Raw genomic sequence first — 57,671 nt, 5'->3', positions numbered from 1 at the left:
CAGAGATTACAAAAGCAACAGATGTGACAGAGGAGGGGAAACAAGCAACTAAGCTACCCGATTTACAAGCTAAACTCGCATTAGAATGGAACCTCCCTGCGATGCGTGATCTCACGCTTATCGGCCAAGCGAACTATATGTCTGAACAATACATTGATGCACAAAACACTCAGGCATTACCTGCACAGACTATTCTTGATCTTGGCGCACGCTACAACTCAAAAATTGCTGAAACAAGCGTGGTTTGGCGCCTTAGCGTAAACAATGTACTGGATGAAGATTACTGGACAACCACCCACTATGCGGACCTAGCTCTTGGCGCACCACGTACAGTGATGCTGTCAGCTACTGCGGATTTCTAATCCCTCCACCTCCCCTTTAGCCTGCCTTCTAAGGGGGGACTTACTCCCATTTGGCTGTTCATGAAAATTCACAACAAATCAAAGGAAGTACTCATCTTCAACATTCAAGCAGACAAAGAGCTCGCAACACCTACGGCCAAAGTTAATTCAAAACATAATCCATCAACGTCCACTTCCATAGGCTTTATATGAAAAACGATAAGAGCTCAATATGCTCTACCACGTTCTCCTTATTTTCGCTTGATAGGCTAGATAAGGTGACAATATGATAAGTAAAATCAGCCAACATTACGTTACGCCTAGCTTAATGCCAGCCTTAAAGCCATCGATTAAGAAGCTTGCTTTGGGAACGTTTTGTGAAGCACTTGCCGCTGTGGCAAAAGTTGGTGCACTGCTATGCTTGATAAACCTTATCGATAAATTTGCAAACCAATGGATTTACGGTGCCATAGGACTTTGGGCGGCTAGCGCACTTGCCTCATCAGTGGGCTCGTGGTTAGTTCATGATGCCGAGTCGCAGTTTTCCACTCGATTACGTCGCCAAGTTGCTCAGCACTTGACGCGCTTGCCAAGCAAGACCATCTCTCAATATGGTGATAATCAACTGCGTCGCATAGTTTCCGAAGACATCAGCACGCTTCACCACATGGTTGCGCATTTGCCTTCAGAACTCGTGACATTCATTGTCGTACCCGCAACTTCTATTTTTATCATGTTGAATCTCACAGGTCCGGTAGCGATGCTTACTCTGCTCCCTGGTCTAATTGCATCATTGTACTACCTACTCTTTTTACCTAGGTTCGCCGCTAAACATGGCAAAGAGCGCATGACAATAATGGGTGATATCGTTACCGCAGTAAACGACTACACAAGAGGTATCCGAGTAAATCGAATTTACGGCACGCAAGCAGGAGCACTCGACAGCTATAATGATGCCACAAGACGCTTTACTCACGGCATAGTGAAATGGGTTGGTAGCGTTGCCCTTCCAGCAGCAATTGCTACCGCATTACTTCAAGCGGTTTCGACTTTCGCAATGGCCTATACCATTGGCTATGAATTAAGTCCCGTGGCAATGGCGTCGCTATTCTTTTTTGGTTTGGCCGTCGTATCACCCGCACTGAAGCTTGGCCATGGATTGGACTACGTTAACGCAGGAAAGAATGCTGCAAAGAACATCAGCGACTTTTTACAGCAACCACAAATAGAAAGTGGCAGTTTGAGCGCGGGAGAAAAACCGCTATCACTACAAGCATCAAATATCGTAGTGGCTAATGGAACTGTTAATATTATTGATAACTTCTCCCACTACTTCCCACGGGGTTCATTTACAGCCATCATGGGGCCTAGCGGAGCAGGCAAAAGTACGTTACTACGTCTATTAACAGGTCAAGAAACACCTCTTTCAGGCTTCGTTACCTTAGGAGGCAATCAACTGTCTAAACTCTCTGAGATATCCCGATACTCCGCCATACGCTATGTACCCCAAGATATCGGTGTACTCAAAACTACCATTAGGCAGAATTTGAAACTATCAACGCCAAGTTCAAGTGACGACGAGCTGAACCAAGCTTTGCAACAAGCTCAATTAAAGATTGACCTCAATTCTGATGCAAGCGTGCTTTCAGGAGGCGAGCAACAACGTGTCGCAATAGCTAACACATTTCTAACTCAAGCCAACGTTCTATTACTGGATGAACCAACCAGTGCTCTCGATAAAAATACGGCCTTCACTGTGATCAGAAATCTCGCGAAGTTTGCGAAAACACAAGACAAGATATTGATCATAATTACTCACGACTCAGAACTCGCGAAACTTGCAGACACTACATTGATGCTCAACAGAAAGGCTCAACGACAGGATGAAGAAGTATGACGGCTCACAATACCCTCTATTCCAATTCGACAATTCCACAAAGTGCAAAGCACCGTCTATATCGAGTCGCTATAGGTTGGGGACTAGTTGCATTATTTGAGGCAACGGCTTACACATTTCTTGCAATATCTATTGTCGAACAAGCTTCACCATTGAACGTCATAATAGCTGCTGTTCTAACTGTGATAGTTACCGTTATTGTAACTCGTTCTGGATTTCTCTCTGGTGCGAAACTGGCTGGGGATCTTTATTCATCAGTAGGTCATTCGCTCAGTAAAGCAAAGTTAGCTTGGTTTAATGATCAGCATAGAACTCAGCTCACTCAACTAGCAGAACGAGGAATACCTGGCTTTATGGCCATTCCTGCTCATCAGCTACAAACATTTTTACACGCTCCAATGTTACCCATATTTTTAATTATCGGTATTGGGGTCGTTGGAGGAGGTGAAATTGCACTACTCAGTGCCGTATTGTTACTAGTTGCACTGCTCGTTCAGTACAAGGCGCAAAGATACCTAAGTCGCTCAGATAGCGACCGACATGACGCAGAGCTTCAAGCGACTAAATCAACACTTGAGCTCATAGATCACCTTGAGTTACTTCGCTCAACAGCGGGGCCTGAGCGCTCAATCGAGCGTATTGAACAGAGTTGGCACGCACAAGAAGAAGCTCATTCAACTATTAATCGTAACGCTTCTATCGCAACCTTAGTATCAGGATTGGCAACGATTTTACCCCTTGCAGGTATCGCCATCTATCTCGTCTTAGAGCCGATTACTCAACCCTTATTAGTCTTGGCTTTATTGATATTGATTACCCGTGCAGCTGCACCTTTGGGTGAACTCGCGTTGGCAGGCTTTGCGATTAACGACGTAAAATCCTCAATTAAAAATTACGCTCAGTTAACGAATGTCCCTGTTCTGCCTGAGCCTAATCCTCAATTTGCAACCTCCCCCAAAAACCATAAGTTCGAACTGAACCTTGTGGGCCATTTAGATCTCTTTGAAGATGCTAGCACGGAGATCAAACAAGGTGATACCGTCGTCATCAATGGAGTCAGTGGCAGTGGCAAAAGCACTTTACTGGGCCTGTTTCTAAGGTTTGATGATCCTGACCAAGGTCTTATTTCGCTCGGAGGGATAGATCTAAAGAATATCCCTTATGACGTGCTCACCCAGCATATAGCCTATGTTGCTCAAGAACCGGTCATTTTTACTGGCACATTGGCGGATAACATTCGGTTAGGTAATCCCAATGCAAGTGATTATGAAGTTGAGAGCTTTGCAAGACACGCACAATTGGACAAACTTATTGACTCATCTCCTAAAGGAATACATCAAACAGTAGGACAAAGAGGCTCAGGGTTGTCAGGAGGTGAAAGACAGAGAGTCGCAATTGCGCGAGCTCTCATTAAAAAGGCGCCAATCCTCATTTTCGACGAAGCGACGGCAGCATTAGACGAAGCAACCGAAAAAAGTATTGCTCAACATATTCAAACATTGAACTCGACCGTGATTATTGTGACGCATCGCGATCAGAATATATGGTCACCCACATTGGAACTCACGATTGAGGGTAGAAGAGTTATAGTTGCACAGTACAACTCTACTTCCTTGAAAAGTAGGGACAAATTGGCGGCTGAAGAAACTAATAACAATCAATACTTAAATCTAAGCGGTGTCAATTGAGTTTTTTGTCACTTTAGCACATTGTATCATCTAAAGAATCTTACAGGCATGTTGTAAAGCAATAATAATAAAGCGAATTCTCAAGGTTATAATTCTGACTCAATCTGACACAAGATAGACGTAAGTCTTTCCAATACCATCAGCTTTTCGAGTCGGTCATCATACAGCGCATTGTCAATTTTTTTAAAATAGACTCTACACTTTTACAACAATCGATTCTTGTATTGCTCCGGTGTCATGCCGGAGTATTTCTTGAACATCGCGATAAAAGGGCTAGCTTGGTTATAACCTAACGTCAGAGCGACTTCTTTTACGGTCTGCCCTTTACGCAGCAACTCCATAGAATGCAAATAACGTACACGTAAGCGCCACTCAGTAAAGCTCATTCCTAATTCACTCTGGCAATGTCTCGCTAACGTGCGTTCTGTGGTATGCACTTTTGCCGCCCACTCCGCCAAACTGATCTCATCCGTCGGCGATTCTTCTACTGCTTTTAAAATCGGTTCAAGATACTTATTGTCGGTAGTCGGTAAAAAGTGATGTTCGACTTCTTGCTTTGCAAGCTGGTCCAATAACACTTGTACCAAGCGCTTGTCTTCATCAGTTTGCGCCACATTAATGTCTCGCTGACGAAAGTCCTCAATAATAGATGACACGATTGGAGTCACTTTGATCAAGCTCGTTTTAGTTGGAAAATGCGCCGTCAATTCAGGGGCAATGTTCAAAGAACAATATTCGATTGGCTTACGGTTGTAGCTAGTGTGACGAACTCCGGCGGGAACCCAAATAGCAAGATGTGGAGGTGCTAGAAATCTTGTGTCTTCTGCATCCATCTCCAGAATCCCACCGCTGATCAGTTGCACTTGCCCCCAAGGGTGGCTATGAATTCGTGTTTCTGTATTAGAGAGAAACGCTTCGAAATTCATAAATACATCTGATGGCGCACGATCGATTGATAAGGAGGGGTGAAGATTTCTGGCGCTCTTTTTCAAAATTGTCTTCCTATCGCTTACGATGTCTTTTAAGAGATACTTTTTATTATAAAGACCTGCCAGACTAGCGCCATCAATAAATGTGCTATAGGGTTCTCATGATTTATTTACTTCCGTTTTTCACCGTTATGATTTGGGGTGGTAACTCAATTGTGAACAAGATGGCTGCGAGCGCCATTGAACCAAGTGCGATGAGTTTCTACCGTTGGTTTGTCGCAATGGTACTCCTAACGCCATTTTGCCTGCCTGCAATCATCAAACAACGACACATTATTCGACCTTACTTAGCTAAGTTGGCGTTTCTTGCGTTACTTGGTATGGTTCTCAACCAGTCACTTGGATACTATGCCGGTTTAACAACAACGGCCTCTAATATGGCCCTGATCACCTCTTTAGTTCCTTTGCTCAGTGTGTTTTTAAGTGTCCCATTGCTCGGTAAATCTATATCAATGTTAAGTATCGTCGGTGGTGTCATTTCGCTCGGCGGCTTGGCATTTATGCTTGGTCACGGTGATATCACTTACTTTTTACATCAAGACTTAACGCAAGGTGACAGCTTAATGCTCGTTGCTGCCATGGTATACGCGGCTTATTGTGTTCTGCTAAAACGGTGGAAAATGCCATTCAGTAGTCTGACTCTGGTTTACATGCAGGGCTTCTTTTCTGTTTTGATGCTCACACCACTTTGGCTCTCTAGTGAGCAACTGTTACCAAGCCAAGATGCGCTACCGTTAATCGCTTATGCTGGTATTGCTGCTTCCATTTTCGCGCCGCTGATGTGGGTAAAAGCGATTGATTCAATTGGTGCTGATTCAAGCGCTATGTTCATGAACCTAATGCCTGTGGTTTCCGTCATACTTGCTTCAACACTAATTGGTGAGAAAATTTACGCTTACCACATTATTGGTGGGTTGTTAGTCATCTCTGGCGTTATCCTGTCGCAAATAAAAGTAAGACAGAGAAAACCATTGTCCAATTCTGAGATTGCCTCTACCGCCAATTAACATCTACACCTCAAGCCACAGAACTACGCTGTGGCTTGTCACTTCCAGCGTTCGAATAAAAGTTAATATTTTGTTTCATTCGCTATTCCCGAAAATTCATCTTGCTGCTAAATTGGGAAAACAATAACCCATCAAGGAAAGACAGATGAGCAGTGGTCAAAGAGACATTACCCTTCGCTTTTTAGCAGAACCCAGCGACGTAAATTTTGGCGGAAAAGTGCACGGCGGCGCCGTAATGAAATGGATCGACTTGGCAGCGTACGCCTGCTCTGCAGCATGGAGTGGTAAATATTGCATTACCGCATATGCTGGCGGCATTCGGTTTGTTGCGCCGATTCATGTCGGCAACTTAGTCGAAGTTAGCGCGAAAGTCATTTATACCGGACGAAGTTCAATGCACATTGCGATTGACGTGCAAGCCAGTGATCCAAAGCAAATGAAAAACAGACTCACCACTCACTGTATCGTTATCATGGTTGCTGTAGATGAAAACGGAAAACCAACCGATGTACCGAAATGGATTCCAGAGTCAGATGAAGACAAAGCCTTAGAGCAATCCGCTATCCGTCTTATGAACATGCGTAAAGAGATTGGGGAAGAAATGGAAGCACACGTTAAATATCTCAAGTAACTGGCATCCGTTAAGAACGCTATTAAGTACCTCAACGTTACCTAGACCCAGAGTGTGGAGCTACATCATGGTTTTGCCATTTGTTTCACGCTCGCCCTTCTCTGTCATAAATCCTTCACCTAGCTTTGCTTAAATCCATCCATTATTTTAGAGTTGGATAGAGTTTGGATCTTGAGACTAAAAGAAACGACCTTAAGTGAAGAGACGTTGACCAATTTAAAAGCGGTCGAGTACCAGTGGGTGAGAACCATGTACGTCGAGGGGTATAACGAAACAGAAATTAATCATTACATTCAAACTTGCTTTGGCGGCGACGTTACCTTTGCTAATCTATTTCGTCGCGTCGCACTGCAGCAAGAAAGTTTGTACACGCTGCTTCAATACGTTGGATGCGCACCTTCCAGCCGAGAGTTTTAATCTCTTCCTTCCCTACCTCAATTTAGCTTTTTACTAAGCTCTAGTTATTTATGTGAAGTGCTACGCAGGGCATTATTCAAGCCCTGTGTAATCCATTGCAAAGCCGCTAATCTCTATCTACTTATCGCAAAATTGCCTTTAACAGGCATAAAAAAACCTGAGTCTAAACTCAGGTTATGGTTACAAAAACTGTTAGTGATTGAATCGTAAGGAACTAAGCTAACAGCCAGCTATGCGTAACGCCAATAAAAGCCAAGATATTACTGATCGGCGGCCAAACCAAAATTGTAATATCCGTGCTAAGTATAAGGGCGACCATGTGGTCGCCCTTTTCTAGTTATTCTTATCAATCTCAGACCACAAGAGATTATCCTTTCACACCACCAGCGGTTAGACCACCAACCAACCAGCGCTGCGCAAGTAAGAATACGGCAGTGATTGGCACTGCTGAAAGTACAGCAGCTGCGGCAAAGTCACCCCACAAGTAGTTTTGTGGATATAGGTATTGCTGCATACCCACTGCAAGTGTGTACGAGTCTACATCAGAAAGCAGTAGTGACGCTACAGGAACTTCACCAATTACCATGATGAACGACAAGATGAAGACTACCGCTAGGATTGGCACAGACAGTGGCAGCAATACCAAACGGAATGCTTGCCATGGTGTAGCACCATCAAGAGCCGCCGCTTCTTCTAGAGACGAGTCAATACTTTCGAAGTAGCCTTTAATGGTCCATACGTGCAGTGCGATACCACCTAAGTAAGCGAAGATCAGACCGCCATGCGTGTTCAGGCCAAGGAAAGGAATGTACTGACCCAGTTTGTCGAACAACGCGTACAGAGCAACCAGTGCCAACACCGCAGGGAACATCTGGAAGATCATCATCGCTTTAAGAATGGTGTTCTTACCTTTGAACTTCATACGAGCAAACGCGTAAGCCGATGTGGTTGATAGCGCCACGATTAGGATTGCAGAAATACCACCCACTTTTACAGAGTTCCACAGCCATGTCATTACTGGGAATGGTGGCGGTGTAACTGTACCGTCTGGATTAGTCACCGAGAAACCTAATGCCAATTTCCAGTGATCAAGTGTTGGGTTGTCTGGGATCAGGCTACCCGTTGCAAAGTTACCTTCACGGAATGAAATCGCGATGATCATCAGTAAAGGGAAAATAATCAGTGCCAAGAATGCCCACATTGCAATATGAGTAGCCCAAACACGATACTTTAATGACTTACCTTGTACCATTGCCATTGTAATTTCTCCTTAGTCCTGAGCTACTTTAGTTACGCGTAGGTTGATAAGTGCCAATGCGCCAACCAATAGGAAGATAAGCGTTGCTACTGCACTTGCTAGACCGAAGTCTTGACCACCAGCACCTTCGAATGCGATTCGGTAGGTGTAACTTACTAGCAGGTCGGTGTAACCCGCAGGCTCTGATGTACCAATCATGTTTGGACCACCGCCAGTCAACAACTGGATAAGTACGAAGTTGTTGAAGTTAAATGCAAAACTCGCGATCAACAATGGTGTTAACGGCTTCAACATCATTGGTAGTGTGATACGTGTGAAGTTCGTGACAAAGTTCGCACCATCAATGGCTGATGCTTCATATAAATCGTCTGGAATCGCTTTTAGTAAGCCCATACACAAAATCATCATGTAAGGGAAACCAAGCCAAGTATTAACAATTAAGATCATGGTTTTCGCCATGAACGGATCAGAGAACCAAGCCGGGCTAATGCCGAATAAGCCTTCCAACAACATGTTGATCTCACCAAAGCTTTGGTTAAACAAACCTTTAAAGATCAAGATAGAAATAAACGCCGGAACTGCATAAGGCAGGATTAGCAACAAACGGTAAACTGAGCGACCTTTAAGTGCTTCCCACTGAACCACACTGGCAAGGACAAGACCAATAACAAGCGTAAACAATACGGTTAGCGCAGAGAAAACAATGGTCCAGATAAAGATACTGATAAACGGCTCTTTGATACCATCATCTTTCCAAACACGCTCAAAGTTGTGGGTACCAATGTTCACCACGAAACCTGGTGACACTGTGCTGCCAACAAATTGACCGTTTTCATCGACAGGCTGGTAGTAACCTACTTCCATATTTGGACGTAGCGTTTCTTCAGTCCGGTTGTTGTAAAGCGTTTCACCATCTTCTTGTAATGTGTACAAAGGCACAACTGCAGCAAATTTGCGCAGCCCACTCATACGGATATCATCACCGCTTGGCAAATGTAAATCGACACTGCTCAACGCACTGCGGTTCTTAACAATCGCCTTGATTGATTCTTTTTCACCCGTCACTTCTTCAATTGGTGAAAGATCAAACTCCGATGCTGAAAGGTTATCAAGCTGAAAAGTCGGGCTTGCAAGTAGCTCACCATCTTTTTCAACCACAAGTTGATGGCCTTGCTCCGTTTTATACAAAGTGAACGGGTAGCTATCACCACTTTGGTAAGTTCGGTCCAAAAGTACGTTCTGAGCGCGATCAAAAGAGAGTTGGTTCTTCGCGCTATAGTTGGTAAACGCCAAACCTATGGTGTACGCCAAAGGAAAAAGAATGAAAAGGATCATCCCTGCTATACCAGGGTAGATGTAACGGTGTGCGTACGTCTTTTTACTACCAAAGATGAACAACGCTAAAGCGGTAAGAATGAGCGTAAGTAGTGCAAACGCAATCTCACCGCGAGAATACATAAGGATTGTTGCGTAGCCATTGATGATGCCGACTGTGCCTAAAAGTGACCATTTCATGAACACTTTTTTGCTGCTCGGAAGGCTGGCTTCTGGTGCTGTCATAGCATTTGTACCTTGAACTGACTGCATAGGGAACCTGCTAGCGAATATAGAATAAATATAGAAAAGTAAGGAGGAGTTGCCTCCTCCTTAAAAAGGTCTTACTTAATTATTTAGTCATTTGTTTTTCTGCATCTGCAAGAGCTGCATCGACAGTTTGACGACCGTCAACTACGTTGATGATTGCGTTCTTAGCCGCACCCCAGAATGCGTTCATTTGAGGGATATTTGGCATGATTTCGCCGTTCATCGCATTGTCCATTGTTGCAGCGATACGAGTATCTGAATCTAGCTCACGTTGGAACGAGTTAAGCGCTACCGCACCTAGAGGCTTATCGTTGTTAACCATACGTAGGCCATCGTTTGTTAGTAGGTAGTTCTCAATGAACTCAACTGCTAGGTCTTTGTTTGGAGACGCAGTGCTGATACCAGCTGTTAGAACACCAACGAATGGCTTAGAAGATTGACCTTGGAACTTAGGTAGCGTAGTCACGCCGTAGTTAACGCCTGACTTCTCAATGTTGCCCCAAGACCATGGACCGTTGATCGTCATCGCTGTTTTGCCTTGGTTGAACGCAGACTCAGACACGGAGTAATCCATATCCGCAGAGATTACGCCTTTATCAACTAAGCCTTTTACGAAGCTCATTGCGTCTTTAACGCCTTCTTTCGCGATACCAGCGTCTTTAACATCGTAACCTTCAGAAGTGTATTTGAACGCGTAGCCGCCATCAGCCGCCATTAGTGGCCAAGTGAAGTACGGTTCTTTTAGGTTCCACATGATTGCAGACTTGCCGTCTTTTTTAAGTTTTGCATCTAATGCTGCAACCTCTTCCCAAGACTTTGGTGGGTTTGGAACTAAGTCTTTATTGTAGATTAGAGATAGAGACTCAACCGCAACTGGATAGCCGATCAATTTGCCGTCGTAACGTACTGCATCCCAAGCGAAATCAACGATACCTTCTTGAATATTCTTAGAAGGTTTAATTTCTGCTAGCAGGCCAGCTTCTGCGTAACCACCGAAACGGTCGTGAGCCCAGAATACGATATCAGGACCGTCGCCAGTCGCTGCAGTTTGAGGGAATTTGTCTTGAAGGCCATCTGGGTGAGCCACAGTCACTTTAATGCCTGTGTCTTCTTCAAATTTCTTACCAACTTCAGCAAGGCCGTTGTAGCCTTTATCACCGTTGATCCAGATAGTAAGTTGTCCTTCTTCGATGGCAGCATTAGCACCAAAAGAACCCAAAGCAACAAGAGTACCTAGTGCTACAGCGCTTAACTTTTTCATGTTCGTATCCTTTTTATATTTTTGATGTAGGGCTAGTCCATTGAGGTTCAGCCGTATTTCGACATATATCATCTGAAATAATCCAATATGTCTCATCCTCCTAATCCCTACGCCCTTACAATTATGACGTATTTTCGTGATCTAAATCGCCAAGGGTAAGAGACTCAAATCACAAAATGGATAGTTCCTGTGATCGGTTTCAACTTTAGGTGGTGCAATAATGTGATTTCCGACCAACTGCTTTCTTCCTCCTCCTTTTTTACTCCTCCCTTTCTACTCCCCCTACAATTATTTCTATTAGGAGGATGTCGCACTACGCACAATCTTAGAAACTGCAGTCATCCAAGAGTGGATGGTAAGAACCCTTTCCCAGCAGTGCCTACGTATTAGGAAAAAGATTTGCTGGTTTTGCATTGCCAGACGAGTGGAATGTCATTATTAGTGTTGTTTGTGGTAATTATTTCACGGGGGAGACAATACGAATAATGTGGGGGAGAGAAACTCGTACTTGGCTATGATGGGTAGCACTTCTATTCAGGACATTTTATTGAAGTGCTACCCTACTTTTCTTACCAACCGCAAGAACTTACCGATTCCTACTGTTACTGCTCGCTAGATAATTCATATAATGATGAGCGGTGAATAATAAAAAATTGATCGAGGACGAGCTACATGGCGAGTGTCACGTTAAAAAATGTTTGTAAAGCGTATGGCGACGTACTGATTTCTAAGAACGTAGACCTAACAATCAACGAAGGTGAATTTGTTGTTTTCGTAGGTCCATCAGGTTGTGGTAAATCTACCCTTTTACGTTGTATTGCCGGTCTTGAAGACATTACTTCAGGTGATTTGTATATTGGTGACCAGCGCATGAATGACGTCGAACCATCCAAACGTGGTGTTGGTATGGTATTCCAGTCTTACGCTCTTTACCCGCACCTTAACTTATATGACAACATGTCATTTGGCTTGAAACTAGCAAAAGCAGACAAGGCAGAAATCGACAAGCGTGTTGAACAAGCAGCAGAAATCCTACAACTAGGCCACTTGCTTGAGCGCCAACCAAAAGCACTTTCTGGTGGACAGCGTCAACGTGTGGCGATTGGCCGAACATTGGTATCGCAGCCAAATGTATTCCTTCTAGACGAGCCACTATCAAACTTGGATGCGGCACTGCGTGTAAACATGCGTGCACAAATTACTAAGCTACAACGCCAACTTGGTTGTACCATGATCTACGTAACGCACGATCAGGTAGAAGCGATGACAATGGCAGATAAAATCGTTGTACTAGACGGCGGTTATGTATCGCAAGTTGGTAAGCCGCTTGAACTTTACCATTACCCACAAAACCGCTTTGTAGCTGGCTTTATCGGTTCTCCGAAAATGAACTTCATGAGCGTATTCATTGATGAAGTAGAAGCAGAGCGCGTCAAAGTTCAACTATCTAACGGCGTATCTTTCTGGATTCCGGTGGATGGTACAACAGTTAACCGCGGCGACCGAATGTCTTTAGGCATTCGCCCTGAGCACCTATTATCCGCTTCTGAAGCTGATGCAAGTATTCACGGTGAAGTGATGATTGTTGAGAAGCTAGGTAACGAAACTCAAGTATACCTAAATCTAGAAGGCGCGGACGCCGACGTTATTTTCCGTCAGCCGGACACGCTTGCAGTCGACACTGGCGATAAAATCGAGATCGGTATTCCAGCTCATCGTTGTCACCTGTTCCACAGTGATGGTCGCGCATGCCGCCGCCTATACAAAGAAAACGGCGTAGAAGTCGAATAGTTCATTCGTCCTTACTCAAAAAAATCCCTCTCACTTGAGAGGGATTTTTTATCTTAATAAATATCAGCAATTCGATACTAAATCATTAATCGTTAACGAATCAAATCACCCGTTTCTTCTACCCTCACATAAACCATTGTCTTTGTACTGATACTTCATTTTTAATACTTTTCCTCATTCCTCATAAGTAAGTACCAGCTTTTTCCTAACCCGCCAAACTTAGCCAAAGGGCCAAATATCATTCTTATTTCCACTTACCTCTACAACGCAAATTTTTACACTTATCAACGAAATTACACGTGACAAAAAACTCAGCAGCATTCAACAGAATGCTCTGTGCACCAACTACTAATAACGTTCACGACACGGCAATTGGGGAAGACACCCAAGGGCGGTAGCGTGTCAGAAGGGAAACTGAGTCATGAAACAAAAAGGACTTATCCGCTCTCATGAGATGGAGTTCGCTTTTTTATATCGCATCTCAGATCTTGCTGTCATCGTCTCTTTTATGCTGCTTTTAGTGTTCAAAGACATGAATACTGCGATGGGGAAAGATTACGTCATATTGGCTTTCGTTGGAGGCATCTCCTTTCTATTTATGGCAGAAAGCGGCAATCTGTATCGCTCTTGGCGAACCAGTTCGTTTAAAGAGCAGATGTTTATTGTCTGTGTTGCTTGGGCGGTGACTTCTGCACTTATCTTTATTGTGCTGTATTTTTCTGAAGTCCATACCTTATTTGATAACACAATTTTAGCGCTGTGGTTTGCGATTACGCCCGCTCTGCTCTTAGCATGGCGAGTAACATTCCGTACCGGATTAGCCTATTTGAGAAAAAAAGGATTCAACACTCGCACTGCGATCATCATCGGCCAAACTCCTCACGGCATTACCCTAGCTAACGAAATTCAAAACCACACAGAACACGGCGTGCTTTTTGATGGCTTTTACGACGAACGATCTTCCGACAGATTGCCAAATTCTGATTATCCTATTAAAGGAGCTGTTGACCACGCCCTTGAGCGAGCTAAAAAAGGGGAAGTAGATTACGTCTATATCGCGATGCCAATGCACGCAAAAGAGCGCATTGCGTCACTTCTTAACCAATTCTCAGATACCACCGCAAATACGTATCTGATTCCCGACTTCTTCACTTATAACCTTTTACATTCTCGTTGGGCGCAGATCGGCCAAGTTCAAACACTAAGTGTCTTTGATACACCTTTTGCTGGAATTTCTTCTTGGGTAAAACGGTTTGAAGACATCTTGTTTTCGAGCATTATTTTGGTCTTAATCGCCCCTATTCTATTCGTCATTGCGATTGGCATTAAGGCAACTTCTAAAGGCCCTGTCATCTTTAAACAACATCGTTACGGTCTTGATGGACGCAAGATTGAAGTCTGGAAGTTCCGTTCAATGACAACCATGGATCAAGGTTCCAACGTGAAACAGGCGACAAAGAACGATCCTCGTATTACGCCTTTTGGCGGATTTCTACGTCGCACCTCTTTGGACGAACTACCTCAATTTATCAATGTACTGCAAGGGACCATGTCTATTGTCGGCCCACGCCCTCATGCCGTGGCACACAATGAAGAATACCGTCAGATCGTGGATCGCTACATGCTACGTCACAAAGTAAAACCAGGCATTACTGGCTGGGCGCAGATTAATGGTTATCGCGGCGAAACCGACACCTTAGAAAAAATGGAAAAGAGAGTCGAATTTGATTTGGATTACATCCACCACTGGTCGGTTTGGATGGACATCAAAATCATCTTTATGACCGTTTTCAAAGGCTTCACTGGTGCTAACGCTTACTAAGGTTAAGATTATGAAGAAACTGACAATGGCAATAGCATTGAGTCTGTTTTCTACTGACTTGCTCGCAGAACCGATGGCTTACCAAACCGAGTCTGGTATAGAGTTGATTCCCCTCGTAAAAACTTTCTACGAGGGAGATGACAACATCAATAAAGCGGAAAAATCCGGCAATGTAGAATCGGTCAATATTTGGGGTATAGAACCAAGCTTACTAGCACGTATAGAACGGAATCGCTATCGCGCAGATATTTTATATAAGTTAAAAGCGGGCTTTTCATCTGACGATCGCAACGACTTCGACGACCACACTTTTCAGTTTTCCAACTTTTTCGAATTTAATCATCGTCATCGTTTAGTGGTTGATTACCGTTTTCGCGTCCAGCATGAAGTTCGAGGAGAAGATATTACCGAAGGTAATGGTAGCGCAATCGACTCACCAATAGAGTTCAACCGTAACGATGTAAAAACCAATTATGTCTTTGGATCTAACGGTGCCAAAGGCAGACTCGAATTCGGTTTAGGCTATAGTGATAAAACCTATCAAAACTATCGTGACGGCTTGCCTGGTCGCACAAACGCTAAAACTAAATACAACGATTTTCGAGCTCCCAATGCACATTTGGAGTTCTATTTAAGAGCGACGCCAAGAACCTATTGGTTAGTCGGAACAAACCAAATCGTAACCGAGTATCAGCACCGAAATTCTGCGCAGCCATCGAAAGATAACAACACCAGTTTCTATTACACCGGTGCCGAATGGGAAGTCACAGGAAAAACCAAAGGCATCGCTCGAATCGGTTATCAAATCAAAGATTTTGACAGCGCTCAACGAGAGACATTTAAAGGCTTTAGTTGGGATATCGGCTTTGAATGGTTGCCTCAAGAACAAACTCTAGTCAGCGTGAAAACCACTCAGGCGGCGGTTAACCCCGATCAAGATGGCGATTACAACCTACAAACTCGTTACCGACTGAACCTGAAGCACGATTGGAATAGTTACCTTGCAACTCGCTTAGGTGCTGTTTATCAACAAGATGATTACACAGGAATTTCCAGAAACGACGATCGGTACACTCTATCTTTTGGTATCGATTATCAGATCAAACGTTGGATACAGCTGCAAGCCGATTGGCAATACCAAGATAAAAACTCTAGCCGATCGGGTTATAGCTTCGAACAAAACATTTGGACTTTAAGCGCACAGTTTTCTCTGTAAAAAGGATTATTAATGAAGGCATTCATCAAATTCATGAGTGTAGCGTTGTTGCTATTTAGCACTTTGGTCAACGCTGACTCAAACGAGGAAGATTACTTACTCGATACTGGCGATACCATTTCCGTGCAGGTCTATGGTGAAGAAGATCTTACGATTAAAAATATTCTAATAACGTCAGATGGCTATTTTGATTACCCCTACCTTGGTCGAATTAAAGCAATCAAAAAAACACCGAAACAACTCAAGTACGAAATAGAAACGGGCTTAAAAGGCGATTATCTCATCAATCCAAAAGTGATGGTCACCATCAATAATTTTCGTCTGTTTTACGTTAATGGCGAAGTCCGGAAACCAGGTGGATTTGAGTACCGTCCAGGGTTAACCATAGAGAAGGCCATCGCTCTAGCAGGCGGCTTGACCGACAGAGCCTCACGCAAAGGCATTAACCTAACCAAGCATAAAACGGGTCAAACGATGGAAGGGGTCAGTATGCACCGCAACGTTGAACCTGGTGACATTGTATTTATTGACCAGAGCTTCTTTTAAGTGACAGGGAATCAAATGAACGGGACTCATCCAAATAATCTCCAGATGAACAAAGTAGAACTGATTCGTTTTGGCCATCACTTCAAAGCGATTAAAAAGAATTGGCTAAGCATCGCAGCATTCACGCTTCTGTTCTCATTAACTTGTACTTGGTATATCTACTCCAAAGCATCGATATACCAAGCTACAGCTACGCTACTCATCCAAGAGGAGCAAAAAAGCGCCCTTTCAATCGAGGAAGTATATGGCGTCGACACGACAAAAAAAGAGTACTTTCAAACGCAAATCGCCATTTTAAAATCGAATCATATTGCAGATAAGGTCATTAGAGAGTTGAACCTCACCCAATTACCTGAATTCACAAGCTCAGGGGGGTTAAATAAAAAAATCGACCAAATAAAGTCGATTCCTTTTGTTCAAGACCTACTGAATGTGGCACCAAGCCCAAAAGAAACCGCCCAGTTTTCAGAGTCCTATTATCAGGCACTTCAAGCTTTCAGAAGTAAACTCGATATTGAGCCAGTACGTAACACCCAATTAGTCAGAATTCGCTTTCGTTCTACCGATCCTAAGCTTGCGACGACAATCGCCAACGCGGTCGGCCAAGCCTACATTGACGCAAATTTTGAAGCCAAATTGGTCGTTACACAAAATGCGGCTACTTGGTTGACAAATAACTCTCAAAAATTGGAGGAGCGATTACGTAACTCGGAGCAAGCGCTGCAAGAATTCTTGTTAAAAGAAGGGTTGATCGATATCAACGGTATTGATGAAATTTACGCAAATGAGCTAGAAGAACTCACTCGCAAGCTGAATATCGCTGTTAATAAGCGTATTGAAGCGCAGACGTTAATCCAACTGTTACGACGTAAATCTTCGCAAAGTTTAGACAGCTTGTTGTCAATTGATGAATTCGCTAATCAAGCGCAAATCCGCGATCTAAAATTGTCGGAAGCACAGGCAGCCAAAAATCTCTCTGAACTGGCACAGCGCTACGGACCTAAGCATGATCGAATGATTCAGGCGAAAGCACAGCTTGCTGAAATTCAATCAAGAACCCAGCAACTCATTCGTGACATTTCCTTCAGTAAGCAACAAGACCTTCTTGCTGCAAAAGCGCAAGAGGACATGCTTCGAGCAGAGCTCGATAACAAAAAGTCAGACTTCCAATCGTTAGGGTCACAAAAAGCGCGTTACGAACAGTTAAAACGCGAGGTTGAATCCAATAAGGCACTCTATGAAGCGTTCTTAAATCGTGAGAAAGAGACCAACGCCACCAGCGACTACAAGAATGTCACTGCTCGCTTTACTGATAAAGCCATCATCCCTCTATTCCCGGTGGCACCACAACGAATCAAACTGGTACTAATTGCCACCTTTTTTGGCTTTGCCATTGCTTGCGCTCTGGTCATCATCTTAGAAACGATGCGAGAAGTTATCCGAAGCACAGCCGATGTGCAGGAAAAACTTGGTGTTACGTGTTTAGGTGTGATTCCTATGGTCAAAAAACGCAATTTGCGTAAAAACGGCGTCAGTTATACCGCGTATTTAGATGATGAAGAAAAGCTATTTAGTGAAGCTTGCCGCTCCGTCAGAACCTCGCTTCTGCTCAGATTAACCAACACGAAGCAAAAGATATTGCCCTTTACCTCTGCTATTCCAGAAGAAGGAAAAACATCGACCAGTATCAATATGGCGGTGTCGTTTTCAAAAATGGAAAAGGTGTTGATCATCGACTGCGATTTACGTCGACCTTCCATCGCAAAGCGATTCGGTATTGCTGAATCAAGCCCTGGCTTAACGCATATCCTGACGATGGATACGCCAATCAAAGATTGTGTTACACATATAAAAGAAGCCAACTTAGATGTATTATCGGCCGGCCTAATTCCGCCAAACCCACAGGAATTACTGGCTTCTGATCGCTTTAAAAAGTTGCTCGAACATTTTCAAAATAAGTATGACCGGATCATTATCGATACGCCGCCCCTACTGTCAGTGAGTGACGCACTTATTCTTGGTCAATATGCCAATGGTCTGATTACCGTCATTCGCTCAGAATCAACAAAATCATCACTGGTTAACCTTGCGTTATCTAAACAAATACAACACTCAGTTCCATCTCTTGGCGTCTTAATCACACAAGCCAAGGCCAAGGAAGGAGAGACGCTCTATGTCCAGAAATACGCCTACTAACGTAAACCTATCTTGGTACCAAACCTTGAAAAGCCAAGAACAACCGGTATTGATCTATCAAATGGGCAAAGTAGGTTCGAGTGCATTAGAGCATTCCATTCCTAACTCGATTCACTTGCACGACCTTATGACCGTCGATGCGCAAAAACAAATATCCCCCGTTAGAGCGCAATTGCATAAGCCTCAGATCAATGCGTTAAAGCGACGACTAAAGCGTATAACGATGAGCCATATGTTAAAGCGCAAGAAAAAAGTTCGAATCATCTCGCTAGTGCGTGAACCAATCGGACGAAATGTCTCAATGTTCTTTCAAGCACTTCCTTTTTGGATGGCGGACAAATATCTAAAGGATGACAGCGCAATACGTACCGAACGACCGCAATTACTCCAAGAAGCATTTGATAAGCACATGAATCATCAATATGCGCTGCAGTGGTTTGACAACGAGATCAAACAACTAACAGGGATTGATGTGTTTAACGAGTCTTTTAATCACGAAGTAGGCTATCAAACATACCATAACAATAACTTCTCGCTGTTGGTCATTCGAAGTGACAAGCTAACAAAGGCTAACTCCGCAGTTGAAGACTTTTTAGGTTACCCCGTGGATGTTGTTTATGAAAATCAATCAGACAACAAATGGTACTCGCCACTAATGAAAGAATTCAAAACGCAATTTCAACCTACACCCGAGTACGTTGAAGAAATGCTGAATTCTAAATTGACGAAGCACTTTTTCTCAAATGCAGAAATCACCGACCTTAAACAGCAATATCTGACCAATTAATCATGAAAACCAAGATTCTACATATTATCAATGATCTTTCTCAGAACGGCGGTGCTCAGAAGTTCTTAGTCGACCTTGTTTTAGAACATAAGCCTGAATACGAAATCAAAATTTTGGTCTTGTGTGATGAAAATGATTACTTACCAATGCTATCCGCCCAAGGGATAGAGTGTTTTAACTGGCGCACTTTGTCATTGAGTGAGAAATTCTCTTTGCTGCGTTGGCCGGATGTCGTTCACGGGCACCTCTACCCTTCCATTTACCTAGCGCTATTGGCGGTAGGTAAAAAACGAATCCAGACTGAGCACTGTTCTTATAACCGTCGACGTGACTATCCGCTGTTTAAGTTCATGGAATACGTCTTGTATTGGGGCCACGACTTGACGGTCAGTATTAGTGAAAAAGTACAAGATGAACTGGTGAAGTTCATGCCTCGCTACCAACACAAATATCACGTGGTGCACAATGGCGTTGATTTAAAAAGGTTTTCTATGACGCCAAGATTCGCCAGCCACCTAATCGACAAACCAGTTATCAAGATTGGAATGGTGGGCCGACTTCACCAACATAAAGATCATGAAACGCTTATCCAAGCACTTATCCATTTACCAAGACGATACGAACTCCACCTTGCGGGAGATGGAGAAAAAAAATCGTCACTGCAAGAATTGGCAACAAAAATCAACGTCGCGCAACGTGTTCACTTTCATGGCGTAGTTTCAGACGTTCCAGCCTTTTTGAACGACATGGATATTTACGTGCAATCGTCGCTCGTCGAAGGCTTTGGTTTGGCGGCGGTTGAGGCAATGGCAGCAGGCTTACCCGTACTATCGTCGGACGTACCTGGTTTGGATGACGTCACCGGACGTGCCGAATATTTATTTCAAGTTGGTAACGCCACTGAACTGAGCCAAAAAGTGCTCCAGCTGTGTGAAAGTGTTGAGCGGTACGACGCTGCAAGTCAATACTCAGTCAATAGGGCCTCTCTCTACACCATCGATAAATTTCGTGAAGGTTACTATGGAATCTACCAGCAGCTTTGCGCCAACAAATAGTTCCGTGCCATCGAGCCATCGCGCCTCATTGCTTGCAGCATGCCTATTAGCATTGTTCTTTATTCCTATGAAGTTTCGTGCTGGAGGAATAGCGCTAGCCCCATCTGACATCGCAAGCCTTTTGTCTATTGGTTTTACTGCATTAGTGGTATTGGAAGGAAAAGCTGAAAAACTCATGCATCCCTGTATAGGGTTCCTCGTATTGTTCACTGGGTATGTGTTCATAAATGGTCTGCTAAATCGCGTCCCTTTAATGCCGCTAGTTATAGAAACTGTGCAATGGTTAGCGATTTTGTGCCTACTGAGCCTAATGTACGCCTATGGCGTGTTTGATGACGAACGGGTAATGGTTTATTTCACGTATCTGTTGTTTTTCATCTGTACGCTCGTTGCCTTATGGCACTTTGCTCAGGGTTATCAAAGCGGGTTTAAGTTACTCGGGGTAAGTAAATACGGGTTCGGTGTACTGTGCTCACTACTGTACCTTTATCGAGATAAAATTCGCGCTTTTCACCTTTTGATGCTCGTAGCTTTAGTATTACTGGTGTTGTCACAAGAAAGAAAAGCGCTACTTGGTTTTTGTCTGCTTTTCTTCTTTGACCAACTGCTCGTAAAAAACTTAATGAGAAAATCGCTCAGCGAAACGTACACGTGGGCGATTTTATTAGCCTTGAGCTTCATTGTGTTTACTGCCGTCACAACCACACTCTACGTTGGGTTTGAAACGCTAGCAGACACATTGGAAATAACCCAAGAAGACGTCTTATTTGCCAACCAAAGTGAAGCCCGCTGGGTATCGAATCTTCATAGAAAACTTTTACTTGCCAATGGGCTAGATATTTTACTTCAACACCCAGTGCTAGGTGTCGGCGCGAAAATGTTACCCAACTTTATGATCAGTTACTTTAACTATGATGAGCTGGCGATCTACACCCACAACTTTGTGTTAGATACCGCAATTGAATACGGATTGCTTGGTATCGGTCTGCTGTTTGGTGGTTATTTTCTTTTTATTCGCTTTTGCTTCCGTAGTCTTAATGAAAACAGAAAAAGCCTATTACTTGCGATATACGCCCTCATCATGGTGTTTTTCGTTGCGGTAAACACCACCATAATTTTAATACTCTTATTACCCGTCATGATCAGCATGAGCAACGACTCAAGGGCCATTGCTCATACTTTTCCGGTAAACCATCACCACGAATATGAATAATCAAGGATAGGATAGATGAAGTATTCAATCTCTCGACAATTTGAAAAGAACCGAGAACTCCAAGCTGATAATTTTGTTTTAGTTTACCAAATGGGCAAAGTTGGCTCCTCATCAATTGAGCACACGCTAGGGGAGAAAAATATCCCGAGCTATCACATCCACACCTTTGATGATCACGAAGAATTTCACATGTATCACAATAAAAAAGACGTGAGTAAATTCTTCGACTTCCGAAACCGCGCACTCTATCGCTTAGTGCTCAAGCAGCGAAAACGTATCTTACAAAAACGCGAGCAGATTAAAATCGTTACGCTGGTCCGCGATCCAATCGCAACTGTCTTTTCTCGTTTCTTTCAAGACCTCCATTTGCAATTTATCGAAGGCAAAAAGAATGATGCAATTCACCGAGATATGGAAGTCACGTATCAGCACCTCGAGCATTGCTTTGATAACTATATCAATCTCAACTATTTTGCGGACTGGTTCGACAACGAGTTAAAGCGTAATTTCAATATCGATGTGATGCGCCAAGAGCTGGACAACACTCAACCTTTCTTCACATTCCAGAACGATCAGGCCAACGTCATGCTAATCAAGTGCGAACAGCTCAGTTCTCTTGATAAAGAAATCGGTGAGTTTCTTGAGTTGCAAGACTTCGTGCTGAAAAACAGCAACGAAGCGAAAAACAAGTGGTACTCCAATATCCACCAACACTTTAAGAATCACTACGACTTCTCAAAACTGTTCTATATGTACGATCTTCCCTTGTATCGCCACGTTTATTCAGAGCAAGAGCGTGATGCTTTTAAACACAAATGGATGCAAACACCAGGGACAAAATCATCATGAAGAAAGTGCTCCATGTTACAGAAGCATTTGGAGGTGGCGTTCAAACCGCCCTCTATAGTTATGTTCACTCATCCAGAGACGAGCCTTATCAGCATTTCTTGCTAGCCAGAGCCCGAGAAAACGACTTGACCAATGAGAACAACCACCACATTTTCGTACAGACAAAGTGGGTAGAAGGCGGCTTGCTTCAATTTATTCGCGATGCAAACCACATGATTGCATCACTTGGTCCCGACGTCGTGCATTTGCACTCGAGTAAAGCAGGATTTCTCGGCCGATTTCTAAAGCTTGGCAAGGCACGCTTGGTTTACACACCGCACTGTTATGCCTTCGAACGTGAAGATATCTCAGAGCTTGCACGCCAGATCTATAAAGCACTAGAGAAAGTAAAACTGAGCAAAATTGATGTGGTTGCAGGCTGTAGCCAACGAGAGTGTGACCTAGCCATTAGCATTGGTGCGAAACGTGCCGAACTGCTCAACAACTACGTGTCTTATCAACGTGAAGATCGTATAGAGCGAAACAAGCAAGAAGCGCTGAAGCTCGTTGTACTTGGTCGTGTCGCGCCCCAAAAAGATCCTCAGTTTCTTATCAGCACATTGCAGTTCCTTAATCGGTATGCGCTTAACCGCCCGATAGAGATCACATGGATAGGTGGCGGTGACCACGTACTCGAACAGAAATTACGCACTGAAAATGTGGATGTAACGGGCATGCTGCCTCGCGATGAGGTAGTTGAAAAGCTCAAGGGTTCAGACCTTTATCTACATACTGCAGCATGGGAAGGGATGCCGTTAACCATTCTAGAAGCATCCAAGTTACATCTTCCTATGGTTATTCGGACCATCGGCGCAACCAAAGATCTCAACTACCCGTTTTTAGCGCTCACACCTGAAGAAATGGCCAAGCAGATCGCGCATTGTGTCAATCATTATGAAGAGATCGATTTTCGCCAATATACAGCAGAATTAAACGATGCCTTCAGTGAAGAAAAACAGCGCCTCGCACTCAATAAACTTTACGGTTAAATGCCCCTATGTTTCACACTGTTCAACAAAAATTACTGTTGATGCCCAGCGGTAAAAAAAGCTTGTTATCTACTGGATTAAAAACCGCAATCACGCGTGTGTTGAGTGCGCTATTTGCTTTTTTACTGACTCTGATTGTATCGAAGACCAGTGACGCTTCGACGGCCGGTCAATTTTTCTTTTTATTCAACCTAGTCTCGCTACTCGCCATCGTTTCTCAGCTAGGTTTTGATGTCTCGTTAGTTCGTTACAATGCGATCGCTTTTAATAACAAAGAGAAGCTTGAACAAAGCCAAAACTATAAAACCGCACTTTATCGAAGTATGGCATTTTGCTTGCTCGCCATAGGCGTTTTGTTGGCAGGGTTTAATCTGTTTCCAGAACAGCTAAACCAGACTCAATCACCAATGTATGCGATTACTTTATGCTTGCTTTGCATACCTTTCTTGGTGCTTGCGCAAACCAACAGTCGGGTGCTTCAAGCATGTAGAAAAGTCGTATCATCTCTGTTTGCGTTGCAGCTTGGGGTAAGCATGTTGATGGTCATTTTTGTCTTTGCCCTAGACTATATCGGTCAGCAAAATATCAACAATCTAATGACCGCACTGCTTTTAGCGAGCATAGGTGTCGCGGTCATATCTAGTGCCAATTGGCTTGGCTCAGATCAATATCAAACATCGGCTTTCGTACCAAACAAAAAAATGGTCTCTTCTGCCAAGCAAGTCTGGGTTGGCAGTATCTTCACGAATGTTCTTCAATGGGGAAGCCTTGTTATTACGGGCTTTTTTATCTCAACAGCGGAACTCGGTTTGTTAGCCGCAGCCCAACGTACATCACTACTGATTGGCTTTGTGCTGATTACCATTAACTTTGTGGTCGCCCCGATGTTTGCCTCTCTCTACAAAGAGCGTCAAATGCTCAAACTGCAGAACCTGAGCCGCTTGGCGTGCCGAGCCAATGTTGGTTTAGCGATTGTACCCGTAATTATTTGCACCCTCTTCCCCGAGTTTGTAATGCAGTTTTTTGGTGAGGAGTTTCTCGCCGCGGCGCCACTATTAGTCGTCCTTTCTCTGGGGCAGTTAGTCAATGTTGCGACTGGTTCAGTAGGGTTTTTATTATTAATGAGCGGTCATGAGAGAACCATGAAATACATTACAATTTCCTCCGGTACGGTGTCCATCTGCCTACTTGTTACGCTTTGCCAAATGTTTGGGGTGATTGGTGCAGCGTGGGCAATGGCAATTGGCATGGCTATCCAGAATTTAGCTGCACTGTACTTTGTAAAACGTTACTTAGGCTTCTTTCCAATAGGTTAATTATGGCTTTAATACTGGCACGCACGAGTTTTGTTTTAGTCCTGATGCTAACCGCTTCACTCTCTTTGTGGAAAAGCTCTGACCTACACCATACTGCTTACCTGCAAATGGAAACCTACTTAGGCGGATCGAGTACGCTTCACTTTACTTTCAGTTTATTGATCGGCTTTTTATCGGTCTTCACGTTCCCTTCTCTGGTGAGCTCGAATAAAACCGACGTTTTTGGGATTCGTCTTTTGCTACTGCTGTTGGCTATCGTTTCAATGGAAGAAATGAGCCAACTTTTTATTCCAAATCGATCATTTAGTTTTGATGATCTCAGCACCAACTGGATAGGCGTAATCTCAGGTTACTTTAGTGCCAAGTTAATTCGCTTCATCCGCACTCGATCGTTCTAGTAATACAGGAATCTCTGGGGGATTTGGGTATATAATTACGCCAAACAACCAGACTAACGAGTACATCATGCCATCTCATCCAACCAAGATTACTTTTTTTGAATTCTTAACCCCGTTGATCACGTCAGGCAAAAAGACGATAACGATTCGAGATGAATCAGAAAGCCATTACGTTCCCAATACAGAAGTCGAAGTTTTTACCTTAGAAACGGATCGTAAAGTCTGCGATATCAAGATACGTTCTGTAGAACCACTTCACTTTGAAGATATTAATGAGTTTCATGCAGAACAAGAATCCATCGAACTACCAAAACTCAAGCAGTTAATTCGAGAAATCTACCCAAATACCGACACGCTATTTGTTATTGAGTATGAGCTGATTAAATAACCCACAACAAAGGCTAGACGACTGGTCTAATTCATTCTATAGTACACTTCATGAACGCAAAGACGAATGACACACGCCAACATATTCTCGACGTCGGATACGAGTTGATCGTAAACCGAGGGTTCACGAGTGTTGGTCTTTCAGAGCTATTAAAAAAGGCCGCAGTGCCAAAAGGCTCGTTTTATCATTACTTCAAATCCAAAGAACAATTTGGTGAAGCGATGATTCAAGACTACTTTACTAAGTATTTTGAGCGTTTAAACGCACGCTTTACCAATACTGAACTGAGTGGCTACCAACGCCTAATGAGCTATTTCGAAGAAATGGTCAAAGTAGAAGACGACGTGTGTAATGCGAACAAATGTTTATTGGTTAAGTTAAGTGCAGAAGTCTCCGATCTCTCAGAGTCAATGCGCTTGGCATTACGCCAAGGAGCAGACAAAACCATTCAAGCGATAGCGGATTGCATAGACATCGGCATTCAAGATGGCTCAATCCCCAATGGTGACAGTGCGTTATTAGCAAGGCAGATATACTACCTTTGGAATGGCGCTAGCTTGCTGAACAAACTTTATCAAGATCAGGCAGCATTGACGCAAAGTCTGACCTATACTCAACACTTACTGCAGAATACGCGCACTTGTCCATAACAGGCGGCGTGGAAGCAGAATGAACACCCTACACACGTTTCACTGTCAGAAAAAGCGTCAGTGTTAACACAGTAAACCTTCCCGCTTTAAATAAGCGGGATATTTTGAAATAAATACTAGACGACCGGTCTAATCAACAAGTGAGATAGATATGACTAACGCAACAAATCGCAGAATCGTACTCGCGTCACGTCCCCATGGTGCACCGACACAAGAAAACTTTCGTTTAGAAGAGGTAACGAAACCGACTCCGAAAGAGGGTGAAATGCTATTGAGAACGGTTTATTTATCTCTAGATCCATACATGCGTGGTCGCATGAGTGATGCCGAATCATACGCTGACCCTGTTGCAATTGATGACGTAATGGTCGGTGGTACCGTTTGTCAGGTAGAAACATCAAACCACCCAGATTACGAAGCGGGTGAATGGGTTCTTGCCTACACTGTTGGCTGGCAAGACTACGCTATCTCAACTGGTGAGATGGTCATTAAACTTGGTAAAGAACCGCAAAACCCTTCTTACGCGTTAGGCGTTGCAGGTATGCCAGGATTTACCGCGTACATGGGTTTACTCGACATTGGTCAGCCAAAACCAGGGGAAACCATCGTGGTAGCAGCTGCTACGGGGCCTGTAGGCGCAACAGTTGGTCAAATTGGTAAAATCAAAGGTTGCCGAGTTGTTGGTATAGCAGGCGGAGAAGAAAAATGCCGTTACGCTAAAGAGGTGCTTGGTTTCGATGAGTGTATTGATCACAGAGCTGAAGACTTTGCAGAACAACTGAGAAATGCCTGTGACAAAGGTATCGATGTTTACTTCGAAAACGTAGGTGGCAAAGTATTCGAGGCTGTAATGCCACTTCTGAATACAAACGCGCGTATCCCACTTTGTGGTTTGATTTCTCAGTACAACGCGACAGAGCTGCCTGAAGGTACCGACCACCTTCCATTACTAATGGGTAAGCTCCTGACCAAACGAATCAAGGTGCAAGGCTTCATCATTTTTGATGATTACGGACATCGTTACGGTGAATTTGCGCAAGATATTAATCAATGGTTGGCAGAAGGAAAGATCCAATACCGCGAACATCTAGTACAAGGACTGGATAATGCGCCAGAAGCATTCATCGGTCTGTTGGAAGGTAAGAATTTCGGCAAACTTGTAGTACAGATTAACGACCCATTATAAAAAGGGATATGTAAATGATTAAACTTCACCACCTCAATCAGTCTCGTTCAAAGCGCATCATTTGGTTACTTGAAGAGCTAGATGTAAATTACGAAATTGTACCCTATGTCCGTGATTCCGTGACCTTCATGGCACCGCCAGAACTAAAAAGTGTTCACCCATTAGGAAAGTCACCTGTTCTTGAAGATAACGGCGAGATTATCATTGAGTCAGGTGCAATGACCGAATATTTGATTGAGAAATACAGTGACGGAGCCTTTGCTCCTGAGCGCGGTACAAAAGCACACACAGAATATTTGCAATGGATGCACTTTGCAGAAAGCTCTGCAATTTTACCTATGCTGCTAAAAATCTTCGTAAGCAAAGAGCCAAATGAAACTCAGTTTTTATCAGGCTATGCCGACAAGGAAGCAATGAATGTACTAGGCTACTTCGAGCAATCCTTAGAAGGCAAAACTTACCTAGTAGAAGAGCGTCTGACTGGCGCTGACATCATGATGTCTTTCATTGTCGAATTGGTTCAAAAGTTTGGTTTAGTTAATCACTTCCCTAATATTGAACGTTATGGGAAACAGCTCGCGACACACCCAGCATTTGCAAAAGCTGAACAACTTGAAGTGAAGTACTCTTAATTACTTCCCCCCTTTCGCCCCTTTGATGACACGTAAAACTTCATTGAAGGGGCGATATTACTAGCATCGCAGACACGCTAACTGGATAGCGCTCCCCCCAGTCAATCGCATTCGAGAACGTCGATTGTTATGTCAATCAAGCTAATGTAGTAAATTTCTGATTCTAATATAGTTTCGACCATAGTCACCATCTATTGAATTGATAAGCAATATCAGTTTTCTCCCCCAGCTTTTCCGTAATAACCTCCTCTACAGTTTCTAAGGTATTGAACCCTGGAGGGGGAAGAAAAATGACAAACAAGAAATTGACTACAGCAGCAGGTTGCCCTGTCGCACATAACCAAAACGTTATGACTGCAGGTCCTCGTGGCCCTCAACTATTACAAGACGTTTGGTTCCTTGAAAAATTGGCACACTTTGACCGCGAAGTGATCCCTGAGCGTCGTATGCACGCAAAAGGTTCTGGTGCTTACGGTACGTTCACAGTAACGCACGACATCACAAAATACACTCGCGCTAAGATCTTCTCTGACATCGGCAAAAAAACAGAACTATTCGCTCGCTTCACTACTGTAGCTGGTGAGCGCGGTGCAGCAGACGCAGAACGCGACATCCGTGGTTTCGCACTAAAATTCTATACTGAAGAAGGTAACTGGGACTTGGTTGGTAACAACACACCAGTATTCTTCCTACGTGACCCACTAAAATTCCCAGACCTAAACCACGCAGTAAAACGCGATCCTCGCACTAACATGCGTAGCTCTACCAACAACTGGGATTTCTGGACGTCATTACCTGAAGCATTCCACCAAGTGACTATCGTAATGAGTGACCGTGGTATCCCTGCTTCTTACCGTCATATGCATGGTTTTGGTAGCCACACATTCAGCTTCATCAACGCAGAAAACGAGCGTTACTGGGTAAAATTCCACTTCAAAACTCAGCAAGGCATCAAAAACCTAACTGACCAAGAAGCAGAAGCGATCGTAGGTAAAGACCGCGAAAGCCATCACCGTGACCTTTACGAAGCGATTGAGCGTCAAGACTTCCCTAAATGGAAGATGTACGTACAGATCATGCCAGAGCTAGAAGCGGATGAAGTCAACTTCAACCCATTCGACCTAACACGTGTATGGTCTCAAAAAGACTACCCACTGATCCCAGTTGGTGAGTTTGAACTGAACCGTAACCCAGAAAACTTCTACGCAGAAGTTGAGCAATCAGCGTTCAACCCAGCTGCAGTAGTACCTGGTATCGGCTTCTCTCCAGATAAGATGCTACAAGGTCGTCTGTTCGCTTACGGCGATGCTCAGCGTTACCGTCTAGGTGTGAACCACCATCAAATCCCAGTGAACGCACCTCGTTGCCCTGTTCACAGCTACCACCGCGATGGCGCAATGCGCGTTGATGGCAACTTTGGTTCAACACTGGGTTACGAGCCAAACTACAAACAAGAATGGGCAGAGCAACCAGATTACTCTGAGCCACCTCTACGCATCAACGGCAACGCTGATCACTACGATCACCGTGTAGACGAAGACTACTTCAGCCAAGCGGGTGACCTATTCCGTCTGATGAACGAAGAGCAACGTCAAACTCTGTTCGACAACACAGCTCGCGCAATGGACGGTGTACCAGAGTTCATCCAACAGCGCCACGTTCAACACGCATACCAAGCGGACGAAGCGTACGGCAAAGGTCTTGAGATTGCACTAGGCTTAAACAAGTAAGCGAACGCTGTGATCGTCACGCTGTGTGATTAAAAGACATAAAAAAAGGAGGTGCCCAACAGCACCTCCTGATTTCAAATCACTAATCCTTAATCACTAGCCACAACCAATGCTCAAGGAGATTCATTATGATTAACTTAGATTTCTTTAAGCTCTTTGATACCAAAGAACTGTTTATCTATTACTGATTCATCAACTACTGATTTTTAGCTACCGCTTTGATCAGTACTGATGTATCCATGCGACCTAAACCATCACGTTGAAGGTCTGCGTATTGCTCATCCACTTTCTTAGTCAGTGGAAGTTCTAGACCCACTCGCTCAGCTTCTTGCAGACAGAAACCTAAGTCTTTGCGCATCCAATCAATAGCGAAGCCAAAATCGAACTTGTCTTTAGCCATCGTATTTGCGCGGTTTTCCATCTGCCAAGAACCTGCAGCGCCATGCTTAAGCGTTTCTACAACTTGAGCGATGTCCAAGCCTGATTTTTGTGCCAGCAGCAAAGCTTCACTCAGGCCTTGTAAAACGCCTCCAATACAGATTTGGTTTACCATCTTACAGCGTTGACCCTGACCGTTTTCACCCAGTAGCGTCATCTGCTTCGCGTACACATCCATCGCCGGAGACACACGGTCAAAAATGCTTTGTTCACCACCACACATGATGGTTAGAACACCATTTTCTGCGCCCGCTTGACCACCAGAAACTGGCGCATCAATGAAGTGATTACCGTACTTAACACACGCTTCAGCCAGCTCAACCGCTAGGTCTGCAGAAGTCGTCGTGTGATCGACTAGCACTGCGTCCGCTTTCAAGCCGACCAGAATGCCCTCTTCACCGTAAACAACGCTACGAACGTCATCATCATTACCCACACAGGTAAAAACGATGTCACAGCCTTCTGCCGCTTCACGTGGTGTTTCACAAGCTACGCCTTGGTATTCTTCAGCCCATTTGTCGGCTTTCGCTTTTGTGCGGTTGTATACTTTGGTTTCAAAGCCCGCTTTACTTAGGTAACCAGCCATTGGGTATCCCATCACACCCAGACCAATAAATGCTACTCGTTGTTTTTCCATTGCACGCTTCCCTTAGTTCACCTGACTGAAATGTTTCGTAACATGCTACTAAAGAATTGAAATCATTACTCGTGATTTCTCTTTCCTCGGTCTCGATGATCCTGCATTGCAGTCCGTTTATTGCGCCTTCTACACCCCTTTACTTGACGATTAGCGTAACAGTCAAAGCACTTACATAGGTTCACTACTGCTTAGCATGGAACATCGCTTGCCCACTCTTGTCCTTGTTCGACCAGAAATTGATGTTGAACTGAGCATCATCGCTCATCTCAATGCGGTGCCAGTACTGCGGTGGACTTGTAGTAAACTGGCCTGCATTAATCACCACCACTACTTCTGCTTCTGTGGCATTTTCATCAGCAAAGCCGTAGTAAGTCACTTGCCCTTCCATGACGCAAAGCTGTCCAAACACTCCCTCAGCGGTATTGTGATGAGTCAGTAGCGCTGGTGGCACATTGTCTTTAGTGAAGAAAGGCGTTGAACGTTGAACAGTCCAGTCTTTAGGAATTCTTAGATGCGACATAATGATACCCTCTCTAATTACAATTCTTTTCGTTAAAATCGGTTAAGCCTGAGCGGCTTGAGACAACTCTCGGAGTAGTGGAAATGCTTGCGTAACTTGTTCTCCCGTCACGACGAAGCCCATGAGTCGGCTATTTTCATCTTCTGCTTTCGCGGCAATGCCAGTTTGAGAAATCTGCACGCTCCAGTTCGTCACCGAGCTAAAATCGCCTGCCAATTGAATTGGGTAGCTCGGCGTTTTGACCTTTACCATCATAGGCGGTAGTTTCAGCTCTGCTTCTTGCTCCAGTAGTTGTTTCCCTAAAACATTGGCACTTAGCACGATCGGTTGGAGATAAGGCATCATTCGACCTTGGATCTCGGCGCAATCGCCTAATGCAAATACATTGGCTGCTGATGTCTGTAATCGGGCATCTACCTCGATGCCTTTATTGACACTCAACCCACAAGCCTTCGCTAACCAAGTGTTAGCACGTAAACCCGCCGCTGAAATCACTACATCGGCTTCGATTGCTTTACCTTTGCTCAAGCTTGCCACCAGCGAATCATCTGAACGATTGATCGCAACTACACCAGTCTCCAAGGCAAGTTGAATACCTTGCTGCTTAAGTTGGTTTTCGAGCGGCAATGCGACGAATTCAGGAATCAAGTTAGCGAGCAAACGGGAATTTGGCTCAACCACCGTAACCGCTTTACCACTGGTTGCGAGATCCATGGCGATCTCGACGCCGATCAAACCACCACCCATTACTAGAATTCGTTCCGCGCGGCTAATTTGCTCTTCCGCTAATTGATATTCTTGTAGCGAGTTCAGCGTTATCACCTCAGGTGCTGCACCACCAGATATTGGCGGCACAAAGGCTTTCGCGCCTGTCGCAAACACCAGTTTGGAATAAGGATAGGTTTGGCCGTTGGCGACCACTTGCTGAGCTTGCACGTCGACATGCTCAACCTTGGTATGGGCGAACAGTTCGATGTTGTGTTCCTGTGCAAACGCCTCACCACTTTTAACTACCAAGTCTCGGGCAGTTTGCTTGTTACTGAATACATGACTCAAATCGGGCTTGTTGTATTCCGCGCCATCATCAGCAGTAAACACTTGCAGCGGAATATGTGCGTCCATTCGACGCACTGTTTTCACCAATTGGTAAGCCGCAAAGCCGCTACCAATAATCACAATAGGTGCTTGCATATTCCCTCCTAACCGTTGTATTCAACGAAAACGTCTTTACCCAAGTGACATTCTGGGCACAAGAAGTAATCTGGCACTTCAGACCATGCAGTACCCGGTTCAACGCCTTGATTAGGCTCGCCTTTAGCTGGGTCGTATACCCAATTACAAACGGTGCAAACCATGCATTGGCAATCTGCAGGATGCGCCTCGGCACTAGGGTTGCTAGGAGCAGCATCGACTACCGCTTGTGTTGCTACTTGTGCTGCGGGTTGTGATTGAACTTGTGGTGCAGACGTAGCAATCGCCGGAGAAATAACAGGACTTGTCAGGTCATGCTTCGCCCACAACTTCGCGATGTTCTGACCATGTTCACGGCACTCACGCATCGCATTACCATCTGGTCGCCATTTGGTTTTCAAGCTCACTGCGGTTTCAAAACCTGCGTCAGTCAATCGAGCATGGATACGATCCACCGCGCCACCATTCCAACCGTAACTACCGAATGCAGCGGCCTTCTTCGCTTTAAAGCGCAAACCAGTAATTTCTTCTAGCATGCCTGCGATCTTCGGCATCATGACGTTATTCATGGTAGAAGAACCAACCAAGATGCCTTTTGAGCGGAATACGTTGGCGAGAATTTCATTCTTATCATGCTTAGAGACATTAAAGACTTTGACCGCCACGCCAGGATCGACATCGTGAATGCCTTGCGCGATTGCATCGGCCATCATTCGAGTGTTGTTTGACATTGAATCGTAGAAAATCGTAATGCGATCTTCTTGATAATTGTCTGCCCATGCTAAGTATTGCTCGATGATTTGAACCGGATTATCGCGCCATACAATACCGTGTGACGTGGCGATCATGTCGACAGGCAAATTGAAGCTCAGCACTTCTTTGATTTTTGCGGTTACCAAGCTGCTGAATGGCGTTAAGATATTTGAGTAGTAACGCAAACACTGTTCCATCAACTCATTTTGATCCACTTCATCATTGAACAGACGTTCATCGCAATAGTGCTGACCAAATGCGTCATTGCTGAATAACACTGCATCGCCGGTTAGGTAAGTCATCATGCTGTCTGGCCAATGCAGCATCGGTGCTTCCACGAAGACCAATTGCTTACCGTTACCAATATCGATGCTATCGCCCGTTTTTACGGTTTTGAAGTTCCACTCAGGATGGTGGTGATGACCCACAATCGAATCTATCGCCGCTTCTGTACAGTAAATTGGCGTGTTCGGAATCTTCTCCATTAATGCCGACAATGCACCTGAGTGATCTTCTTCTGCATGGTTTACCACGATAAAGTCGATAGACTTAAGGTCGATTTCCATCTCTAAATTTTGGATGAATTGTTGACTGAATCGATGATCGACCGTATCAATCAATACGGTTTTCTCTTCACGAATTAGATAACTGTTGTAGCTGGTACCTTTTGTCATTTTGTATTCTGTACCGTGGAAGTCTTGAACTTCCCAATCGCGTTGACCTACCCAGTGAATGTTGTTTTTTACGTGAATTGTCATAATTACTACCTTGAATGACGGGATAAACAAAAATAATTTCTTCTTGTATTGCACCGGGCGTGCCAACTTTTAATTTCTATATATTTCAACAACTTAATTAAAATCCAACATTGAAACATGTCATTTAGACACAGTTGAAAATTGTCATTAAGACACTACAATAGTCATATTGACACAATTGGTATTGGCTATGACTTCTTTAATCGCGCAATGGCTACACATCACGCAAGACCTTAACTCGGCGCTCACTCAACAGGCTCGCTTCGATACGTTATTAACCACGATTCGAGAGGTATTGAAGTGTGACTCTTCTGCCCTTCTTTTATATGAAGACCAGCACTTTAAACCTTTAGCAATCAATGGATTGGCGAAAGAAGTGCTTGGACGCCGTTTCTCCATTGAGCAGCACCCAAGATTAGAAGCCATTGCCCGAGCAGGCGATATCGTGCGCTTTCCCTCCGACAGCGACTTACCTGATCCATACGATGGCTTGATTCCAAACCACGATGACAAACTGCATGTCCATTCCTGCATTGGTTTACCTCTGCTGATCGACGATCAACTGATTGGTGCCATCACGATTGACGCCTTCGACCCCAACCAATTTGATGGGCTACGCAACCAAGAGTTACGTTTTGTCAGCGCGTTGGCAGCAGGTGGCCTACACACTGCACTCCTACTAGAACAACTAGAGACACAAGCGAGCCTGCCACGTGACTCTTACGCCGAGAAGCGCACCTTAAGTAATGAAATCATTGGCAACTCTCAGGGTATGAAGAATCTTCAAGAGCAGATTGATGCAGTCGCCGATACGGAGTTGTCTGTATTGGTCATGGGAGAAACGGGCGTAGGTAAAGAGTTGGTTGCCAGCGCTATTCACCATCGCTCTAGCCGCTCTAACAATACCTTGGTTTACCTCAACTGTGCGGCGCTGCCCGAATCGGTCGCGGAAAGCGAGTTGTTCGGCCATATCAAAGGCGCATTTACAGGCGCAATCAGCAATCGCAAGGGTAAGTTCGAACAAGCCGATGGCGGCACACTATTTTTGGATGAAGTCGGCGAACTGTCGTTAGAGCTGCAAGCCAAGTTACTTCGAGCCCTACAATACGGCGACATCCAACGTGTGGGTGATGACCGCCATATTCGAGTCAATACACGCATTGTCGCTGCCACCAACCGTATATTGCATGAAGAAGTGACTGCTGGTCGCTTCCGAGCCGACTTATATCACCGCCTAAGCGTCTTCCCGCTTCATGTTCCACCTCTTCGTGAACGTGAAGACGATGTGGTGTTACTCGCAGGCTTTTTTGCCGAACGCTTAAGAAGCAAATTGGGATTAAACAGCATTCGTTTGTCCCCCACTTTGGTGCAAGCACTCAAAGACTATTCATGGCCCGGCAATGTGCGGGAACTTGAACATGTCATTAAACGTGCTGGTGTTTTGGCAAAAGCACGTACTCACGCCATAGACATTGAGTTGGTTGAGCAAGATTTTGATATTCGAACGCCGAATCAGAACATCAAGAATGTTGAAGAAACGGAGCAAAACTCTCGGCTTGAGCTACCAGAAGGTGGATTAAAGCTTGCCACAGATGCCTTCCAAAAAGCGATGATTGTTCGAGCACTGGAAGAAAACCAAGGCAACTGGGCAGCAACGGCACGTCAGCTTGAATTAGATAACGGCAATTTGCACCGATTAGCAAAACGGCTAGGGATAAAATAGACACTAACGAATATCACCTAATATGGCATATTCATCGCCAAATAAAGAGCCGATGCCCAACCGCTCACTCAGCCCACTATAAGTAGTGAGCTGAGTGCTCAGATAGAATAGCCACCTAAGTTTGACGGTATTTTCTTCTAAATTTTATTGTCTTGAACCACCTCACAGATTTAATAACCCTTAACAATAAACACAATAATAGTTAAGGTATTTTTATGAGCCAGATCTAATAAAATTAAATATATAGTATTTATTTTAAGAATCTAAACTTTCAAAGTTCATCATAATAAATACAACCTCTATGTATACACTTTACCTTCAAAAAACATCAAAATATAATCCCTTCGATAAAAACACTTAAATGAATTTAACTGTATAAAAGTGAGGAGAATAAAATATGGGATATGGGGCGACAGTATATTCATTAGATACTGAAAAGGTTTTTAACGTACTAAAGAATGAGCGTAATCCAGAGCTAGAAAAAGCCATCATGGAAAGGTGTCAAGACTCCTTTAAAGTGATTAATGAAATGCTGGAAAGTAGTGGCGAAAGCATCCGAGCTGAAGAGCTTCTTATGCAGATGCTGTCTGAAGAGATAAAATACAGTCACTTGGGTTACGCCTATGCTTACTTGCTTGAAGCTATATGTAAGATCACTGGTTATTACTTATCCAATAACTCTTGGTATCCTTGCGATGTAAACGATTTCTGCGATATTCCATTCACTAATACCGATTATCCCATAAAATTCCCATTCCCTGACGATTTCCCTGTTGTTTTTATGATAAAAAATCAAGATATTCACCAAGATAACGTTGACTTCGGAGGCTTATCAGAGCAACAAATATCTGAAGTCAAGAGCTGGTACACTCATGCAGTCGTAAACAATCGTGACTTGGTATTATTTTATTATTAATTTTAACTATTAATAAATTATCCAATAGTTAAAATAATAATAGAATATTAATAAAACTCTAGCTTATATTAAGATAGAGTTTTATCTATTTAATTGAAATTTTTATAATTTTAAAAATATTATATTTCACACCTAATTTATAGACTCTGTGTATAGTGTGTTCAGAGGCAATGTGAACTCATAGGATCAAAATCAAGTTCTAATTTTTAGAAGAAAAACCGATCTGCTTGTGTCAAAATGCGCCATCCCAACCAAAAAGTCTTAATGTAATGAACTACCAAGCTGCTATTTTTGATATGGATGGTTTGCTCCTTGATACTGAGCGCGTCTGTATGCATATTTTCCAAGAAGCATGTGAAGCCCAGAACCTACCCTTCTATAAAGATGTTTACCTTTCAATCATTGGTCGCAATGCAGCGGGCATTGAAGTGATTTTTCGTAAAGCTTATGGGGATGATCTTGACCGCTTACACCAAGAGTGGCGCGACCGTTACGACGCTGTGGTTAAGCACCAAGCGATACCGGTAAAAGAAGGGGTGATTGAGCTGCTTGAGTGGTTGAAAGGCCAAGGGTTGCCAATTGCAGTCGCCACTTCTACAGCAAAAGAAGTGGCACAGAAGAAGTTGGAGTTAGCGGGCCTAAGCAAGTATTTCGACAACTTAACGACAGGCTGTGAAGTGTCACACGGCAAACCTGATCCAGAGATCTACCTGCTTGCAGCAAGTCGTCTAAGCGTAGATCCAACCAAATGTCTCGCCTTTGAAGATTCAAATAATGGCGTACGTGCTGCGGTAGCAGCGAACATGATCACTTATCAAATTCCTGATTTGGTTGAGCCTTGTGACGAAATAAAGCAATTAGGCCATACTGTCGCACCTTCACTGCATGATGTGTTGCATGCGTTAAAACAAACTCGCTAGGTCTACTTGTCGTCTGTTCTCTAGAAGCTCAGCAATTTAGCTGAGCTTCTTTCTTGAAACCTCTCCAATACCGTAAAACCAAACAATTCTGCCACCCGTTTAGCGAGATTAATTTCACCTTAACTCTGGTTCATCACGATTTTTGATTTAACTCACGCAATCGCATGAAATAAGGTATTTGAGTGATCAAATAGCGGAACTGACCAGTACAAGCTTGCAACAAAACGTCAATATACCGATTGAAGCACGTTTTTGGAGTGAAAATTGGCTGATAATGAGAACTATTGGATAAGATCAATCCAAGTCAGCCTAAAATACAAAATGGAGAGTGTTATATGTCTTTACGTTTATTAGCAACAACCTTCGCATTAGTCGGAATGAGCTTTGGTGCCCAAGCCAGTGCCGAGTGTGAAGTGTCATTAGATGCTAACGATATGATGCAGTTTTCTACTAAAACATTGAGCGTACCAGCCACTTGTAAAGAGGTAAAACTGACGCTGAATCACACAGGTAAGATGCCAGCGCAATCGATGGGTCACAACGTGGTCATCTCTGACACAGCCAACCTACAAGCAGTCGGTACTGATGGCATGGCAGCTGGAGCAGAAAATAACTACGTAAAACCAAACGATGATCGCGTCTACGCTCACACAAAAGTAATTGGTGGCGGTGAAAGCACCAGCATTACGTTCAGTACTGAGAAAATGAAAGCCGGCGGTGACTATTCATTCTTCTGTTCGTTCCCGGGTCACTGGGCAATCATGCAGGGTAAATTTGAGCTAAAATAAAAGATTTAGCCAAGCCAAAAGAAGACTCATTATAGGGAAGCCAAGGCTTCCCTTTTTGATAGATAAAATAGCAATTGAGAAGGTCTAACACGTCTGGAAACGTGACCAAGAAACATAGCAAGTAAGAAACCCTTGCTCCATTGAGATTAAGTTCTTTTACGAAAACTCATGGGTAAAAATCGGATTTTTATTTTGCCTTTCCGTAACACTACTAAATGATAAAAGTCATTCAATACCATGTAACTCTTTCCAGTTTCCTGGATGAACCACATAGCCGAACAGAGCATGCCCACCATAAACCAATTCAGTTCCTTCCGGTATCCACAGCATCTGACCTGGGTGCACAAAATGTGTTTCACCATTTGCGGTCAGCTCGAAACAGCCTTCAATCACGAAAATAACTTCATCATAAAGCACTGTCCAAGCCACTTTAGCGCCTTCCCATTTAGCAAAGCCTACGCCAATGTTTGGTGAAATTTCTGGGCTTAACGCCCTGGCAACATACGCCATTCCCGGCGTATCACCACGAACATTGAAATCTAGACTTTTACTATCAACAAGTTTGACTTGCTTCATAATTCACTCCGGCTTTGCCATTTTGCTAATTGGATACGCGTTTTTACTCCCAAACCTAAAAAAGGCTCTGGCGGATTCAAACAAGGCATTCCTGTCACTTGCTGTATGTCATCCAATGATTTAGATGTCGCACCAACGACATAGTCAGCTAACAGTGTTCCAGAAATGGTTCCCCACGCAGCACCAACACCATTGTCACAAGCGCTGGCATAAACACCTTCATCTAATTGACCGAAAAAGTTAGTAAAGTTACGAGAGATGGCATACACCCCACCCCATGTGTGAGTAAATGGTACGTCGGCCAGCTCGGGATAACGCGCCAGAAAGACCTGACGATGATCGTCGCGAATTTGTTCTCTGACTTTATCGTTCATGCTTGAGCCATATTTCGGCACGTGTTTGTAAGTATTGCGGATCAAAATACGTCGATCGGCGGTCATACGTAACGTCGTTCCCGCATGATCAGCTGGAGTTAGGCCCCAATTCAGCTCTCCTCCGTATCGCTGCATTTCTGCGTCAGTCAATGGACGCGTCCAGCTTGCAAACGTCATCACTGGAAGTAGTCTGTTTTTAAGATAACCAAACTCCCGAGTAAAAATGCTGGTCCCAAGCAGCAGTTCAGGGGTTTCAACAGAGCCACTATCTCCATGTAATACCCAGCAACCGTTTTCTTTACTGAGCTTGCGGATTGGCGAGTTCTCTAACACCTCGACGTTCTCTGGAAGGCTTTCCCCTAGCCCACGCACCAAAGCAGCAGGTTGCATTAAATAACCACCTGGCGTGTAAATTGCGCGGCTGTAGTAGTTGGTTCCCAAGACTTTCGCCAGCTCACTGCCATTAACATGGAAGTATGGTTCGCCAAGGTCTTTCATTAGGTGCTCAAAGTGATCGAGATATGCTTCACCGCGCGCCCCTACGGCTCCTTGATATTTGCCCTTTGCTGACCACTGACAAGAAATACTGTGCTTCGACACTAAAGTGTCTAGCTGAGCAATCGCAGAACGGTTGAGCGACAATAACTTTTGTTTGTGCTCAGGGTCGGGATGCTCAAGTGAAAACTTATGAGGCAAATCGATAACAAAGCCCGAATTTCTTCCTGAAGCCCCTTGGCCGATACGTTGCGCATCAATCAGTATAATTCGTGCATTAGACATAAGTTCAGCTAAACGTCTTGCCATAGCTAGGCCTGCGAAACCGGCACCTAACACGGCATAGTCAGCACTTTGTTTACCTTTTAACGCCGATTTTTCTGGAATACTTGGCAACGCATGGTACCAACCACACGTCACGTCATCATTGGGTAAATGAATCATCTTTTTTCTCCGCTACGCTGCTGACAGTTTCAATGACAATTGATCTAGCCAAGGGCCGCGTAATGACTGTACTTTTCTTCCTAGCAACGCAAAACCGAGCATTGCTCCTTCTGGTGAATAAAACGCAGCGGTCAATTCATCTGCTTGGTTCTCAATGTACCATTGTCCCTGTTCTTCAGCGGCTACCGGGAAAATCGTGAGTGGAAGAATCGGCGTTTTTACAATCACTGGAGTTGGTGTTAAAGAGGTAGGCGTAATATCACCTAGCAAGCTTTTCGCTACGGAAGGAATCATTTGATTAATCGGCGCAATATACGGCTGCCAACCTTGCTCCGTTTCAACACAGTCGCCTAGCGAGTAAATACTCTCATCACTCGTCTGGCCGAATTGATTCACTTTAATGCCGCGGCCCACTTCGAGCCCTGCTTGCTCAGCCAGAGAAACATTTGGCTTGAGTCCAACCGCGCTTAGCACTAGGTCTGCTTCAATCTGCTTGCCACTGTTTAGATGCAAAACCGCGCTTGATTCGGACCTTGGCTCGATTCTGGCGATACTGTCTTGTAGAGCCCATTGCACGCCTCGATCGGCAAGTGCGCTTTGTAATGATTCACCCAACTGTTGCGGGATCAAACGCTCCATTGGCCATTGACCCAACCCGATAACTGTTACTTCATAACCGCTTTCGATCAGATCATTTGCGAACTCACAGCCAATTAAGCCATCACCTAGGATCGCGATGCGCTTTTTGTCTTGCAGCTCCGCTCTGAAACGGCGGTAATCAACTAAGTCGTTCACACTCATAACCCAAGAGCGATCGCCCTCAATTGGGATTTCAATCGGTGATGCACCTGTTGCCAGTACCAAGCGGCTGTAGGCGTATTTACCGATGGAGGTATGTAACGTTGAATTGGCACGATCGATCTGTTCAACACGGGTATGCGGGTAAACTCGGATATTGAGACGGCTTTCCCACTCCAACGCGCTCTCACTTTGTAGCGCGTCGCCGTCTTTATTCATGACCAGTGCATTAGACAATGCTGGTTTGCTGTACAAAGCGCCATCATCAGCGGTAAAGACAGTGATCGGAACCGTCTCAGATTGCGCTCTAAGTGCCGCCGCCAACTGGTAACCACTGTGGCCACTACCGATGATAACGATAGGGTCATTTGAGAATACAGGTTGAGTAACTTCAGATGGAAGAGGCTGAGCAGTATTTGGCTGAACAGACGCTTCTACCGACGCCGAAGACACCGCTGCAACCTCTTCTAGTGGCGCATCGTCGGTGATTTCGATCATTTCAAAATCGGCCTTACCCACTAAACAGTCAGGACATAACCAGTCATCCGGTACATCTTCCCATGCTGTTCCTGGTGCAATACCATCGGATGGCCAACCTTGTGCTTCATCATAGATTAAGCCGCAAATAATACAGAGCCACTTTCTCATCACTTATACTCCAACTACCTTGTTCAGAATTTCCGTGTTTACAAACCGCTGTCAGATTTGTTGTGATTCCATCAACCTCGCCCTAGCTTGTGGTCTGAAATCCAAGCCGGTACGAGGTGATGAAAATACAGTTACACGGTAGCTATACGTTGCTGTCTTGCTGCAAACGAATGGCAATATTGCGTGTCTGGACGTAGCTATAAATCGCTTCTTGTCCTTTTTCTCGCCCAAACCCGGACAAGCCCACGCCACCAAATGGTGTTTCGATGCCACCAGCAAACCATTCATTGATGAACACTTGTCCACCACGCAGTTGCTGTGCCACACGCAATGTTTGGTTTAGGCTTTCACCAAAGACACCAGCGACCAGGCCAAAATCGGTGCCATTCGCGATTTCAACGGCCTCTTGCTCGGTTTCAAACGGTGTAATTACCAGTACAGGGCCAAACACTTCTTCTTGAGCAATACGCATATCTGGTGAGGCTTCAATCACCGTCGGTGCCACAAAGTAACCCGACAAATCAGGGGCGTAGCCACCCGTTAGGATGTTCGCGCCGTCGGCTTTTGCTTGTTCTATCATTTCAAGCACGCGCGCTTGTTGATCAGCCGATACCAACGGTGTGATGTCCGGCTGGCTTTCGCCTTGGCCAATGGTTAGGCTTTTTGCCATTTCCACAACCGCCGCTTTTACTTCTTCATAACGCTCTTTTTGAATCAGCAAACGAGACATTGCCGAACAAACTTGACCAGCGTTAAAGAAAATACCGACCTGAACGCTTTTCAAAAGTGTTTCGAGGCTCGCATCTTTCAGCGCGATAGCAGCCGATTTACCACCCAGCTCCATCACCGATGGAGTAGCGCGTTGCGCTGAATCTTGCAGGATGCGTTGGCCAGTTGGAACAGAACCCGTAAAGACAATTTGATCGACCTCTTGGTGCTGCACCAAATGACTGCCAACGACTGAGCCTTTGCCACATAGCAAGTTAATCGTGCCTTTTGGGAAGCCCGCTTTTTCAATCGCTTTAATCAACAACGTCATGGCAAGTGGAGAAATCTCTGGCGATTTGATCACCACTGCGTTACCTGCGGCTAATGCAGGTGCCAATGAGCGTGCACAAATAGAGACAGGGAAATTCCACGGCACAATCTGCACTGACACGCCAAACGGCACATATTGAGTGAAGTCGACATAGTCTTTACCCAACGGAATTGACGTGCCTTCCAGCTTGTCGGCCATGCCAGCGTAGTATTCGAAGTAACGTGCCGACTCTAAAAACTCATCTTTGGCATCTTGCAAAGATTTCCCATTTTCACGACAGGCAACTAACCCACCTTCATCAACCATTTCACGAATAGCTGCGGCGGCTTTTAACATCCACTCGGTTCTGACGGCGGGACGAACGTCCGAAAGAAGACCTTGATAGACCACTCGACGTGCCGCTGCCATTGCGCGATCGGCATCGGTGATAGTGGCTTCTGCAATCGTCGCATACGCTTCGGCTGTGCCAGGGTTCATGACGGTCAGCGCTTGCTCTGAATCGCACCACTCACCATCAATATAATTAAGGTAATGCATCATATTACTGCTCCAGTGCCGCTTTCACTTGCTTTGCCAACCAGGTTTGGAAGAAATGCGTCGGAACATCCATTTCTGGTGAGAACACACCACCACCAAAGCCAGGTGAGTAACGACCTTCCTGCATGCCCTCGACCGCTCCAATATCTTCGCCGAATACGACTCGCCATGACTCAACGGTAGCAGTACGGCACGCAGCGAACTCATCTTTCGTTGCTTCATCACCCACATAGAAAACACGTAGGTGCTCAACACTCTTATTCGCAGTGATTGGTTCAATCATCATCGCAAAGGCATGATCGGCTTGAATACCAAGCAACACGTTTGGAAAGAGTGCAACATATTCTGCATGACGCAGTTTATCTTCTGGCCAGTTTGGAAATTTAGGTAAGTGTGTTCCTGCAGTATCAGAGAGGTTGTATGCGAGACTACCTTGGCCAGCAAAACGCTCTGCAAACATGATGTTGTAGTGATCCTCTAGGCGAGAATAACTGTTCAAACTCGGATGCACCCAAGGTAAGTGGTAAGCTTCACAGTAGTTTTCTACGGCAAGCTTCCAGTTACTTTTCACTTCTATCTCTAAGTTGCCACCCATGTTCACGCGGCGAAGAAGCCCTAATCCTTCTTCACCTAAGAATTGCTGCCAACGTTGCTCTAGCGGCGCGATATGCTCTTCAAAGCTTTCTGCATTGCCCGATAAGTTGACGAACACCATGTCCATCCAAACGGCTGAACGAAGTGGCTTAAGGCCATGTTTTTCACACTTAAATCGGTCATCTTTGTGTTTTGCGATACCACCAATGTGTGGTGTGCCTTTTAGATTGCCGTCAAGATCGTACGTCCATGAATGGTAAGGACAGCGAATCATGCCTTGAACTTCGCCTGCCTCATGCACCAGCTTCATACCACGATGACTACATACGTTGTGGAAGACTTGGACTTCACCTTGACGATTTCTCATCATGAGTAGTGGAAGATCCATGAAATCAAGTGGCATCACATAGCCATTTTTAAGCAGGTCTGATGCAAAACCAATGCATACCCAAGTGTTACCAAACACCTGATCACGCTCAAAAGTAAAATACTCTTCGCTGGTGTAGGCCTGATTCGGCATTCCTGTTGCTTCACTGATTGGGTTCAGTACATTATCAACAAGTTCAACAGGAATAATGGTTTGGTTGACATTACTCATATTCTTATCTCCGAGAGTCGAGTTGCATCCAGTGCGTACAACATCGTGTTGTGTTAGTGGAGATGATTTTGATTAACAACCCGGCAACAAACAAACGACTTTTTCGCCGGGCTTGGATGAGTTTTTGTCATTCATGCATTGATCTCGAACAAAAAATAACCTTTTAATTAACAATAATCTTCTTGTCATGATTAATACTCATTAACCGATGAGTATTAATCAGTTGAAACACAAAAGCCCTCTCTCTACTCTCTTTCAAAAATTAACAATAACGCAACAAACAATAACGCTAAAACAAACGCACTGTGAGGGATGCCTATGAGAGCAACATCTGGGATATTGAAAGGACTCAATCCGACTGTGACTATCGCATCAAAGATCGTCGTTATCGGTTTTGTACTTTTCTGCGCCATTCTCGCCAACCAAGCGGGCCAATACTTCGAAACGATTTCCGGCATTTTGCTGCAGAATATGAAGTGGTTTTACATCGGACTTGTTTCACTCGTTGTCGGTTTTCTTCTTTACCTTATGGTTAGTCGATATGGGCATATTCGTTTGAGTAAAGATGACGAAAAACCAGAGTTTAGTTATTTGTCTTGGGTATCCATGCTTTTTTCCGGAGGCATGGGGATAGGCTTGATTTTCTGGTCGGTCGCCGAACCGATGTGGCATTACGCTGACAACCCATTTACTCAAGGCCTGACCAATGAAGCCGCAACAACATCAATGAAACTGACATTCTTTCACTGGGGCCTACATCCTTGGTCTGTCTTTATCATTGTGGCACTCGCATTAGCTTACTTTTCCTACCGTAAAGATCTGCCTTTTACCCTACGCTCTATCTTGTACCCTTTGATTGGTGATCGTATTTATGGGCCTATCGGACACACGGTTGATATCCTAACAGTCGCGGTGACCGCTTTCGGTATATCTCAAACCTTGGGGATGGGAGTTATCCAAATAAACTCTGGTTTGAATCAAGCCTTTGGTCTAGATATTAGTTTGGGGATTCAACTCTTTATTATCGTTTCCCTTTGTACTTGTGCGGTTGCGTCGGTGCTATCTGGTGTAGGAAAAGGTATTCGCCGTTTATCAGAATGGAACATGCTGCTCTCACTCGCACTCGTGCTAGTCGTACTTTACATTGGCCCAACTCGCTATATCTTAAATACGCTACTCGAAAGTACGGGGCTTTATGCACAAAACATTGTCGGTATGAGCTTATGGAGCGATGCACAGAATGACTCTGGCTGGCAAAACTGGTGGACGGCTTATTACTGGCCTTGGTGGATGACTTGGGCACCTTTCGTTGGCATGTTTGTGGCTCGTATCTCTAAAGGACGCACAATACGTGAACTTATCGGCGGTGCTCTCATCGTACCCACGCTGATCACGTTTTTATGGATTTCAGTATTTGGTGGTGCAGCGTTGAAGGTAGAGCAAGACGCTCGTGTTGCTCATCAAGAGCAAGTCACTGCGGCACAAGAAGCCAAACAAACACCACCTGCGGATTTCTCTGGCGGCCCGATTCTTGAAGCGACTAAAGCCGATACGACACGCGCTTTGTTTACGCTATTCGACAATCTAGATACAGGTATGTTTGGTAAACTCCTTAGCGTGCTTGCGTGTCTATTGCTCGGTACTTATTTCATTACCTCCGCAGACTCGGGTACCTTGGTTCTATGTACCCTCGATGCCGCTGGGCACAGTGAGCCTCCTACGTCTATACGCGTATTGTGGGGAATCATGATCGCTGCCATTGCGGGAGTGCTTCTATATGCAGGAGGGTTAAAAGCAATGCAAACAGCCTCCATTATTGCCGGTTTCCCTATCGCGATTTTTATCGCGGTGATGAGCTTAACGCTGTTCCATAGTATTCGACGCGAACCTAAGCCATGGGCAATGCTTCCTGAGCATGTTCACCCAGAGCAAGAGAAACTTGATGGTCCTGTTGAACCGCTTGTTGAAAGCAAAACTGTGGCTTCCGAGCCTATCGCTTCAAGATCCTCGCTGAAAGATGATTCCACACTTAATCAGGGACCAGTACTAAGTTAGTGCGTCGTTTCATCAATCAATTAAAAAAGCGGGAACTGATATTCCCGCTTTTTTAACATGACCAAACTCTGTTATTTTCTCTGCTTATTGATTTAAGCTAAGCCTCGATCACCTACCTCATCTGGCAACTGATGCAAAAGCCATTCTCTAAAACGTTTGACGCTGGCTGGGATTAAACCTCTATTTTTAGGTTCAAGCATAGAAAAATTGGAAGGTGTTGAAAGCACGTGTTCGACTGGCCTAACCAAAGCGCCGCTTTGTAAATAGTCGTCCACTAATGACCCCCAGGCTAACGCGATTCCCTGACCATTAATTGCCGCTTGTAACAGCATTGGATAGTTATTGATGTTCATGCGATTACGAGGCGAAATATTTGGCAACCCCACACTTGCAAACCACTGCTCCCAATTCACCCAATCTCTTTGAGACTCTTCCAGATAGAGTAACGTTTTATTGAAGATTTCTTCTGGCTCACTAGGCTGGCCGATTTTCTCTAAATAAAGCGGGCTACACACAGGGAATACCTCTTCTGAAAATAGCGTTGTCACATCCATTTCCGCAGGTGGAGTGCGACAATAAAACAAGGCGAGATCGCAATCTAATCGGCGTAAGTCCAACACATTATCTGAGGCCAATATCCTTATATCGATGTCATCATGTTCATTTTGAAATTGAGCAACCTTAGGCAACAACCACAAGGCTGCCATTGCATTTGTCGTCGCAACCGTGATCTTTTGTTCGCCCTGCCATTTCTTCACTTCACCCGTGATTTGAGCAATATCGAGCAAAGATTGGCTGACAGCTTGATAATATTGAAGACCTGTAGGCGTTAAATTAATGCTTCGATTGGCTCGCGTGAACATAGCCTTGCCTAAGTATTCTTCTAATTGTCTAATTTGGCGACTGATAGCACCTTGGGTCACGTTTAGCTCGTCAGCGGCTAACGTAAAACTCAAGTGCCGCGCCGACGCTTCAAACGCAACGAGGCTATTTAAAGGTGGGAGGGGTTTGATTTTCATGTATCTTCCAGTAAGGCAGTATTGTAATTATTTTTATTCCCGGCAATCTTATGTTGCACGTGGATAATGCCATTCTGGACAACACCTCAAAAACGACAATTTATAAATGATAAAAAATAGAGATGAATCATAAATTGTTGTGAGAGAGACTGCCGTATACAGTTTCGTGGCTACAACAAGCACAAAAAGAGGAGCAGTTACTCCTCTTTTGCCTAACCTTTTGCTCACTTTGTACGAGTTAGCCCATTTACCCTATTGCCAGTTTAGTGCTCGCGTAACGCGCTTTTTTCTTTCTTGGACTGGCTAAGAAGTACGCCAAAGTAAGGGGCCCTAATCGTCCCATAAACATCATGAAGATGATCACTAACTCACCCGGTTCGGACAAACTGCCCGTTAAGCCACGCGACAAACCAACCGTACCCAGTGCCGAGACCGCTTCGAACATAATGTCTAACATAGACGCTTTCTCTGTCAGTAACAGCGTGAAGATGGCAAACCAAGTCACCCCCACCGAGATCAGAGTCAGCGCCAATGCCTTGCTGATGGTCTCTTTGGGAATCTCGCGTTGAAAGGCATAGGTTGCTTCATCACGACGCAAATAGCTGTAAGTTGCCAAGACTAACACCATAAATGTCACAACTTTAATGCCACTTGCCGTACTCAATGAACCACCGCCGATAAACATCAACACCAGAATGATCGCCGTTGTGGCATCTTCCAACTGATCGATAGCTAAAGTGTTGAACCCTGCCGTTCTTGGTGTCACCGCTTGAAACCACGATGCCCACCATTTCCCTGCCTCGCTCAACGGGGCAAGCGTGTTGGGGTTGTCATATTCAATCAGGTAAATCGCGATAAGTGCCACCACGTTAATGATCACCGTGCCTAAGATCATCATTCGACTGTAAACGGTGAGTCGGTGCCAACGGCGATTGCGTTTTAAGTCAATCCAAACCGAGAAGCCTAAACCACCAATAATGAACAAACTGGTAATGGTGAAGTTAACGACCGGGTCGTCCACGTAAGGCATTAAGCTATCGGCACTCAACGCAAAACCTGCATTGTTAAACGCACTGATGGTGTAGAAGAAACCATGGAGCAAACTGGTTTCCCAGCCCAGCTCTTCACTCCAATAAACGCTCAAAATAGTGAAACCAATAAGTTCAACGAGCAGAGCGAACATCAATACAGATTTAGCAGTGGCAATGAGTGTCGATGAATCAGTCTGGTTGAACGCCTCTCTCGCGACTGCTCGCTCCAAAAAGCCAATTTTTCCGCCCAGAGCCAGCAAGGTCACGATAGCAAACGTCATCAAACCTAGGCCACCACATTGAATCAGGAAAGCAATAACCACTTGCCCAAAAGGCGTAAACGCCGTGCCCGTGTCTACCACAACTAATCCCGTCACCGTAATGGCCGATGTTGCTGTAAACAGGCTTTGAATCCAAGTGATGGGCTCTGTGGTGGCAATCGGCAGTTTGAGTAAGACCGAGCCGAGCATGATCAAGCACGCAAAGCTGAGGCTAAGTATTAATGGCGGTGCGCCCAACAATTTTTTGCCCGCTTTGGGTTTTCGCTCGATGGGGATAATAGAGGGATGCCACAAAACCATGTTACACCAACCTTGGAGCGACGTATTTCAGCTCAGCGCGACTACCACAAAGCAACAGCGTGTCGAACTCATTAAGCACAAACTCATCATTGATATTGGTGTAGACGGCTTCTTCGCGCTTCACCAAGATAGGCTGAATGTTGTAACTGCCTCGGCTGATCAACTTAGAAAGCGGCGTATCGTGCAGATTGGATTTAACGTGGATTTCCACCACATACAAGCCATGCCCCATTTCCAAATAGTTGTTCACCATCGGATAGTTGAGTGCCTGCGCGACTCTTACGCCCATCTCCTCTTCCGGATGAATAATGCGTTGTACACCAAGCTTAGACACCATGGTGTGGTGTGCTTTGGTGCTCGCTTTGACCCAAATAGATTTCACACCCAGATTTTTCAGCGCCAGCGTACACAACAAACTGGCTTGCATGTCTTCGCCAATCGCCACCAACACCACATCACTGTTCGCTAGCGCTAACTCTCTGAGTGCACCTTCGTCTGTTGCGTCACATATGACCGCTTGCGTTAACTCTTCGACGTATTTTTCGACGATTTTCGGGTCGCTATCCACCCCCGTTACGGTGTGTCCAAGATGAATAAGTTCTAAGCTGGCGGCAACGCCAAATCGCCCTAGACCAATTACTGTAAAGTGAGCCATATCAATACCTAACTGTGTTTTATGTATAGAAAATGCTAATGCGTTAAGGGTTAGACTGATTTTCCGTCACGGAAAATAGGCAAAACGAATCCTGTTCGAGTGCCGATAACCAGCACTAAACCTTGGCATTAACGTTGATTAAATTTGGAATTTAGTAGTGCTTGGACGTCTCAAGCACTAAACGATAACCCAGCCCCGGCTCGGTTTTTAATAGCCGCTGTTCGTCAGCACTATCGTTCAGTTTTTTGCGTAGTTGACTCACTAACACGCGTAAGTAGTGAGTGTCTTCGACATGACTTTTTCCCCAAATCACCGCTAGCAAATGAGTTTGCTCAATGAGTTTTCCCGGCTTGAGAATCAACTGTTCAATGAAAGAAAACTCTTTCTTGGTGAGTGGAATTTCCCTCTGATCCAACCAAAATTGGTGAGTACTTTTGATGATTTTGACTCGGCCAGCCACCAGCTCATCAGCGACGGTTTGCTCATCCACCAAATCTCGAACCAGCACTTTGATGCGCGCGATGAGCTCTTTTACGCCAAAAGGCTTGCTCAAGTAATCATTCGCGCCCGCTTCTAAAAGGCGGATTTTTTCCTCTTCTTGATCGCGAGCTGTCAGCACTAGCACTGGCGTTTTATAGGTCTGACGAAGCGTAGTGAGAAACTCCGTCCCATCGCCGTCGGGCAAGCCTAAATCTAGCAGAATGACGTGCGGCGAATACGCTTCGAAACACGCTTTGGCTTCTGCAATGGTACTCGCGCCAATGTAATCAAACCCTTCAGCAGACAGCGAAATTCGAATAAAGGTATGAATGCGAGGCTCATCGTCCACGACTAAAACTTTGTAACTCACGCCTGCTCTGCTCCTTGATTGAGTGGAAGTCGAATGCGGATCAGCGTCCCTTCTGATACTGGCATAGATTGAATCTCTCCTTGGTGTGCGATGATGATGCCTTTGGCAACCGCGAGTCCCATTCCGGTGCCTGAATCGGCCGATTTGTTGTTCACACCGGAATAGAAAAGGTTGAATATTTTTTCCGCATCTTCAGCTTTGATGCCAATCCCCATGTCCCGAACATCAATCACGCACGACGAACCCTGCTTAGAAAGTGAAACCTCAACAGATTCATTCTCTGGTGAAAATCGCATGGCATTATCCAACACATTAAAAATCGCTTGTTCGATTAGCGAACGACTTACTGATAAATAACCAACGGAATCATCCATATTCATGGAAACTTTCTCGGTGTAATTTGGCAAACGAGAAACCGCATCCCGAACAATATCTGCAATCAACTCATCTTTTTTGGTAATTTTTAATGTGCCGTGCTGGAGCTTAGTCGCCTGTAAGAGGTTCTCGATATATTGATGCAAGCGATGGCTTTCTGAAGTCGCACTGTCGAGCAATTCTTTACGCTCTAAGTCATTGAGCTTGGGCATGTACTCGTTGAGTGTGGTCAATGTTCCAATAATGGTTGCCAGCGGCGTGCGTAAGTCATGGGACACCGATAGCAGGATGCTGTTTTGCAGCTTGGTTTGTTTTAACTCGCCCTGCTGGCGACGATAAAGATCCGCAAAGGTGCTGGTGATAAATGCCACCACCATAAACACGACTAAATTAAAAATGTCTTCCGGACGAAACATCTGCAAAGAGTAACGAGGTGTCGTAAAAAAGAAGTTGAAGCTCAGCGCTTCGATCACCGCCGCCGCATAAGCGAATCGCGAGTTGCATTGAAACGCCACTACCACGACAGCTAACTGTAAAATCAGCAGGACTGCGGCTGTAGAGCCAAACAGTTGGTCTAACAACCATGAGACGACAACCGCGCCAACAATCACGGTAGTAGAAAAGAGAAAGGTGTTATCTCGCCATTGAACAAACATAAAATACATCAACCAAAATTCGATGTAGAAAACTTTAGCAAAAGCCCATTCGGAGTTCGCGTAAAAAAAGCGTAAAAAATTCAATAACGACAGTGAGTTATAAACATAATCATCATTAAGTTGGCCTAACTCAATGAATAATCACAAGTTAACGTTGCCCATTAACGCCTACTTACTCGGTATAAACGACAGACACAAAAAAGAGGAGCATTTGCTCCTCTTTCGTGTAGCGTCATATTAGATGACTTGTAGTTGAGCATCACCTTGCTCAGACAAAAAGCCGCCGGTTTGATGCTTCCACAGCTGAGCGTAAACACCACCCAATTGCAGCAGCTCGTAATGCGATCCTTGCTCAATGATTTTGCCGTCATCCATTACAATCAAACGATCCATCGCGGCAATCGTTGATAAACGGTGAGCAATCGCAATCACTGTTTTTCCTTCCATCAGAACTTCAAGGTTTTCTTGAATTGCCGATTCTACTTCTGAATCAAGTGCAGACGTTGCTTCATCCATGATCAAAATTGGCGCGTTTTTCAGCAGAACGCGAGCAATCGCCACACGTTGACGCTGACCACCAGACAGCTTCACGCCGCGCTCACCCACTTCAACGTCATAGCCAACGTTACCTTGCTCGTCTCGTAGAGATTGAATGAAATCATGAGCATGTGCTTTCTCAGCAGCTGCGATAACGGCATCCATTGAAGCATCTGGATCACCGTAAAGAATGTTCTCTTTAATTGAACGATGCAGCAAAGAGGTGTCTTGCGTGATCATACCGATGTGTTGGCGAAGAGACTCTTGTTCAACTTGAGAAATGTCCTGTCCATCAATGCAAATCTTACCGCTATTTACGTCGTAAAAGCGCAGCAACAAGTTGACCAACGTGGATTTACCTGCCCCAGAGCGACCGACAATGCCAACTTTTTCGCCCGGTTTGATAGTCAGATTCAAGTTCTCAAATACTGCCTTCTCATCACTGTAGTTAAAACCTACGTGATCAAAGCAGATCTCACCTTGAGAGATTTGCAAAGGCTTAGCATTTGGTACGTCTTTCACTTCAACATCGTTTGAAATCGTATTAATACCGTCTACTACTGTACCGATGTTTTCAAACAGTGCGCTAACTTCCCACATGATCCACTTCGACATACCTTGTACGCGCAACGCAATACTGATGGCAATCGCAATAGCACCAATTGTTACAGCGTGATCTAGCCATAGATAAACCGAAATGGCACTAATAGACATCAGCAGCAAATAGTTGATGGCATCCACACTAAACAGTAAACAAGTCACCATGCGCATTTGGCGGTAAACCGTCACCAAAAATTGCTTCATGCTGCTTTCTGCGTATTCCAACTCTCTTTGCGAGTGCGCGAATAGCTTTACGGTAGATATGTTGGTGTAAGAATCGACAATGCGCCCAGTCATTACAGAACGAGCATCCGCTTGCTCCGTCGCTACTTGTTTCATTTTAGGGATAAAGTAGAACTGGATAACCGCGTACATTCCTATCCAAATCACAATAGGCAACATTAGCAAACCATCGGCTTCGCCCATCATCCAGAGCATCGAAAGAAAATAAACGCTGATATAAACCAGTACATCCACCAGCTTCATGACCGTTTCTCGTACCGCTAACGCACTTTGCATCACTTTGGTCGCAACTCGGCCTGCAAAGTCACGCTGGAAAAATCCAACCGCTTGTTTTAGCAAGTAACGGTGAATCAACCAACGGATAGACATCGGGTAGTTACCCAATAACGTTTGGTGCATCACCATTGAGTGGACAAAACCGAGAGCTGGCATCACAACCGCCACTAAGAACAGCATCATTAGCATGCGATCACCCTGGTCTTGCCAGAATGTTGCGCGATCTTGATTAGAGAGAATATCGACGAGCTCGCCCATATAACGCAACAGCGTCACCTCTGTGATGGCAATAAGCGCACTGAACACTGCCATAACGAGTAAAGGGGCTTCAAAGCCACGAGTGTAAAAACGACAAAAGCCAAATAGCGTCTTCGGTGGCTTTTCGGTTTCCATCTGGGGAAAGGGTTGGGTCAGTTTTTCAAACCAATTGAACATAACAATGACTTTAGGTACCGCGAATGAATTTGCGAACGTTTTACTATCTTTTGATACAAAAGTCAGTAAAATACCGAAACAAAAGCTCAAATGATAATAATTACAATTAAGCTTAGCGTTAATCATAATTATCGGGAATAGATTTATGCAAAAGAATAACTCACTGACCATCGCTATCCGCAACGCGTTGGTTTGTGCTTTAGCACCTACAGCAGTGGTTGCATTCACAGCACAAGCTCAAGAAGACGTCGTACAAGATGACGTGATTGCCATGGAGACCATAACGGTCACCGCGCAAGCACTTAAAGTAGAAACCCCGGCAGCAGAAACGCCGCGCAGCGTATCTATCATTTCTGAAGATGAACTTCGTGTTCGTGCACCGAAAAAGCTAGATGAAGCATTACGCTACACGTCTGGTGTAACCGCTCAGCCTTATGGCGCAGACAACGACACTGATTGGTTCAAAGTTCGTGGATTTGATGCAGCGACTTACCTAAACGGCAACCGCCTATTCCGCGATGGTTACTACACATGGTTGGTCGAACCTTACGGCCTAGAAAGTGTAGAAGTCGTTAAAGGTCCATCGGCTATTCTGTTTGGTGAATCGGCACCAGGCGGTATCGTGAATGCTGTTCAGAAAAAACCAACGTTTACGCCTCAAGGCGAAGTAAAAGTCGAAGTTGGCAACAACCAACACCAATCCGTAGGTTTTGACATTGCTGACGAAGCAAACGACGCAGGCACTGTGCGCTATCGTTTGGTTGGCTTGATGACAAGCCAAGATGGTGAACTGGACGGCACAAATAACGAGCGTTTCTACCTAGCGCCAAGTGTCGAGTTCGACATTTCTGACCGTACAATGCTGACCGTTTTGGCAACTTACCTTCATGATGACGGTGTACCAACTAACCCATTCTTCCCGGCAGCAGGTACTCTGATTGGTTCTAACTTTGGCAAAATCGATCCTTCGACTAACCTTGGTCAGCCAAACTACGATAAATACGAACGCACGCAGTTTTCTCTAGGTTACTTACTAGAGCACGACATCAATGACACGTGGTCACTCTCGCAAAACCTCAACTACGGTTCGAATGAGTTGTACTTGCGCAGCTCTTACGCGTTCTCAAACAACGATCCAGCGAAAGAAGAGTTAACGCAAGGCATCGTATTCCGTGACGGAAAAAACCAGAGCATCACGTTCGATAACAATGCTGTCGGTAACTGGATGACAGACAACGCAGAGCACACAGTGCTTATCGGTATGGATCTGCAATTCCACAAAACCGATGGCGACGAGCAGGACAACTACGCATTTGGCACCATCAATCCGTGGAACCCAGTTTACGGTAACTTCACCCCTCTTGATCCTGCCAACAACGTGAAACGTGAGATTGAGAAATCTCAAGCAAGTCTCTATTCACAATACCAATTGAAACTGCATGAACAGTGGATTGGTAACATCGGTGCTCGTTACGACTGGGTGAAAACAGAAAACTCTGGCAAAGGCGCTACCGTTGATCAAAGTGAATCTCGTGATGATGGTCAGCTCTCTCTAAGTGCGGGTGTGATGTACCTTGCAAACAATGGCCTGTCACCTTACGCAAACTACTCTCAGTCGTTTGAAGTGATCAGCACTATTGATGCGGCAACCAATGAACTTTACAAACCGCTGGAAGGCGAGCAAGTAGAAGTGGGTGTGAAGTATGAGCCAAGCTTTATGGATGGCTTTATCAACCTTGCATGGTTCGACATCACGCAAAAGAATGCATTGGTCACAAACCCATCAACATGGATTGCGACACAAACAGGTGAAGTGACATCTCAAGGTGTTGAGCTAGAAAGCACGGCGCAGCTAACCGACGATCTAAAACTGATGGCAAGCTACACCTACACTAAAGCGAAAACAGATGAGAGCTTTGGCCAAGGTAAAAAACAAGCCGCACTTATTCCTGAGCACCAAGCTTCTGCATGGGTAGACTACAGCGCCTACAGCCTGATTCCAGGCCTCAATATCGGTACTGGTGTGCGCTACGTAGGTGAGTCAAAAGATAACCCTAAGAGCTCGAACCTAACGGTTCCTTCAGTCACTCTTTGGGATGCGTCAGTCACTTACGACATCACTTCACAGTGGCAAGCACAGCTAAACGTGAACAACATCCTAAATAAAGAGTTTGTTTCAGGTTGCGATTACTGGTGTTACTACGGCCAGTCTCGCTCTGTTATGCTAAACGCAAACTACCGCTGGTAATTGTACTTCTACTCCCCTCTATTGAGGGGAGTTTTCTCCTAAGAGCCATCCATGTTTCAACTGTCTAATATTGAGATCGTGCGAGGTGGACGTCAGATCCTCGGCATCGAACAACTTAACATCCCAACAAATGAGCTAACGGTCGTTTTAGGCCATAACGGTTCAGGTAAGTCGACACTGGTGAACCTGCTTTCTGGTCAAATGCCACCAGATAAAGGCACGGTAACACTAAACGATACTTCCCTTTCATCACTCAAAACCAAAGAGTTGGCAAAACAGATCGCCTATTTGCCACAAAAGCTGCCCTCTTCGGCTGGTTTAACGGTAGAAGAGCTAGTGCGCTTAGGTCGCTTTCCGTGGCGTGGGGCACTTGGTCGTTGGAAAGCTGAAGACAAACAGATCATCACGCAGGCTATGGAACGAACAGGGGTTACACCTTTTGCTCAAGCTTTGGCGGATGACTTATCGGGCGGCGAGCGCCAACGCGCTTGGGTGTCTATGCTACTGGCTCAACAATCGCCAATTTTAATTCTCGATGAGCCAACCTCGGCGCTCGATGTTCACCATCAGTTTCAACTAATGGCGCTGCTGGCAGAACTGAATCGAACCGAGAACGTAGGCATTATCGTGATCCTGCACGATCTGAACTTAGCCCTGCGCTACGCCACCCACATTGTTGCGCTCAAAAAAGGTAAAATTGCCTTTGAAGGCAACGCCGACATGTTGTTAGACGAGGCACGCCTTTCTAAACTATATGAGTCACCAATTAAGCTGATTGAGCACCCAAGCCCGGCTAACACATTAGCGAGCCAAAAGGTGGCTGTTGTATGCGCATAATGGCTCGTTTACTTACTGTGGTTACACAATCTGCTTTTCTCCTCGTATTTTTTATGACCAATGCACATGCAGTCATCACCGTTACCGATGAATATGGTGAGCATAGTTTTGAGCAAGCGCCTCAACGCGTTGTTGCCTTAAACTGGGACATCTTAGAACAAGTTTTGGCGCTAAACGTAGAACCAATCGCAGCCCCAAATTTACCAGGCTACCGCCAATGGGTCGTCAATCCAACTGCACCAGAGTCAATTGAAGATATTGGAACCCGAGCAGAGCCCAACTTAGAAAAAATAGCCAGTTTGAAACCAGATGTCATCCTTGCTGCGTCTCCACAGCAAGACTTGATTCCGTTACTCAAACAAATTGCTCCGGTAATCTATTTACCTAATTTTTCTGAAAATGAGGCCGCAGCTGAAACGGCCATTCGTCACTTTCGTACACTCAGCAAGCTATTCAATAAAGAGGCACTTGCTGAACAGAAACTGGCAGAATTAGATGCTTCATTTGCGCAGATGCGCCAGCGAATTCGCCACTATTACTCTGCTCCACTCAGCGTTCTTGTGATGCGATTTTCAACCCCGAATACTGTATTACTTGCAACCGAAAACTCCACCACTGACTACGTGGTTAGAAAACTGGGATTACAG

Annotated in this window: 50 protein-coding genes and 1 pseudogene (2 of these 51 cut by a window edge); 31 read left to right on the top strand and 20 right to left on the bottom strand. The window is 44.8% G+C overall.

Going from position 1 to position 57,671, the window contains the following annotated elements; genetic code table 11:
* The 3 genes from R7190_RS02295 to R7190_RS02285 all read left to right on the top strand — a co-directional run.
* A protein-coding gene (locus tag R7190_RS02295; protein ID WP_132936315.1) for a TonB-dependent receptor crosses the window boundary here: on the top strand, positions 1 to 362 show its 3' end. 1,819 nt of this gene lie to the left of the window's left edge; the window shows 362 of its 2,181 coding nt (coding positions 1,820-2,181); the start codon falls outside the window, past its left edge; it ends in the stop codon at positions 360 to 362.
* 265 nt (positions 363 to 627) lie between these two features.
* A complete protein-coding gene (locus tag R7190_RS02290) occupies positions 628 to 2,238 on the top strand; it encodes an ATP-binding cassette domain-containing protein (protein ID WP_186585143.1) in 1,611 nt (536 codons plus the stop codon).
* Positions 2,235 to 3,926 (top strand): ABC transporter ATP-binding protein, encoded by a 1,692-nt coding sequence (locus R7190_RS02285; RefSeq protein WP_033906768.1) that lies wholly within the window; start codon positions 2,235 to 2,237, stop codon positions 3,924 to 3,926. The genes R7190_RS02290 and R7190_RS02285 overlap by 4 nt, the downstream gene beginning before the upstream one ends.
* Before the next feature lie 203 nt (positions 3,927 to 4,129).
* Here the strand turns inward: R7190_RS02285 and R7190_RS02280 are convergent, their stop codons facing one another.
* Positions 4,130 to 4,918, bottom strand: coding sequence for an AraC family transcriptional regulator (locus R7190_RS02280; protein ID WP_047101782.1), 789 nt, complete (start codon positions 4,916 to 4,918; stop codon positions 4,130 to 4,132).
* A 98-nt stretch (positions 4,919 to 5,016) separates the two neighbouring features.
* Here R7190_RS02280 and R7190_RS02275 point away from each other — a divergent pair, with 98 nt between their 5' ends.
* The 3 genes from R7190_RS02275 to R7190_RS02265 all read left to right on the top strand — a co-directional run bounded on the left by R7190_RS02275 (position 5,017) and on the right by R7190_RS02265 (position 6,970).
* On the top strand, positions 5,017 to 5,922 hold the full coding sequence (locus R7190_RS02275; protein WP_158155415.1) for a DMT family transporter: 906 nt from the start codon (positions 5,017 to 5,019) through the stop codon (positions 5,920 to 5,922).
* Positions 5,923 to 6,067: 145 nt separating this feature from the next.
* The gene (locus tag R7190_RS02270) at positions 6,068 to 6,553 is read left to right on the top strand and encodes an acyl-CoA thioesterase (protein ID WP_005375279.1); all 486 of its coding nucleotides are present in this window, start codon (positions 6,068 to 6,070) and stop codon (positions 6,551 to 6,553) included.
* A 171-nt stretch (positions 6,554 to 6,724) separates the two neighbouring features.
* Complete coding sequence (locus R7190_RS02265; protein ID WP_005375277.1) at positions 6,725 to 6,970, top strand: hypothetical protein; 246 nt, start codon at positions 6,725 to 6,727, stop codon at positions 6,968 to 6,970.
* A gap of 367 nt (positions 6,971 to 7,337) precedes the next feature.
* Here R7190_RS02265 and malG read toward each other — a convergent pair whose 3' ends face one another.
* The 3 genes from malG to malE all read right to left on the bottom strand — a co-directional run bounded on the left by malG (position 7,338) and on the right by malE (position 11,073).
* Complete coding sequence (gene malG, locus R7190_RS02260; RefSeq protein WP_005375275.1) at positions 7,338 to 8,228, bottom strand: maltose ABC transporter permease MalG; 891 nt, start codon at positions 8,226 to 8,228, stop codon at positions 7,338 to 7,340.
* Between the two features lie 12 nt (positions 8,229 to 8,240).
* Positions 8,241 to 9,815 carry a maltose ABC transporter permease MalF gene (gene malF / locus R7190_RS02255; RefSeq protein ID WP_005375273.1) on the bottom strand — a complete coding sequence of 525 codons (1,575 nt, stop codon included), beginning with the start codon at positions 9,813 to 9,815 and terminating at the stop codon, positions 8,241 to 8,243.
* Between the two features lie 79 nt (positions 9,816 to 9,894).
* On the bottom strand, positions 9,895 to 11,073 hold the full coding sequence (gene malE / locus R7190_RS02250) for a maltose/maltodextrin ABC transporter substrate-binding protein MalE (RefSeq protein ID WP_005375272.1): 1,179 nt from the start codon (positions 11,071 to 11,073) through the stop codon (positions 9,895 to 9,897).
* A 672-nt stretch (positions 11,074 to 11,745) separates the two neighbouring features.
* Between malE and malK the strand changes: the two genes are divergently transcribed.
* From malK to R7190_RS02165, 17 genes are all read left to right on the top strand, one after another.
* Positions 11,746 to 12,864, top strand: coding sequence for a maltose/maltodextrin ABC transporter ATP-binding protein MalK (malK, locus tag R7190_RS02245; RefSeq protein WP_005375271.1), 1,119 nt, complete (start codon positions 11,746 to 11,748; stop codon positions 12,862 to 12,864).
* A 421-nt stretch (positions 12,865 to 13,285) separates the two neighbouring features.
* Entirely contained in the window at positions 13,286 to 14,686 is a 1,401-nt protein-coding gene (locus R7190_RS02240) for an undecaprenyl-phosphate glucose phosphotransferase (protein ID WP_033906767.1), read from the top strand.
* 10 nt (positions 14,687 to 14,696) lie between these two features.
* Positions 14,697 to 15,902, top strand: a complete 1,206-nt coding sequence (locus R7190_RS02235; protein ID WP_186585141.1) for an outer membrane beta-barrel protein — start codon at positions 14,697 to 14,699, stop codon at positions 15,900 to 15,902.
* 12 nt (positions 15,903 to 15,914) lie between these two features.
* Positions 15,915 to 16,448, top strand: a complete 534-nt coding sequence (locus R7190_RS02230) for a polysaccharide biosynthesis/export family protein (RefSeq protein WP_005375265.1) — start codon at positions 15,915 to 15,917, stop codon at positions 16,446 to 16,448.
* Positions 16,449 to 16,463: 15 nt separating this feature from the next.
* On the top strand, positions 16,464 to 18,644 hold the full coding sequence (locus R7190_RS02225; RefSeq protein WP_005385847.1) for a GumC family protein: 2,181 nt from the start codon (positions 16,464 to 16,466) through the stop codon (positions 18,642 to 18,644).
* A complete protein-coding gene (locus R7190_RS02220) occupies positions 18,622 to 19,431 on the top strand; it encodes a putative capsular polysaccharide synthesis family protein (protein WP_005375261.1) in 810 nt (269 codons plus the stop codon). The genes R7190_RS02225 and R7190_RS02220 overlap by 23 nt, the downstream gene beginning before the upstream one ends.
* 2 nt (positions 19,432 to 19,433) lie before the next feature.
* Positions 19,434 to 20,486 (top strand): glycosyltransferase, encoded by a 1,053-nt coding sequence (locus tag R7190_RS02215; protein WP_186585139.1) that lies wholly within the window; start codon positions 19,434 to 19,436, stop codon positions 20,484 to 20,486.
* Positions 20,452 to 21,699 (top strand): O-antigen ligase family protein, encoded by a 1,248-nt coding sequence (locus R7190_RS02210; RefSeq protein ID WP_186585137.1) that lies wholly within the window; start codon positions 20,452 to 20,454, stop codon positions 21,697 to 21,699. The genes R7190_RS02215 and R7190_RS02210 overlap by 35 nt, the downstream gene beginning before the upstream one ends.
* 15 nt (positions 21,700 to 21,714) lie before the next feature.
* Positions 21,715 to 22,548 (top strand): putative capsular polysaccharide synthesis family protein, encoded by an 834-nt coding sequence (locus R7190_RS02205; RefSeq protein ID WP_005375258.1) that lies wholly within the window; start codon positions 21,715 to 21,717, stop codon positions 22,546 to 22,548.
* On the top strand, positions 22,545 to 23,576 hold the full coding sequence (locus R7190_RS02200; protein ID WP_186585135.1) for a glycosyltransferase family 4 protein: 1,032 nt from the start codon (positions 22,545 to 22,547) through the stop codon (positions 23,574 to 23,576). Before R7190_RS02205 ends, R7190_RS02200 begins: the two co-directional genes overlap by 4 nt.
* 8 nt (positions 23,577 to 23,584) lie before the next feature.
* The gene (locus R7190_RS02195) at positions 23,585 to 24,892 is read left to right on the top strand and encodes an oligosaccharide flippase family protein (RefSeq protein ID WP_213893291.1); all 1,308 of its coding nucleotides are present in this window, start codon (positions 23,585 to 23,587) and stop codon (positions 24,890 to 24,892) included.
* Between the two features lie 2 nt (positions 24,893 to 24,894).
* Entirely contained in the window at positions 24,895 to 25,290 is a 396-nt protein-coding gene (locus R7190_RS02190) for a VanZ family protein (protein ID WP_005375248.1), read from the top strand.
* A 67-nt stretch (positions 25,291 to 25,357) separates the two neighbouring features.
* A complete protein-coding gene (gene yqfB / locus R7190_RS02185; protein WP_005375246.1) occupies positions 25,358 to 25,678 on the top strand; it encodes a N(4)-acetylcytidine aminohydrolase in 321 nt (106 codons plus the stop codon).
* A 50-nt stretch (positions 25,679 to 25,728) separates the two neighbouring features.
* A complete protein-coding gene (locus R7190_RS02180) occupies positions 25,729 to 26,328 on the top strand; it encodes a TetR/AcrR family transcriptional regulator (RefSeq protein WP_005385858.1) in 600 nt (199 codons plus the stop codon).
* A gap of 151 nt (positions 26,329 to 26,479) precedes the next feature.
* The gene (locus R7190_RS02175; protein WP_171342482.1) at positions 26,480 to 27,514 is read left to right on the top strand and encodes an NADP-dependent oxidoreductase; all 1,035 of its coding nucleotides are present in this window, start codon (positions 26,480 to 26,482) and stop codon (positions 27,512 to 27,514) included.
* 14 nt (positions 27,515 to 27,528) lie between these two features.
* The gene (locus R7190_RS02170) at positions 27,529 to 28,146 is read left to right on the top strand and encodes a glutathione S-transferase family protein (RefSeq protein WP_005375238.1); all 618 of its coding nucleotides are present in this window, start codon (positions 27,529 to 27,531) and stop codon (positions 28,144 to 28,146) included.
* Between the two features lie 290 nt (positions 28,147 to 28,436).
* Complete coding sequence (locus R7190_RS02165) at positions 28,437 to 29,876, top strand: catalase (protein ID WP_042521590.1); 1,440 nt, start codon at positions 28,437 to 28,439, stop codon at positions 29,874 to 29,876.
* Between the two features lie 196 nt (positions 29,877 to 30,072).
* Here R7190_RS02165 and R7190_RS02160 read toward each other — a convergent pair whose 3' ends face one another.
* The 4 genes from R7190_RS02160 to norV form a co-directional block, all read right to left on the bottom strand.
* Positions 30,073 to 30,951: an NAD(P)-dependent oxidoreductase gene (locus R7190_RS02160; RefSeq protein ID WP_186585131.1), complete on the bottom strand. Its 879-nt coding sequence runs from the start codon at positions 30,949 to 30,951 to the stop codon at positions 30,073 to 30,075.
* Positions 30,952 to 31,135: 184 nt separating this feature from the next.
* Positions 31,136 to 31,474 (bottom strand): DUF1971 domain-containing protein, encoded by a 339-nt coding sequence (locus R7190_RS02155; RefSeq protein ID WP_318137507.1) that lies wholly within the window; start codon positions 31,472 to 31,474, stop codon positions 31,136 to 31,138.
* Between the two features lie 42 nt (positions 31,475 to 31,516).
* Positions 31,517 to 32,665: an NADH:flavorubredoxin reductase NorW gene (gene norW, locus R7190_RS02150; RefSeq protein WP_065275445.1), complete on the bottom strand. Its 1,149-nt coding sequence runs from the start codon at positions 32,663 to 32,665 to the stop codon at positions 31,517 to 31,519.
* A gap of 8 nt (positions 32,666 to 32,673) precedes the next feature.
* On the bottom strand, positions 32,674 to 34,176 hold the full coding sequence (gene norV / locus R7190_RS02145; RefSeq protein ID WP_065275446.1) for an anaerobic nitric oxide reductase flavorubredoxin: 1,503 nt from the start codon (positions 34,174 to 34,176) through the stop codon (positions 32,674 to 32,676).
* A gap of 190 nt (positions 34,177 to 34,366) precedes the next feature.
* Here norV and norR point away from each other — a divergent pair, with 190 nt between their 5' ends.
* From norR to azu, 4 genes are all read left to right on the top strand, one after another.
* Positions 34,367 to 35,899: a nitric oxide reductase transcriptional regulator NorR gene (gene norR / locus R7190_RS02140; RefSeq protein ID WP_186585129.1), complete on the top strand. Its 1,533-nt coding sequence runs from the start codon at positions 34,367 to 34,369 to the stop codon at positions 35,897 to 35,899.
* A gap of 397 nt (positions 35,900 to 36,296) precedes the next feature.
* Positions 36,297 to 36,815, top strand: a complete 519-nt coding sequence (locus R7190_RS02135; protein ID WP_005375218.1) for a hypothetical protein — start codon at positions 36,297 to 36,299, stop codon at positions 36,813 to 36,815.
* Between the two features lie 269 nt (positions 36,816 to 37,084).
* Positions 37,085 to 37,735, top strand: a complete 651-nt coding sequence (locus tag R7190_RS02130) for an HAD family hydrolase (protein WP_053307895.1) — start codon at positions 37,085 to 37,087, stop codon at positions 37,733 to 37,735.
* Positions 37,736 to 38,070: 335 nt separating this feature from the next.
* Positions 38,071 to 38,523: an azurin gene (gene azu / locus R7190_RS02125; protein WP_005375211.1), complete on the top strand. Its 453-nt coding sequence runs from the start codon at positions 38,071 to 38,073 to the stop codon at positions 38,521 to 38,523.
* A gap of 225 nt (positions 38,524 to 38,748) precedes the next feature.
* On the opposite strand, the gene R7190_RS02120 is transcribed toward azu, so the two are convergent.
* The 6 genes and pseudogenes from R7190_RS02120 to R7190_RS02095 all read right to left on the bottom strand — a co-directional run bounded on the left by R7190_RS02120 (position 38,749) and on the right by R7190_RS02095 (position 44,626).
* Complete coding sequence (locus R7190_RS02120; RefSeq protein ID WP_005375208.1) at positions 38,749 to 39,099, bottom strand: ethanolamine utilization protein EutQ; 351 nt, start codon at positions 39,097 to 39,099, stop codon at positions 38,749 to 38,751.
* Positions 39,096 to 40,412 carry an NAD(P)/FAD-dependent oxidoreductase gene (locus R7190_RS02115; protein WP_186585128.1) on the bottom strand — a complete coding sequence of 439 codons (1,317 nt, stop codon included), beginning with the start codon at positions 40,410 to 40,412 and terminating at the stop codon, positions 39,096 to 39,098. The genes R7190_RS02120 and R7190_RS02115 overlap by 4 nt, the downstream gene beginning before the upstream one ends.
* 12 nt (positions 40,413 to 40,424) lie before the next feature.
* A complete protein-coding gene (locus R7190_RS02110) occupies positions 40,425 to 41,708 on the bottom strand; it encodes an NAD(P)/FAD-dependent oxidoreductase (protein ID WP_250157682.1) in 1,284 nt (427 codons plus the stop codon).
* Positions 41,697 to 41,858: pseudogene (locus R7190_RS02105) on the bottom strand (rubredoxin); the annotation flags it as partial. The gene R7190_RS02110 and the pseudogene R7190_RS02105, both read right to left, overlap by 12 nt.
* A gap of 142 nt (positions 41,859 to 42,000) precedes the next feature.
* The gene (locus tag R7190_RS02100) at positions 42,001 to 43,437 is read right to left on the bottom strand and encodes an aldehyde dehydrogenase family protein (RefSeq protein WP_053303840.1); all 1,437 of its coding nucleotides are present in this window, start codon (positions 43,435 to 43,437) and stop codon (positions 42,001 to 42,003) included.
* Between the two features lies 1 nt (position 43,438).
* Positions 43,439 to 44,626, bottom strand: a complete 1,188-nt coding sequence (locus tag R7190_RS02095) for an aromatic ring-hydroxylating oxygenase subunit alpha (RefSeq protein ID WP_054578637.1) — start codon at positions 44,624 to 44,626, stop codon at positions 43,439 to 43,441.
* Positions 44,627 to 44,944: 318 nt separating this feature from the next.
* Here R7190_RS02095 and R7190_RS02090 point away from each other — a divergent pair, with 318 nt between their 5' ends.
* On the top strand, positions 44,945 to 46,681 hold the full coding sequence (locus R7190_RS02090; RefSeq protein ID WP_021035854.1) for a BCCT family transporter: 1,737 nt from the start codon (positions 44,945 to 44,947) through the stop codon (positions 46,679 to 46,681).
* Positions 46,682 to 46,773: 92 nt separating this feature from the next.
* Here R7190_RS02090 and R7190_RS02085 read toward each other — a convergent pair whose 3' ends face one another.
* The 6 genes from R7190_RS02085 to R7190_RS02060 form a co-directional block, all read right to left on the bottom strand.
* Positions 46,774 to 47,700, bottom strand: a complete 927-nt coding sequence (locus tag R7190_RS02085; protein ID WP_054578636.1) for a LysR substrate-binding domain-containing protein — start codon at positions 47,698 to 47,700, stop codon at positions 46,774 to 46,776.
* 247 nt (positions 47,701 to 47,947) lie between these two features.
* On the bottom strand, positions 47,948 to 49,312 hold the full coding sequence (locus R7190_RS02080; protein WP_186585126.1) for a TrkH family potassium uptake protein: 1,365 nt from the start codon (positions 49,310 to 49,312) through the stop codon (positions 47,948 to 47,950).
* A 1-nt stretch (position 49,313) separates the two neighbouring features.
* Positions 49,314 to 49,967 carry a potassium channel family protein gene (locus R7190_RS02075; protein ID WP_186585125.1) on the bottom strand — a complete coding sequence of 218 codons (654 nt, stop codon included), beginning with the start codon at positions 49,965 to 49,967 and terminating at the stop codon, positions 49,314 to 49,316.
* 151 nt (positions 49,968 to 50,118) lie between these two features.
* Entirely contained in the window at positions 50,119 to 50,817 is a 699-nt protein-coding gene (locus R7190_RS02070) for a response regulator transcription factor (RefSeq protein WP_053350063.1), read from the bottom strand.
* Positions 50,814 to 51,848: a DUF4118 domain-containing protein gene (locus R7190_RS02065; protein ID WP_186585124.1), complete on the bottom strand. Its 1,035-nt coding sequence runs from the start codon at positions 51,846 to 51,848 to the stop codon at positions 50,814 to 50,816. Before R7190_RS02065 ends, R7190_RS02070 begins: the two co-directional genes overlap by 4 nt.
* Before the next feature lie 237 nt (positions 51,849 to 52,085).
* Positions 52,086 to 53,939, bottom strand: coding sequence for an ABC transporter ATP-binding protein (locus tag R7190_RS02060; protein WP_042521744.1), 1,854 nt, complete (start codon positions 53,937 to 53,939; stop codon positions 52,086 to 52,088).
* A gap of 145 nt (positions 53,940 to 54,084) precedes the next feature.
* Here R7190_RS02060 and R7190_RS02055 point away from each other — a divergent pair, with 145 nt between their 5' ends.
* The 3 genes in view from R7190_RS02055 to R7190_RS02045 are tightly spaced (at most 51 nt apart) and all read left to right on the top strand, a layout consistent with a single transcriptional unit that may run on beyond the window.
* Positions 54,085 to 56,187 (top strand): TonB-dependent siderophore receptor, encoded by a 2,103-nt coding sequence (locus R7190_RS02055; protein WP_318137506.1) that lies wholly within the window; start codon positions 54,085 to 54,087, stop codon positions 56,185 to 56,187.
* A gap of 51 nt (positions 56,188 to 56,238) precedes the next feature.
* Complete coding sequence (locus R7190_RS02050) at positions 56,239 to 57,024, top strand: ABC transporter ATP-binding protein (RefSeq protein WP_017635311.1); 786 nt, start codon at positions 56,239 to 56,241, stop codon at positions 57,022 to 57,024.
* On the top strand, positions 57,015 to 57,671 hold the 5' portion of the coding sequence (locus tag R7190_RS02045; RefSeq protein ID WP_052484250.1) for an iron-siderophore ABC transporter substrate-binding protein. Its footprint extends 273 nt past the window's final position; 657 of the gene's 930 nt are visible here — the first part of the coding sequence; the start codon lies at positions 57,015 to 57,017; the stop codon falls past the right edge of the window. The genes R7190_RS02050 and R7190_RS02045 overlap by 10 nt, the downstream gene beginning before the upstream one ends.

The organism is Vibrio sp. 1078-1, from assembly GCF_033340475.1.
This window is presented reverse-complemented; position numbering and strand designations above follow the sequence as displayed.

What these genes read in the sequence shown, in the direction of transcription:
- R7190_RS02090 (WP_021035854.1), top strand. Translation starts at nt 44,945, where the DNA reads ATGAGAGCAACATCTGGGATATTGAAAGGACTCAATCCGACTGTGACT.
- R7190_RS02210 (WP_186585137.1), top strand. Translation starts at nt 20,452, where the DNA reads ATGGAATCTACCAGCAGCTTTGCGCCAACAAATAGTTCCGTGCCATCG.
- R7190_RS02050 (WP_017635311.1), top strand. Translation starts at nt 56,239, where the DNA reads ATGTTTCAACTGTCTAATATTGAGATCGTGCGAGGTGGACGTCAGATC.
- R7190_RS02160 (WP_186585131.1), bottom strand. Translation starts at nt 30,951, where the DNA reads ATGGAAAAACAACGAGTAGCATTTATTGGTCTGGGTGTGATGGGATAC.
- R7190_RS02175 (WP_171342482.1), top strand. Translation starts at nt 26,480, where the DNA reads ATGACTAACGCAACAAATCGCAGAATCGTACTCGCGTCACGTCCCCAT.
- yqfB (WP_005375246.1), top strand. Translation starts at nt 25,358, where the DNA reads ATGCCATCTCATCCAACCAAGATTACTTTTTTTGAATTCTTAACCCCG.
- R7190_RS02215 (WP_186585139.1), top strand. Translation starts at nt 19,434, where the DNA reads ATGAAAACCAAGATTCTACATATTATCAATGATCTTTCTCAGAACGGC.
- R7190_RS02065 (WP_186585124.1), bottom strand. Translation starts at nt 51,848, where the DNA reads ATGTTTGTTCAATGGCGAGATAACACCTTTCTCTTTTCTACTACCGTG.
- R7190_RS02060 (WP_042521744.1), bottom strand. Translation starts at nt 53,939, where the DNA reads ATGTTCAATTGGTTTGAAAAACTGACCCAACCCTTTCCCCAGATGGAA.
- R7190_RS02080 (WP_186585126.1), bottom strand. Translation starts at nt 49,312, where the DNA reads ATGGTTTTGTGGCATCCCTCTATTATCCCCATCGAGCGAAAACCCAAA.
- malK (WP_005375271.1), top strand. Translation starts at nt 11,746, where the DNA reads ATGGCGAGTGTCACGTTAAAAAATGTTTGTAAAGCGTATGGCGACGTA.
- R7190_RS02130 (WP_053307895.1), top strand. Translation starts at nt 37,085, where the DNA reads ATGAACTACCAAGCTGCTATTTTTGATATGGATGGTTTGCTCCTTGAT.
- R7190_RS02275 (WP_158155415.1), top strand. Translation starts at nt 5,017, where the DNA reads ATGATTTATTTACTTCCGTTTTTCACCGTTATGATTTGGGGTGGTAAC.
- R7190_RS02120 (WP_005375208.1), bottom strand. Translation starts at nt 39,099, where the DNA reads ATGAAGCAAGTCAAACTTGTTGATAGTAAAAGTCTAGATTTCAATGTT.
- R7190_RS02100 (WP_053303840.1), bottom strand. Translation starts at nt 43,437, where the DNA reads ATGATGCATTACCTTAATTATATTGATGGTGAGTGGTGCGATTCAGAG.
- R7190_RS02230 (WP_005375265.1), top strand. Translation starts at nt 15,915, where the DNA reads ATGAAGGCATTCATCAAATTCATGAGTGTAGCGTTGTTGCTATTTAGC.
- R7190_RS02155 (WP_318137507.1), bottom strand. Translation starts at nt 31,474, where the DNA reads ATGTCGCATCTAAGAATTCCTAAAGACTGGACTGTTCAACGTTCAACG.
- R7190_RS02115 (WP_186585128.1), bottom strand. Translation starts at nt 40,412, where the DNA reads ATGATTCATTTACCCAATGATGACGTGACGTGTGGTTGGTACCATGCG.
- malE (WP_005375272.1), bottom strand. Translation starts at nt 11,073, where the DNA reads ATGAAAAAGTTAAGCGCTGTAGCACTAGGTACTCTTGTTGCTTTGGGT.
- R7190_RS02195 (WP_213893291.1), top strand. Translation starts at nt 23,585, where the DNA reads ATGTTTCACACTGTTCAACAAAAATTACTGTTGATGCCCAGCGGTAAA.
- norW (WP_065275445.1), bottom strand. Translation starts at nt 32,665, where the DNA reads ATGCAAGCACCTATTGTGATTATTGGTAGCGGCTTTGCGGCTTACCAA.
- norV (WP_065275446.1), bottom strand. Translation starts at nt 34,176, where the DNA reads ATGACAATTCACGTAAAAAACAACATTCACTGGGTAGGTCAACGCGAT.
- R7190_RS02055 (WP_318137506.1), top strand. Translation starts at nt 54,085, where the DNA reads ATGCAAAAGAATAACTCACTGACCATCGCTATCCGCAACGCGTTGGTT.
- azu (WP_005375211.1), top strand. Translation starts at nt 38,071, where the DNA reads ATGTCTTTACGTTTATTAGCAACAACCTTCGCATTAGTCGGAATGAGC.
- R7190_RS02075 (WP_186585125.1), bottom strand. Translation starts at nt 49,967, where the DNA reads ATGGCTCACTTTACAGTAATTGGTCTAGGGCGATTTGGCGTTGCCGCC.
- R7190_RS02290 (WP_186585143.1), top strand. Translation starts at nt 628, where the DNA reads ATGATAAGTAAAATCAGCCAACATTACGTTACGCCTAGCTTAATGCCA.
- R7190_RS02285 (WP_033906768.1), top strand. Translation starts at nt 2,235, where the DNA reads ATGACGGCTCACAATACCCTCTATTCCAATTCGACAATTCCACAAAGT.
- R7190_RS02085 (WP_054578636.1), bottom strand. Translation starts at nt 47,700, where the DNA reads ATGAAAATCAAACCCCTCCCACCTTTAAATAGCCTCGTTGCGTTTGAA.
- malG (WP_005375275.1), bottom strand. Translation starts at nt 8,228, where the DNA reads ATGGCAATGGTACAAGGTAAGTCATTAAAGTATCGTGTTTGGGCTACT.
- R7190_RS02170 (WP_005375238.1), top strand. Translation starts at nt 27,529, where the DNA reads ATGATTAAACTTCACCACCTCAATCAGTCTCGTTCAAAGCGCATCATT.
- R7190_RS02200 (WP_186585135.1), top strand. Translation starts at nt 22,545, where the DNA reads ATGAAGAAAGTGCTCCATGTTACAGAAGCATTTGGAGGTGGCGTTCAA.
- R7190_RS02220 (WP_005375261.1), top strand. Translation starts at nt 18,622, where the DNA reads ATGTCCAGAAATACGCCTACTAACGTAAACCTATCTTGGTACCAAACC.
- malF (WP_005375273.1), bottom strand. Translation starts at nt 9,815, where the DNA reads ATGCAGTCAGTTCAAGGTACAAATGCTATGACAGCACCAGAAGCCAGC.
- R7190_RS02190 (WP_005375248.1), top strand. Translation starts at nt 24,895, where the DNA reads ATGGCTTTAATACTGGCACGCACGAGTTTTGTTTTAGTCCTGATGCTA.
- R7190_RS02240 (WP_033906767.1), top strand. Translation starts at nt 13,286, where the DNA reads ATGAAACAAAAAGGACTTATCCGCTCTCATGAGATGGAGTTCGCTTTT.
- R7190_RS02225 (WP_005385847.1), top strand. Translation starts at nt 16,464, where the DNA reads ATGAACGGGACTCATCCAAATAATCTCCAGATGAACAAAGTAGAACTG.
- R7190_RS02095 (WP_054578637.1), bottom strand. Translation starts at nt 44,626, where the DNA reads ATGAGTAATGTCAACCAAACCATTATTCCTGTTGAACTTGTTGATAAT.
- R7190_RS02205 (WP_005375258.1), top strand. Translation starts at nt 21,715, where the DNA reads ATGAAGTATTCAATCTCTCGACAATTTGAAAAGAACCGAGAACTCCAA.
- R7190_RS02165 (WP_042521590.1), top strand. Translation starts at nt 28,437, where the DNA reads ATGACAAACAAGAAATTGACTACAGCAGCAGGTTGCCCTGTCGCACAT.
- R7190_RS02235 (WP_186585141.1), top strand. Translation starts at nt 14,697, where the DNA reads ATGAAGAAACTGACAATGGCAATAGCATTGAGTCTGTTTTCTACTGAC.
- R7190_RS02270 (WP_005375279.1), top strand. Translation starts at nt 6,068, where the DNA reads ATGAGCAGTGGTCAAAGAGACATTACCCTTCGCTTTTTAGCAGAACCC.
- R7190_RS02180 (WP_005385858.1), top strand. Translation starts at nt 25,729, where the DNA reads ATGAACGCAAAGACGAATGACACACGCCAACATATTCTCGACGTCGGA.
- R7190_RS02110 (WP_250157682.1), bottom strand. Translation starts at nt 41,708, where the DNA reads ATGATCGAAATCACCGACGATGCGCCACTAGAAGAGGTTGCAGCGGTG.
- R7190_RS02135 (WP_005375218.1), top strand. Translation starts at nt 36,297, where the DNA reads ATGGGATATGGGGCGACAGTATATTCATTAGATACTGAAAAGGTTTTT.
- norR (WP_186585129.1), top strand. Translation starts at nt 34,367, where the DNA reads ATGACTTCTTTAATCGCGCAATGGCTACACATCACGCAAGACCTTAAC.